This is a genomic window from Stenotrophomonas sp. STEN030, from assembly GCF_056759995.1.
In genome coordinates, this window is the sequence record NZ_JBRREB010000017.1 from 1 (window position 1) to 57,671 (window position 57,671).

Annotated in this window: 48 protein-coding genes (1 of these 48 running past the window's edge); 13 read left to right on the top strand and 35 right to left on the bottom strand. The window is 64.1% G+C overall.

Going from position 1 to position 57,671, the window contains the following annotated elements; genetic code table 11:
- Nucleotides 1–210: 210 nt before the first annotated feature.
- The 13 genes from ACVOLR_RS07715 to gspE form a co-directional block, all read right to left on the bottom strand.
- Nucleotides 211–546 carry a YegP family protein gene (locus tag ACVOLR_RS07715; protein ID WP_481535920.1) on the bottom strand — a complete coding sequence of 112 codons (336 nt, stop codon included), beginning with the start codon at nucleotides 544–546 and terminating at the stop codon, nucleotides 211–213.
- Nucleotides 547–675: 129 nt separating this feature from the next.
- Nucleotides 676–948: a GIY-YIG nuclease family protein gene (locus tag ACVOLR_RS07720; RefSeq protein ID WP_481535921.1), complete on the bottom strand. Its 273-nt coding sequence runs from the start codon at nucleotides 946–948 to the stop codon at nucleotides 676–678.
- A gap of 6 nt (nucleotides 949–954) precedes the next feature.
- Nucleotides 955–1,398 carry a hypothetical protein gene (locus ACVOLR_RS07725; RefSeq protein WP_481535922.1) on the bottom strand — a complete coding sequence of 148 codons (444 nt, stop codon included), beginning with the start codon at nucleotides 1,396–1,398 and terminating at the stop codon, nucleotides 955–957.
- Nucleotides 1,399–1,547: 149 nt separating this feature from the next.
- On the bottom strand, nucleotides 1,548–2,621 hold the full coding sequence (locus tag ACVOLR_RS07730) for a 3-deoxy-7-phosphoheptulonate synthase (RefSeq protein ID WP_481535923.1): 1,074 nt from the start codon (nucleotides 2,619–2,621) through the stop codon (nucleotides 1,548–1,550).
- A 262-nt stretch (nucleotides 2,622–2,883) separates the two neighbouring features.
- Nucleotides 2,884–3,357: a type II secretion system protein GspM gene (gene gspM, locus ACVOLR_RS07735; RefSeq protein WP_481535924.1), complete on the bottom strand. Its 474-nt coding sequence runs from the start codon at nucleotides 3,355–3,357 to the stop codon at nucleotides 2,884–2,886.
- Between the two features lie 35 nt (nucleotides 3,358–3,392).
- Nucleotides 3,393–4,547, bottom strand: coding sequence for a type II secretion system protein GspL (gspL, locus tag ACVOLR_RS07740; RefSeq protein ID WP_481535925.1), 1,155 nt, complete (start codon nucleotides 4,545–4,547; stop codon nucleotides 3,393–3,395).
- A complete protein-coding gene (gspK, locus tag ACVOLR_RS07745) occupies nucleotides 4,544–5,488 on the bottom strand; it encodes a type II secretion system minor pseudopilin GspK (protein ID WP_481535926.1) in 945 nt (314 codons plus the stop codon). The genes gspL and gspK overlap by 4 nt, the downstream gene beginning before the upstream one ends.
- Complete coding sequence (gene gspJ / locus ACVOLR_RS07750; RefSeq protein WP_481535927.1) at nucleotides 5,485–6,099, bottom strand: type II secretion system minor pseudopilin GspJ; 615 nt, start codon at nucleotides 6,097–6,099, stop codon at nucleotides 5,485–5,487. The genes gspK and gspJ overlap by 4 nt, the downstream gene beginning before the upstream one ends.
- On the bottom strand, nucleotides 6,096–6,458 hold the full coding sequence (gene gspI, locus ACVOLR_RS07755; RefSeq protein WP_481535928.1) for a type II secretion system minor pseudopilin GspI: 363 nt from the start codon (nucleotides 6,456–6,458) through the stop codon (nucleotides 6,096–6,098). Before gspI ends, gspJ begins: the two co-directional genes overlap by 4 nt.
- Nucleotides 6,455–6,961: a type II secretion system minor pseudopilin GspH gene (gene gspH, locus ACVOLR_RS07760; protein ID WP_481535929.1), complete on the bottom strand. Its 507-nt coding sequence runs from the start codon at nucleotides 6,959–6,961 to the stop codon at nucleotides 6,455–6,457. Before gspH ends, gspI begins: the two co-directional genes overlap by 4 nt.
- A gap of 2 nt (nucleotides 6,962–6,963) precedes the next feature.
- Nucleotides 6,964–7,392 (bottom strand): type II secretion system major pseudopilin GspG, encoded by a 429-nt coding sequence (gspG, locus tag ACVOLR_RS07765; protein ID WP_481535930.1) that lies wholly within the window; start codon nucleotides 7,390–7,392, stop codon nucleotides 6,964–6,966.
- Between the two features lie 7 nt (nucleotides 7,393–7,399).
- Nucleotides 7,400–8,605: a type II secretion system inner membrane protein GspF gene (gspF, locus tag ACVOLR_RS07770; protein ID WP_481535931.1), complete on the bottom strand. Its 1,206-nt coding sequence runs from the start codon at nucleotides 8,603–8,605 to the stop codon at nucleotides 7,400–7,402.
- 28 nt (nucleotides 8,606–8,633) lie between these two features.
- Nucleotides 8,634–10,097, bottom strand: coding sequence for a type II secretion system ATPase GspE (gspE, locus tag ACVOLR_RS07775; protein ID WP_481535986.1), 1,464 nt, complete (start codon nucleotides 10,095–10,097; stop codon nucleotides 8,634–8,636).
- Between the two features lie 351 nt (nucleotides 10,098–10,448).
- Here gspE and ACVOLR_RS07780 point away from each other — a divergent pair, with 351 nt between their 5' ends.
- The 5 genes from ACVOLR_RS07780 to trxC all read left to right on the top strand — a co-directional run bounded on the left by ACVOLR_RS07780 (nucleotide 10,449) and on the right by trxC (nucleotide 16,737).
- Nucleotides 10,449–10,904, top strand: a complete 456-nt coding sequence (locus tag ACVOLR_RS07780; protein ID WP_481535932.1) for a type II secretion system protein N — start codon at nucleotides 10,449–10,451, stop codon at nucleotides 10,902–10,904.
- Between the two features lie 5 nt (nucleotides 10,905–10,909).
- Nucleotides 10,910–12,814, top strand: coding sequence for a type II secretion system secretin GspD (gene gspD / locus ACVOLR_RS07785; RefSeq protein WP_481535933.1), 1,905 nt, complete (start codon nucleotides 10,910–10,912; stop codon nucleotides 12,812–12,814).
- Between the two features lie 94 nt (nucleotides 12,815–12,908).
- Nucleotides 12,909–15,605 (top strand): M66 family metalloprotease, encoded by a 2,697-nt coding sequence (locus ACVOLR_RS07790; RefSeq protein WP_481535934.1) that lies wholly within the window; start codon nucleotides 12,909–12,911, stop codon nucleotides 15,603–15,605.
- 47 nt (nucleotides 15,606–15,652) lie between these two features.
- Nucleotides 15,653–16,207, top strand: a complete 555-nt coding sequence (locus ACVOLR_RS07795; protein WP_481535935.1) for a type II secretion system protein N — start codon at nucleotides 15,653–15,655, stop codon at nucleotides 16,205–16,207.
- Between the two features lie 83 nt (nucleotides 16,208–16,290).
- Nucleotides 16,291–16,737, top strand: coding sequence for a thioredoxin TrxC (gene trxC / locus ACVOLR_RS07800; RefSeq protein ID WP_481535936.1), 447 nt, complete (start codon nucleotides 16,291–16,293; stop codon nucleotides 16,735–16,737).
- Between the two features lie 58 nt (nucleotides 16,738–16,795).
- Here the strand turns inward: trxC and ACVOLR_RS07805 are convergent, their stop codons facing one another.
- From ACVOLR_RS07805 to ACVOLR_RS07840, 8 genes are all read right to left on the bottom strand, one after another.
- The gene (locus ACVOLR_RS07805) at nucleotides 16,796–17,404 is read right to left on the bottom strand and encodes a DUF6445 family protein (RefSeq protein ID WP_481535937.1); all 609 of its coding nucleotides are present in this window, start codon (nucleotides 17,402–17,404) and stop codon (nucleotides 16,796–16,798) included.
- Between the two features lie 99 nt (nucleotides 17,405–17,503).
- Nucleotides 17,504–19,150: a chaperonin GroEL gene (groL, locus tag ACVOLR_RS07810; protein ID WP_481532693.1), complete on the bottom strand. Its 1,647-nt coding sequence runs from the start codon at nucleotides 19,148–19,150 to the stop codon at nucleotides 17,504–17,506.
- An 84-nt stretch (nucleotides 19,151–19,234) separates the two neighbouring features.
- A complete protein-coding gene (locus ACVOLR_RS07815) occupies nucleotides 19,235–19,522 on the bottom strand; it encodes a co-chaperone GroES (RefSeq protein ID WP_057626824.1) in 288 nt (95 codons plus the stop codon).
- A gap of 453 nt (nucleotides 19,523–19,975) precedes the next feature.
- Nucleotides 19,976–22,234, bottom strand: a complete 2,259-nt coding sequence (locus tag ACVOLR_RS07820) for a hypothetical protein (RefSeq protein WP_481535938.1) — start codon at nucleotides 22,232–22,234, stop codon at nucleotides 19,976–19,978.
- A gap of 20 nt (nucleotides 22,235–22,254) precedes the next feature.
- A complete protein-coding gene (locus ACVOLR_RS07825) occupies nucleotides 22,255–22,956 on the bottom strand; it encodes a PilW family protein (protein WP_481535939.1) in 702 nt (233 codons plus the stop codon).
- Nucleotides 22,957–22,958: 2 nt separating this feature from the next.
- A complete protein-coding gene (locus tag ACVOLR_RS07830) occupies nucleotides 22,959–23,378 on the bottom strand; it encodes a type IV pilus modification PilV family protein (RefSeq protein ID WP_481535940.1) in 420 nt (139 codons plus the stop codon).
- Nucleotides 23,362–23,862, bottom strand: coding sequence for a prepilin-type N-terminal cleavage/methylation domain-containing protein (locus ACVOLR_RS07835; protein WP_481535941.1), 501 nt, complete (start codon nucleotides 23,860–23,862; stop codon nucleotides 23,362–23,364). Before ACVOLR_RS07835 ends, ACVOLR_RS07830 begins: the two co-directional genes overlap by 17 nt.
- The gene (locus ACVOLR_RS07840) at nucleotides 23,859–24,266 is read right to left on the bottom strand and encodes a type IV pilin protein (RefSeq protein ID WP_481535942.1); all 408 of its coding nucleotides are present in this window, start codon (nucleotides 24,264–24,266) and stop codon (nucleotides 23,859–23,861) included. Before ACVOLR_RS07840 ends, ACVOLR_RS07835 begins: the two co-directional genes overlap by 4 nt.
- 187 nt (nucleotides 24,267–24,453) lie before the next feature.
- Here ACVOLR_RS07840 and cutA point away from each other — a divergent pair, with 187 nt between their 5' ends.
- From cutA to ACVOLR_RS07855, 3 genes are read left to right on the top strand one after another with little or no spacing between them, the layout of a single operon-like run.
- On the top strand, nucleotides 24,454–24,777 hold the full coding sequence (gene cutA, locus ACVOLR_RS07845) for a divalent-cation tolerance protein CutA (RefSeq protein ID WP_296252846.1): 324 nt from the start codon (nucleotides 24,454–24,456) through the stop codon (nucleotides 24,775–24,777).
- A gap of 3 nt (nucleotides 24,778–24,780) precedes the next feature.
- Entirely contained in the window at nucleotides 24,781–27,141 is a 2,361-nt protein-coding gene (locus ACVOLR_RS07850; protein ID WP_481535943.1) for a protein-disulfide reductase DsbD family protein, read from the top strand.
- Nucleotides 27,141–27,731 (top strand): TlpA disulfide reductase family protein, encoded by a 591-nt coding sequence (locus ACVOLR_RS07855; protein WP_481535944.1) that lies wholly within the window; start codon nucleotides 27,141–27,143, stop codon nucleotides 27,729–27,731. The genes ACVOLR_RS07850 and ACVOLR_RS07855 overlap by 1 nt, the downstream gene beginning before the upstream one ends.
- Nucleotides 27,732–27,918: 187 nt before the next feature.
- On the opposite strand, the gene ACVOLR_RS07860 is transcribed toward ACVOLR_RS07855, so the two are convergent.
- From ACVOLR_RS07860 to ACVOLR_RS07915, 12 genes are all read right to left on the bottom strand, one after another.
- Nucleotides 27,919–29,481 carry a sodium/sugar symporter gene (locus ACVOLR_RS07860; RefSeq protein ID WP_481535945.1) on the bottom strand — a complete coding sequence of 521 codons (1,563 nt, stop codon included), beginning with the start codon at nucleotides 29,479–29,481 and terminating at the stop codon, nucleotides 27,919–27,921.
- A 119-nt stretch (nucleotides 29,482–29,600) separates the two neighbouring features.
- A complete protein-coding gene (locus ACVOLR_RS07865) occupies nucleotides 29,601–32,177 on the bottom strand; it encodes a glycoside hydrolase family 3 protein (protein WP_481535946.1) in 2,577 nt (858 codons plus the stop codon).
- Nucleotides 32,178–32,179: 2 nt separating this feature from the next.
- Nucleotides 32,180–33,589, bottom strand: a complete 1,410-nt coding sequence (locus ACVOLR_RS07870) for a sugar porter family MFS transporter (RefSeq protein ID WP_481535947.1) — start codon at nucleotides 33,587–33,589, stop codon at nucleotides 32,180–32,182.
- 41 nt (nucleotides 33,590–33,630) lie between these two features.
- Nucleotides 33,631–34,965: a xylose isomerase gene (gene xylA, locus ACVOLR_RS07875; RefSeq protein ID WP_481535948.1), complete on the bottom strand. Its 1,335-nt coding sequence runs from the start codon at nucleotides 34,963–34,965 to the stop codon at nucleotides 33,631–33,633.
- A 38-nt stretch (nucleotides 34,966–35,003) separates the two neighbouring features.
- Entirely contained in the window at nucleotides 35,004–36,497 is a 1,494-nt protein-coding gene (gene xylB, locus ACVOLR_RS07880) for a xylulokinase (protein ID WP_481535949.1), read from the bottom strand.
- 28 nt (nucleotides 36,498–36,525) lie between these two features.
- Nucleotides 36,526–38,907: a glycoside hydrolase family 95 protein gene (locus tag ACVOLR_RS07885; protein ID WP_481535987.1), complete on the bottom strand. Its 2,382-nt coding sequence runs from the start codon at nucleotides 38,905–38,907 to the stop codon at nucleotides 36,526–36,528.
- A gap of 97 nt (nucleotides 38,908–39,004) precedes the next feature.
- Nucleotides 39,005–41,872 carry a TIM-barrel domain-containing protein gene (locus tag ACVOLR_RS07890; RefSeq protein ID WP_481535950.1) on the bottom strand — a complete coding sequence of 956 codons (2,868 nt, stop codon included), beginning with the start codon at nucleotides 41,870–41,872 and terminating at the stop codon, nucleotides 39,005–39,007.
- A 52-nt stretch (nucleotides 41,873–41,924) separates the two neighbouring features.
- Nucleotides 41,925–43,616, bottom strand: coding sequence for a GH35 family beta-galactosidase (locus tag ACVOLR_RS07895; RefSeq protein ID WP_481535951.1), 1,692 nt, complete (start codon nucleotides 43,614–43,616; stop codon nucleotides 41,925–41,927).
- Nucleotides 43,617–43,683: 67 nt separating this feature from the next.
- Nucleotides 43,684–45,585 carry a sialate O-acetylesterase gene (locus tag ACVOLR_RS07900; RefSeq protein WP_481535988.1) on the bottom strand — a complete coding sequence of 634 codons (1,902 nt, stop codon included), beginning with the start codon at nucleotides 45,583–45,585 and terminating at the stop codon, nucleotides 43,684–43,686.
- 17 nt (nucleotides 45,586–45,602) lie between these two features.
- Nucleotides 45,603–47,876 (bottom strand): WD40/YVTN/BNR-like repeat-containing protein, encoded by a 2,274-nt coding sequence (locus ACVOLR_RS07905; protein WP_481535952.1) that lies wholly within the window; start codon nucleotides 47,874–47,876, stop codon nucleotides 45,603–45,605.
- 28 nt (nucleotides 47,877–47,904) lie between these two features.
- Nucleotides 47,905–50,841, bottom strand: a complete 2,937-nt coding sequence (locus tag ACVOLR_RS07910; protein WP_481535953.1) for a TonB-dependent receptor — start codon at nucleotides 50,839–50,841, stop codon at nucleotides 47,905–47,907.
- A gap of 307 nt (nucleotides 50,842–51,148) precedes the next feature.
- Nucleotides 51,149–52,102: a LysR substrate-binding domain-containing protein gene (locus tag ACVOLR_RS07915; protein WP_481516668.1), complete on the bottom strand. Its 954-nt coding sequence runs from the start codon at nucleotides 52,100–52,102 to the stop codon at nucleotides 51,149–51,151.
- A gap of 245 nt (nucleotides 52,103–52,347) precedes the next feature.
- Between ACVOLR_RS07915 and ACVOLR_RS07920 the strand changes: the two genes are divergently transcribed.
- The 5 genes from ACVOLR_RS07920 to ACVOLR_RS07940 are packed head-to-tail and all read left to right on the top strand — an operon-like array spanning nucleotide 52,348 to nucleotide 56,668.
- The gene (locus tag ACVOLR_RS07920; RefSeq protein ID WP_481535954.1) at nucleotides 52,348–53,082 is read left to right on the top strand and encodes an SDR family oxidoreductase; all 735 of its coding nucleotides are present in this window, start codon (nucleotides 52,348–52,350) and stop codon (nucleotides 53,080–53,082) included.
- Between the two features lies 1 nt (nucleotide 53,083).
- Nucleotides 53,084–53,701, top strand: a complete 618-nt coding sequence (locus ACVOLR_RS07925; protein ID WP_481535955.1) for a 2-dehydro-3-deoxy-6-phosphogalactonate aldolase — start codon at nucleotides 53,084–53,086, stop codon at nucleotides 53,699–53,701.
- Nucleotides 53,698–54,849 (top strand): galactonate dehydratase, encoded by a 1,152-nt coding sequence (gene dgoD, locus ACVOLR_RS07930; protein WP_481535956.1) that lies wholly within the window; start codon nucleotides 53,698–53,700, stop codon nucleotides 54,847–54,849. Before ACVOLR_RS07925 ends, dgoD begins: the two co-directional genes overlap by 4 nt.
- A gap of 23 nt (nucleotides 54,850–54,872) precedes the next feature.
- Nucleotides 54,873–55,763 carry an SMP-30/gluconolactonase/LRE family protein gene (locus ACVOLR_RS07935; protein WP_481535957.1) on the top strand — a complete coding sequence of 297 codons (891 nt, stop codon included), beginning with the start codon at nucleotides 54,873–54,875 and terminating at the stop codon, nucleotides 55,761–55,763.
- Nucleotides 55,760–56,668: a 2-dehydro-3-deoxygalactonokinase gene (locus ACVOLR_RS07940; RefSeq protein ID WP_481535958.1), complete on the top strand. Its 909-nt coding sequence runs from the start codon at nucleotides 55,760–55,762 to the stop codon at nucleotides 56,666–56,668. Before ACVOLR_RS07935 ends, ACVOLR_RS07940 begins: the two co-directional genes overlap by 4 nt.
- 472 nt (nucleotides 56,669–57,140) lie before the next feature.
- Here ACVOLR_RS07940 and ACVOLR_RS07945 read toward each other — a convergent pair whose 3' ends face one another.
- Both ACVOLR_RS07945 and ACVOLR_RS07950 read right to left on the bottom strand, forming a co-directional pair.
- Nucleotides 57,141–57,332 carry a hypothetical protein gene (locus tag ACVOLR_RS07945; protein ID WP_481535959.1) on the bottom strand — a complete coding sequence of 64 codons (192 nt, stop codon included), beginning with the start codon at nucleotides 57,330–57,332 and terminating at the stop codon, nucleotides 57,141–57,143.
- Nucleotides 57,333–57,334: 2 nt separating this feature from the next.
- Nucleotides 57,335–57,671 carry the end of an FAD-dependent oxidoreductase gene (locus ACVOLR_RS07950; protein WP_481535960.1) on the bottom strand. It continues 1,175 nt past the right edge of the window, so 337 of the gene's 1,512 nt are visible here — the last part of the coding sequence; the start codon falls outside the window, past its right edge; its stop codon occupies nucleotides 57,335–57,337.

Consider the following 57,671-nt stretch of genomic DNA (forward strand, 5'->3'; position numbering starts at 1 on the left):
CCCGCCCCCCCCCCCCCCCCCCCGCCCCCCCCCCCCGCCCCCCCCCCCGCCCGGCGGGGGGCGCGCCCCCCCCCCCCCCCCCCCCCCCCCCCCCCCCCCCCCACTACACGGTGGTTCTATCGAGAAGGCCCCTTGCCGAGCATGGCTCGGCACTACAATTGAAAAACCCCGGGCAAGCCGGGGTTTTTCAGCACAACAGCAACAACACCGCTACGCGGTCTTGTCCTTGATCGTGGTGCTGGGGCCATTGCCCTTGACGCTGGTGATGCCGGCTTCGCGCGCGGCCTGCGATGCGTACAGCTGGCTGCTGCCGATCACCTGGTGGTTGGCCGCTTTCAGATTGAAATGGTAGCGACCGTCACTGGCGGTCTTGCGCTCGTAGTTCGCTTCATCCGGGCTGTTCTTCTGCACCGAGGCGATGCCGTTCTCTGCACCAGCGCGACCGGTGTAACGCTCGCTGGTCAGGATGACCTCGGCGTTGCCTGCCTTGAGCACGAAGTAGTACTGACCGTCGCTGCTCTTGTCCAACTCGTACCAACCTGCCATTGCAATACCCCACTTGAGGATGATGCCGGCACGCTGCCGCCCTGCTACCGCCGCTGCATGCGTGGCTGTTGCCCGGATGACCGGGCGTTGGAAGCCGCTAGCTGCCGCGGCTACAGGTACGACTCTACCTCAATCCTCTGTCCGTTCCAGCCAGCCCAGCTTGCGCTCACGCGGCAGCTGCTTGATCTGCCACTCGGCGCGCGACGCGGCCGAGCGATCGGCATAGGCACGACTGGCCAGTATCCGCAGCGGCGGGTGCGCGCGGGTATAGCGCGCACCCTTGCCAGCAACATGGGTCAGGAAACGGGCCTGCACATCGGTACTGATACCCGCGTAGTAGCTGCCATCACGGCATTCCAGCAGATACAGAAACCACGGCCCCTTCACCTGCGCCTGCTCCATCCCGATTTACAGGCTGGCTGCGTCGGCAATCTTGCACAGACCTTCGCCAACCGCCTTGTTGGAGGTCATCTGACCGCCCTTGATGCTGAAACGCACTTCGACGCGGACGCTGCCATCAGGCTGGCGACGCACGGTGGTGCGCAGCGGAACGGTCGAACCGCCACCACCACGGACCGGGTTTTCGGCAGCGATGTAGCCGGTGGTCTCGTTCGGGTAAACGCCAACCATGCCTTCGGCTTCGATCGCGGCCACGGTCTTGGCGAACGCGTCGGCGTAGCTGACACCTTCATGGTCGGTCGAAGCCAGGAACTGCTTGCCGCTGGTGAAGCCACCGGCCACCGACAGGTTCTGCAGACAGCCACTGCCCGAGTCGACGACTTCCTTCTTGGCCAGCGCCAGCGACGGGACCAGCATCAAAGCCAATGCCACGGTGCACATACGGGTACGCATCAGTTCCTTCTCCATGGAGCGTTGATTCATAGGCTTCCTGCCGGAGACGTTGCTCCCCTGTCTTCACAGCAGGCGGGAGGCTTACCGCCTCCCGCCGCGTAAATTACGCGGGCAGCCCGATGTGCGCCAGTGAAACTGTCACGGAATCCTCAGGCGGCCGCCTCCAGCTGGGCGCGGCGGCGGGCGCGCACCGCATCGGCCAGACGCTCCAGCACCTGCACGGTGCTGTCCCAATCGATGCAGCCATCGGTGATGCTCTGGCCGTAAACCAGCGGCTGGCCTTCGACCAGGTCCTGGCGACCGGCAACCAGGTGGCTTTCGATCATGACCCCGACAATGCGCTGCTCGCCGGCTTCCAGCTGGGTAGCAATGTCATCGATGACCTTGGGCTGGTTTTCCGGCTTCTTGCTGCTGTTGGCGTGGCTGGCGTCGATCATCAGCCGCGCTGGCAGCTGCGACTTGGCCAGCACTTCGCTGGCCGCCTGCACGCTGGCAGCATCGTAGTTCGGGGTCTTGCCGCCACGCAGGATCACGTGGCAATCCGGGTTACCGCGGGTGGCAACGATGGCGGTGCCGCCTTCCTTGGTCACCGACAGGAAGTGGTGCGGGTGCGAGGCCGCGCCGACCGCATCGGTGGCGATCTTCACATCACCGGTGGTGCCGTTCTTGAAGCCGACCGGGCACGACAGGCCCGAGGCCAGCTCGCGGTGCACCTGGCTTTCGGTAGTACGCGCACCAATCGCGCCCCAGGCCACCAGGTCGGCGATGTACTGCGGCGAGATCACGTCCAGGAACTCCACGCCGGCAGGCAGGCCGAGGCGGTTGATGTCACGCAACAGGCCGCGCGCCACGCGCAGGCCCTTGTTGATGTTGAAGCTGCCGTCCAGGTCCGGGTCATTGATCAGGCCCTTCCAGCCCACCGTGGTGCGGGGCTTCTCGAAGTACACGCGCATCACGATCTCAAGCTCGCCAGCCAGCGCATCGCGCAACGGGCGCAGTCGCTGGGCGTACTCGATTGCAGCCACCGGGTCATGGATCGAGCAGGGGCCGACCACGACGGCCAGGCGGTCGTCCTGGCCGTGCAGGATGCGGTGCAGCGAGGCGCGTGCATCGGCCACGGTCTGCGAGGCTTCTTCATCACAGGGCAGCAATGCCAGCAACTGCGCCGGCGAGGTCAGGGGTTCAAGTTTGCGGATGCGCAGATCGTCGGTATGGGGGGGCATGGGGGTCTCCAGTTCAAAGCGAGTGAATGGTTTAGCCCCAGCGTGGCGGCATGAAAAAAGCCGCCAGGTTCGCTGGCGGCTTTTCGGGAATGCATCTGAAAGTTTCTTCAGGGTAAGCGCAGTCCTTCCTCCGCCAGCGGCTTGGGAAAGTAATACCAAAAATAAAAGCTGGCGCGGGCTGCGTTCATGGGGAGCATTGATAACACGGTTTTTTGTGCGATGCGACAGTTTCAGCGGCAACAGACCATTACTGTCGTCACGTTCAGCTTCGCGAAACGAGCAACAACACCTCGCCACTCCAGCTTGCATCGGGCTGCTGTGCGAGCGTCAGCTCATCCACGGAAACGCCAATGCTCTGCAAGGTCTGCAACCACAGCATCACATCAGCTGGCGCACCACTCAACGCAAGCTTGATGCGCTGATCCGCCTGCTGCACCCCACTGATAGTCAGCCCATGCTTGTCCGCCGCCGCTGCAAGCAGCGCGGGCAGCTGCTCCGGGTTTGGCGCAGCGGTGCGCTGCGCCGCTACGATCAAACGTGGTGCATTGGCACGAAGGTGCGCCTGCAGTTGTTGCTCCGTAGCCACATTGCTGCGGGCCTGCCGCAGTGCTTCGCGGGTCGGCGACCATGCAGCAAACCAGAATGCCAGCACGGTCGCGAAGGCCAATAACAGCTGCAATGCGGTGCGCTCGCGCGGAGCCAACAGGCGCCAGCGCGCGGCGATCCGATCACGCATGACCTGCATTCCTGGCGTGTTTGAAACAAGCGCACTCATTGCGCTTCTCCAACACTCAATTGCAGGCCAGCTTCATCCAAGCGCGCCTCCTTCACCCGCAACTGCCTAGCCTGCAGACCTTGCTGCAGCCCCTGCAACGCAGAGTGTTCGCCCTGCAGTTGCAGCAGCAGCTCGCCCTGCCCGGCCTGATAGTGCATCCGTCGCAGCTGCACCTGCGCAGTGGCCGGTATGGCCTCGGCAACCGCCGCCAGCAAACTCTGCAGCTGGGTGGCGGAATTGCCTTGGCGCAGATGCTGGTCGAACTGCGCTTTCAGATCGACGATACGCCGCTCCTGCGGAAACAAACCCTTGTAAATGGCTCCGTTGGCTTGCCGATAACCGGCTGCCTGCTGGTTCAGCAACCACGCCTGTGCGCCATCGAATGCAAGCTGCGCCAGCAGTACAGCCGCCAGCGCCCAAGCCACTGGCTTCCAGTGATGCAGCCGCATGCTTGAAGCGGTAGCAAATTCTCCCTGTGCCAGATTCAATGCGCCCGAACACCGCCCTGCCATCCACACCGACTGTGCGCCATCGAACATCTGCAGTTCGACCTTCGCCCCGGCCGGCAGCAGCGGCATGTCATCACGCGCATGGAAAACCTTGCAGGTTCCCGGCAGCCGCTGCAGCACTGCAGGTAGCTGCGCTGGCGTAAGCGCAAGCCGTAGCCCATTGGCATCGGCCAACAGGCTGCGGGAGCTGCCCCAGCACAGGCTTGCAGGCTCGTTCGGCAGCAGGTCCGCATCCACATGGATTGCGCTCACCCGCACACCGTTTTCGCGCAGGTAGCGCAACCAGGCCTCCAGCAGAGCACGCTTGATGGCCACCACCCGATGCTGACCATCATCCAGACGCTCTCCGAGGACCAGATGCATGCCCTCCACCTCTTCGGCCAACAGCGGCTCCAACGCATAGGGCAAGGCTTTCAGCTGCCAATGTCCGCTGCCTGCGGGCAGGCTGACTGCACAACTGGCGACGTGCTCAACCGGCACGATCAAGGCGATCGAGCGGCCCTTGAGTGTTGCCAATGCCTCACGCAAGGGCAGCTGCGCGGCCTGCTGGCCATCGCTCCAGCTGACCTGCAGATCATCCTGCAGGCTCGCGCTGCACCATGCAGGCAGGAACAGGCATGGCAATGGCAGTTGTTGCTTCATCGATCTTTCTCGGGAAATGCAGGGGGAGCCAACTGCCGGGCAACTACCTGCACGCTGCCCGCGTCGCGGTGCAAGGTGCTGAGCAGACGCAGGCGGCGTTCGCCAATGGCGACTTCAGTACTGACCAGGAACCAGTTGCTACGCACCGCCAAGCCGCTTCGTGCTACCAGCCGCCGCTGCAGCAGCGGCTGTGCCAGCACCTCATCGACACTGGCAAAACCATTGCCAGCGCGAGCGGCGGCCAAGCGTTCGCCATCGGCAAGGCCGAGACCATCGGCAAGACTGGCCAACAGCAGCGGATCGGCGGCATTGAGATTCAGCGCAGCCATTGCCGGTAGCGCGCTGACATGCGGCAGCAGGCGCTGGTAAACCGCGTCATCCACGCCGGCCAGCAGGCGTAGCTCGCTGACATCCTGCAGGGCCCGGCGCGCTGGCCGATACGCCGGCTGGCGGCGCTGGTATTCGCGCTCGCTGGAAAGACGGATCGCGTCCGGCGCCAACGACGGGGCCAGCCATGCCACCAGCTGCCAGGCCAGCTGCGGGTCCAGCCGCAGCAAGCCCAGCAGGCGCTGCAGGCGGGAAAATGCAGCGGCATCCAGTGCGCCGTTCTGTACAACGCTGTTGAGATTGAAGCGGCCAGACAGATCGTCGATCGACACACTCAGCTGACCACCGTCCACTGGATACACCGGCAAGCCCTGCGCCCAAAGCTCGCCGCGATGATCGATGCCAGCACTCCGGCGCAGGTCTGCTGTCAGCATGGCGTTGGCCAGTTGTTCGCCACCACGCGCGTACTGCCAGGCCTGGCGTGCATGCAGCTGATTTGCACTGGCACGTATCGACAGCTGCTGGCGGGTGACCAAGGCAGTACAAACGGTGGCAGCCAACGCCACCACCAATAGCACAGTGATCAATGCGACGCCTTGCTGCGTGCGCTTCATGGTGACCTACTCCCGGCATCGCCTGCGGGCAGCAGCAACACCCGTCGCAGCTCGCCGAACCGCCGGTGCTCAATCCGTACTTCAAGCGCGCGCGGCAGTGGCTGCGTATCCGTACCCTGCCATTGCGTGCGCCATAGGCCCCGCCGATCCAGATAGCGCCAGTGCACGGCAGCAATGCCCTGCAGGACGCGCTGCCGCTGCGCTGCAGTGTCCTCGCCACGATCGAGCACCGGCCAGTATTCGCGCAGCAGATCCGAACCTTCGTGGCGCCAGTGCACCCGCTGCAACTGTGCGCGCGGCGTGCCCTGCGGATTGCTCCAGCCAGCACGCGTCCAGTGCAGGCCCCGTCCGTCGGGATCGTTCCAGAACGCAGGCTCATCGCTACCGTCATTGGCCAGTACCGGCCGCGCGACGGCCTGCTCGACATCACGCTCCAGGCTGGTCATCGCCCGCAGCAGTTGCCGCAGTTGCTGCTCCTGCTCGCGGGTCTGCGAATCCACGCGTATCGCGGACACCAGCAGACGATGGCTGGCAATGCCGATCAGGGCAAAGATCGCCACCGCAACCAGCACTTCCAGCAGGGTAAAACCGGCGTTTGCGCGCTGCTTCACTGCCCCACCCCGACGAAACCGGTCAGGCTGACGCCACCATCCTCGTTGTCCGCATCCGTCACCCGCAACTGCACCAGTCGCAGCTGCGGCTCGGCGGTAGCCTGTATCTCGCACCGCACCCGCCAGCGTCGACGGCCCTGTTCGACGACGACATCACTGCTGCCCGGTGCCGCCGCCCCCTGCAACTGCAGTTCGGCCAAGGTGGTATCGGCGAGCCAGCCGGCCAATGCGCGGTTCTCCAGCAGGCGCGCATTGTGCACATGGCGCTGCAGGGTGACATGCACCATCGCCGCAACCACGGCCAACACAGCCAGTGCCACCATCACTTCCAGCAGGGTGAATCCACGCGCCAACCTCATTGCGACGACACCTGCTGCACCTGTGGATCATTGAAGCCATCCGCAATGATCCGGTAGGCAAGACCGTGCTTGTCAGTGGCAGTCATGGTTGCGCTGAAGGGTGTCGATCGCGCCGAAGACGACAGCACGATCTGTGGCGGCTGTGCATCGACGCCGGCATTCGCCAGGACAACCGGCGCACCTTCCACATTCAACGTCATTTGCATGTCCTGCGGTAGCTGCCGCGGCGACCAATCCGGTTGTACACGCCAACGCCCGTCGCGGGCGTCATGGGCGCGCACCTCGTAACCCTGCATGCTGATGCGCAGGCCGTACTCGCGGTTGTCCTGCACGGCCTCATCGCCTAGCAGGCGAAGCACCGCAGCGAAGCGCTCGGCTTCCTCGCGCAGCACATAGCCATCGCCACGCACCGCCCTGGACAAGCCAACCGCACCGGCCAGCACGCCAATGATCACCATCACCACCAGTACTTCCACCAGGGTGTAGCCGCGCGCATGCCGCACGCTCAGATGTCCCTGCTGTCCAGGTCGGCGTCCAGTGCATCACCGCCTTCGCGACCATCGGCACCGTAGCTCCACAGGTCATAGGCGCCCTTGCTGCCCGGTGCCAGGTACAGATAGGGCTTGCCCCAGGGATCAACCGGCAGGCGCCCGAGGTAACCCTCCGGATTCCAGTTGTCGGCACCACTGGGTGGACGCTGCACCAGCGCCTCCAGGCCCTGCTGGGTATCCGGATAGCGGCGGTTGTCCAGCCGATACATTTCCAGTGCCGAGGCAATGGCCTTGAGATCGCCGCGGGCGACGGTGACCTTGGCCTGCTCAGGCCGTCCCATCACCTTGGGCACCACCAGCGCGGCCAAGATGCCGATGATCACCACCACCACCATGATTTCTATCAAAGTGAAGCCGGCCTGTTGTCTTGCCGATACGTTCATTGCTGTTTCAACCCACTAGTTGGTTCAAGGACATGATCGGCAGCAGGATGGCCAGCACGATCAACAACACCACCGCGCCCATCAGCACCAGCATGAAGGGCTCGAACAAGCCGATCAGCAAGGCGATGCGCGCGGCCAGATCGGTTTCCTGGTTGCGTGCGGCGCGCGCCAGCATCGCGTCCAGCGCACCGGATTTCTCCCCCGCGGCAACCATGTGCAGCAGCATCGGCGGCAGTGGCGTGTGCTGTTCCAGCGCGCGGGTCAGACTGCCGCCCTCGCGCACAACGACTTCGGCCTGCTGCAGACCGGCCTTGATGCACTGATTGCCAACCACCTGTGCGGCGATACGCAGCGCATCCACCAACGGCACGCCGCTGCGCACCAGGATTGCCAGCGTGGAGGCAAAGCGCGCACTGTCCAGGTCGCGCAGCAGCAGGCCGAACAACGGCAGCTGCAGCAACGCCGTATCACAGCGCACGCGCTTGGCCGGCTGCTGCAACCCACGCCAGACCAGCACACCGGCAACGGCCAGCACCGGCAGCAACCATGGCCCCCACTGGCTAAGCGCGTTGCTGCTGGCCACCAGCGCGCGGGTCAGCAAAGGCAGCGCCTGGCCGGAATCGACGAAGACATCGATCACGTCCGGCACCACGTAGCCCAGCAGAAAGCTGACGATCAACCCAGCCACCACCAGCAGGATCAACGGATACAACAAGGCCAGCTGGATTCGCTGCCGTGACTGCTGACGCTGCTCGGTGTAGTCAGCCAGCTGCTCCAGCACCACGCCGAGATGACCACGTTCGCCTGCCGCGACCATGCTGCGATAGATAGCGGGAAACGCACGCGGATACGTCGCCAGCGCCGCAGCCAGGCCGTGCCCTTCCAGAATCCTGCCGCGCACCGCCAACAAGGTCGCGCGTATGCGTGGCTTGCTGGTCTGTGCAGCGACCGCGCGCAGGGCTTCTTCAACCGGCAGAGCGGCCTGCACCAAGGTGGCCAGCTGCCGGGTCAGCAAGGCCAGATCGGCGCTGCCGATACGTCCGCCACCGCTACCGCTGGCCGCACCTTCGCGTGCCGCAACCGGATCCACCTGCACCGGTGCCAGATTGCGTTCGCGCAGCTGCTGCCGTGCCTGGCGTGCACTGTCGGCCTCGACCACGCCCTTGTGGCGACGGCCATCGGCGGACAAGGCCAGATACTCGAACGCCGCCATCACTCACTACTCCGTGCGACCCGGGCACTCACAGGTCGCGCCCAACCCGCAGCACTTCTTCCAGCGTGGTCACGCCATCGAGCACCTTGGCGCGACCATCGTCCAGCATCGACGGGCCCTGTCGTCGCGCCTGCTCCAACAGCTCAGCCTCGCCGGCACCGGCATGCACCAGCGCGCGCAGCTCGGGACCGAACTCGACCAGCTCGTAGATGCCGGTGCGGCCGCGGTAACCCTGGCCTTTGCAGTGCTCGCAACCAACCGCGCGGAACAGCAGCGGCCGTTGCCAGGCTTCCATGCCCAGCTGCGCGCACTCGGCGCTGGAGGCCGGCGTTGCCGCCCGACACTGCGGGCACAGCCTGCGCACCAGCCGTTGTGCCAGCACACCTAGCAGCGAGGAGGACAGCAGGAAGGATTCGATGCCCATGTCGAGCAGACGAGTGACCGCACCGACCGCGCTGTTGGTATGCAGGGTGGACAGCAGCAGGTGGCCGGTAAGCGAGGCCTGTACGGCGATGCGCGCGGTTTCGCTGTCACGGATCTCGCCGACCATCAGCACATCGGGGTCCTGGCGCAGGATCGCGCGCAGGCCGCGTGCGAAGGTCATGTCGATGCGGCCATTGACCTGGGTCTGGCCGACGCCATCGAGGTGGTACTCGATCGGATCTTCGACGGTAAGGATGTTGCGCTGGCGGTTGTTGATGGTGCGCAAGCCGGCATACAGGGTGGTGCTCTTGCCGGCGCCGGTGGGGCCGGTGACCAGCACGATGCCGTGCGGCCTGCATAGCATGGCCTGCATCACCCCGACATCGCGCACCCGCATGCCAAGGTGCTGCAGCGACAACTGCCCGGATTGCTTGTCCAGCAGACGCAACACCACCCGCTCGCCATTGGCTGCAGGCAGGGTGGACACACGGATATCCACTTCGCGCCCCCCTACCCGCACCGAGATGCGCCCATCCTGTGGCAGTCGCTTCTCGGCGATATCCAGCCGCGCCATCACCTTGATGCGCGACACCAGCAGCGCTGCCAGTTCTCGCCGTGGCTCGACCACGTCACGCAGGATGCCATCCACGCGGAAACGCACCACCAGGCGGCGCTCGAACGATTCGATATGGATATCGGAGGCTTGCTCGGCCAACGCCTCACCGAGCAAGGCGTTGATCAGGCGGATGATCGGCGCATCGTCCTGCTGGTCCAGCAGATCCTCCACCTGCAGCATGCCTTCCACCAGGCTGGCCAGATCCAGGCTGTCGCCGAGTTCGTCGGCCATGCTCATGGCGGTGCCAGAGTCCTGCTGGTAGGCCTGCTGCAGTGCCAGCTCGAAAGCCTCGTCGGCAACGATCTGCTGCGACAGTGCGCAACCGGCAATGCGCTGCACTTCAGCCAGCGCGCTCAAGCCGGCATCGCTGCGGCAGACGATCTGGCGGGCAGCATCATCCAGCAACACGCCATGGCGGCGAGCGAACGCAAACGGCAGGCGCAATGTCGGCATGCCACCAGCAGGTGCCGGCGACGCCGTGAGCTCCTTTTCAAACATCAATGCTGCAAGGTGATATCGCTGCGCGGAGCGATGTCACACTTTCCCCGGTAAAAACGTGCCCGGAAAATGCCATGTTCCGGACAAAAAGGCGTGACTTCGACATCGCTTTCCGGATGACGATCACACTTCCGTACGTATCCGCATCGCACTCTCTTACATACGCAGCTAGAGTACCGGCTTCGCAAAATCTGACACTGCGAAAACAGGGGAAAACCAGAGATCTTTAGCGCGACGTTGCCTGAAAAGTGCAGCGAGCTCCCCCTTGTGCGCGCGGATTTTGCCAAGGGAGATTCCGTAACACCGATGTTCCAGTCTGATACCACCAAGCTGCTGCCGAAGATCGTCGCGATCGCCATCACACTTGCCGCTGCTGCCGCACTGGCATGGCAGGCGCGTCAGCTCTATCTGCAGATGAGCCGCCCGCCAGTCAGCGCCAGCACGGCGCCAGTGAGCGCTCCGCAACTGTCGCCGCAACTGCTGCAACGGCTGTTCGGCACTCCTGCGGCGACAGGCGTCGCCAATCTGCAAGGCGTACAGCTGCAGGGCTGCATCGTCGCCGCCGACCCACGGCAATCACAGGCACTGATCAATATCGAGGGCCAAGGGGCCGTGACCCTGTTGGTTGGTGACGAATTTCTGCCCGGCGTCGTGCTGCGGCTGATCGCGCACGACCATGTGCTGTTCACCCGCAACGGCGTGAATGGCAGACTCGACTTTCCCGGCCCAGCAACGCCGCAGCTTGCGGGCGGTGCCGAATGATCCGCGTGACCACACGCAGTTTGCTGCGCTGGATGACGCTGCTGTCCTTGCTGGCACTTGCGCCGGCAACACTCAGCGCAACACCAACCACTGATGCTCCCCAGCAATGGAGCATCAACATGAAGGACACGGATATCCGTGACTTCATTGGCGCGGTGGCAAATATCACCGGCGACACCTTGATCGTCGACCCACGGGTGGTCGGCGATGTCAGCGTGACCACGCAGGAGCCGATGACGCTGCCGGAGGTCCGCCGGCTGTTCCTGTCGGTGATGACCGTGCACGGTTTTGCGGTGATCGAAGAAGATGCCCAGACCCGGGTGGTGCCCAACGACGAAGCGCACGTATTTGCCGATGGCCGCGGCCGTGGCCCGGACGCGATTGAAACCCGCGTACTGAACGTACAGAACGGCAGCGTCAGCGATCTGCTGCCGATGTTGCGTCCGCTGGTACCGGCCAATGCCCACCTGGCCGCAGTGCCCACCGCCAATGCGCTGATCATCAGTGATAGACGCGGCAATATCGCCCGCATCGAGGCCTTGCTGCGGCAGCTGGACGCGCCCAGGCTGCATGCGCACAGCGCCTACGAGGTGCGCTACGCAAGCGTGGAAAGCCTGCAGAAGCTGCTGCAGGCCAGCGTCGCCGGTAGCGCAGGCACCAGCAGCAAGGTGCTGGCCGATACCCGCACCAACCGCCTGCTGATCTTCGGCCCCGAGCAGGCCCGCGAACGACTGCTGGCACTGGCCCGCTCGCTGGACGTGGACGCACCGCGCTCGACCACCACCCAGGTGATCCGCCTGCAGCATGGTGATGCCAAACAGATGGCGCAGACCCTTGGCGCCATCGGCGATTCCATCAAGCAGGAAGGCGATGACAAGCAGACCCAGATCGGCACCTTGATCCGTGCCGATGAAAGCCTCAATGCGGTGGTCGTCCACGCCAAACCCGAAATGCTGCAGGTGCTGAGCGACATCGTCCGGCAGCTGGACATCCCACGCTCGCAGGTGCTGGTGGAAGCAGCCATCGTCGAGATTTCCGGCGACATCGAGGATGCCTTGGGCGTGCAGTGGGCGCTGGATGGCGGCTCACGCAGCAATGGCGTGGGTGGCGTCAACTTCAACAACACCGGCATGTCGATCGGCACCCTGCTCAGCTCGCTGGCGGCCGGCACCCCGCCAACCTCGCTGCCGTCCGGTGCCATTCTCGGCATCGGCAACAGCAACTTCGGTGCGCTGGTGACGGCGCTGTCGACCAATTCCAAGAACAATCTGCTGTCCACGCCCACCCTGCTGACCCTGGACCACGAGCCAGCGGAAATCCTGGTCGGCCAGAACGTGCCGTTCCAGACCGGCTCGTATACCACTACCGGTGATGGCACCAGCAATCCGTTCACCACCATCCAGCGCCAGGACATCGGCGTGACCTTGAAGGTGACGCCGCATATCAACCAGGGCGGCACGCTGCGGCTGGAGATCGAACAGGAAATCTCCTCGCTGGCGCCTACACCCAGCGGTATCACCCTGTCCGACGTGATCACCAACAAGCGCTCGATCAAGAGCACCATCCTGGCCAACGATGGGCAGGTGATCGTGCTTGGCGGCCTGATCCAGGACGACGTCACCCATACCCGCTCCAGCGTGCCACTGCTCGGCAGCATCCCTGGCTTGGGCCGCTTGTTCAGCTCCACCAGCGACACCCGGGTCAAACGCAACCTGATGGTTTTCCTGCGCCCCAGCGTGATTCTTGGGCAGAGCGCGGCCAACGACATGAGCGCGCGCAAATACCTGGATCTGCGCGGCACACCGAGCACTGGCGGCAAATACGCCAACCCGCTGCCTGCGTCGGCCGAACAGCTGTTCAACGCCGACCCGACATCCGACCGCGTCAGTCCGCCGGCCAACGGCAACTGACGCGGCCCGCGGCTGCAAGGACACCCGGGCGTTGGGACCCGGATGCCTGCAGCCGCACCAATCTGTAGTACTTCAAAACCAAGGGGAGTAATTCTTGAAGAACGCACTCAATCCGCGCGTCCTTGTTCTGGCGCTGTCCACCGCCTTGTTGACTGCCTGTGGTGGCGGCGGTGGCGGTGGTAGCAGCAATGGCGGTGGCAACACCGGCGGCGGCAACCCCACCCCGACAGATCCGTACCCGGAACCGACCAGCGCGGCCTATGACGAAGTCGAGCTCAAGGGCTTCTACGACATCGACGCCAGCGGTGCCATCCGGGTGGTGCGCAATGATCTGGCCGGCAACCTGCCGGCGATGGTCCAGTTCGCGCAAAGCCACACCGTCGACCCCAGCGGCAACGAAGCCAAAAACATGCCGCGCCTGACCACCGAGCGCGCCGCATTGCTGCTCGTCACGCCGGACCCCTCCTTGCAGGGCGTCGAATCGGTCAAGGTCACCGTGTCCATCGACGGTGCCGTCAAGGGCACACTGGACCTGCTGCACCCGAACGCGATGTACCGCTCGGACTACAACAACAACGACGGCCGCCCCGATTACAACTACTCCCGCCGCGCCTGGTCGGTGCCATTGCCGTGGGACTGGGTCAAGCCAGGCATGAGCCTGAGCATCACTGACAGCAAGTCACGCAGCGGCAGCCTGGCCGCCGACAAGATCGAGTTCGGCGCGCCGGCGGAACTGGTGGTGCACAACATCCGCCTTGGAATGCTGACCGCACCGCCGGCAGAGAGCGATGCGTTCTGGCTGCTGAAGCATCCCGAGCAGGGCGCGGCCGATTATTTCCAGACCATTCCGGCCGCACGTTTCACCGTCGCCTATTACGAACCGATGCAGCTGGACAAGGTGATGGTCGCCAACGGCACCATTTACGACACTGCCAGCGCTGGCGAAGGCGGCGTGTATTCCGGCGACATGCGCGAGAACACCGGCAAGTCCACGGTCAGTGTCGGCATCAACCTGGCCAACTACGGCGCCACCGCCTCCGGCATGGCCGGGCAGTCGCAGCCGCAGTGGTTCCAGAACGTGGTTGCCCACCATGCCGTGGGCAGGTACAGCAACGGCGTGCAGAGCCATGGCCTGAGCGGCGGCAACGGCATGCTCACGCTCTACTCCACCAGCGGCAACGAGTTCAGTCACGAGATCGGCCACCACTACGGGCTGGGTCACTACCCTGGCCAATCCGGCGACAACTACTTCCTGTCCGGCCACCACCATGACAGCGGCTGGGGCTACATCTCCTACCGCAAGCGCATGCGCGGCAACCTGCATTGGAGCAATGCCAAGACCGGCGGCCTGAGCGGCATGCCGATCTACGAAGATACGTATGCGTTCGCCACCGATGCCATGGCTGGCGGAAACTATTCCAGCGCGCTGTCGCGCTACACGCACTACACCGGCTACAGCACCAGGATCGCGATCCAACCGCGTTTGAACAAACCGGTGCCGGCGCAGAGTTCGACCACCGGTTACCTGGGCTGGAACGCGGACACCCGCAGGATGGAGCCGGTGACCGGCAAGGTGCCGACCAACAAGGAGCTGTTCTTCAACTCGGCCGATGGCAACTACCTGAAGCCGCGATTGGTCGGCACGCCGGTCTTCACCGTGCTCGGCGGCTATGACCCCAGCACCGGCAACGCCCTGCTCTACCCCGCGTTCCGCGGCAACTGGGGCAATGTGTTCGACCTGCCGGCACCGGTCGCCAATGCCAGCAGCCGCCAATGCTGGCTGGAGGTGACGTTCAACGGTGGCAGCAGCAAACGCATCGCCGTGGCCGGCAATGTCCTGCAGAACGGCTCGGTCAACAAGCTGCACATCAACCTGGCCCAGGCCGACAAGCCGCAGCAGGCCAGCCTGCAGTGCCAGGACACCGGCGCAGCGATCAGTACCCTGGCGACGATGAGCTTCCCGCAGAACCTGCCGCCGATGAAGGCACCGGTAGTGGTGGGCAAGGAGGCCGGCTACAGCGCGTTGCGTGCGGTTGAGCTGCCGGAACTGGACACGCTGCTGGCAGCCGCCGCCGGCAAGCCACTGATCAACCTCGGTGCGCGCGGCAACCTGTTGTATGCAAGCTGGGGCGACGATGCTACCGGCCTGTCCAGCGAAGCCCGCCAGGTGCGCGATGCCTACATCGCCCAGGAGACCAAGGCCACACGCCTGAATCGCTGGATGACCCGCTATCGCGCCGACCTGCAGGCCAGCAACAACACTGCGGCAGTGGAAGCACTCAAGAAACTGCTGGATACCCTGGGCCTGCGCAAGACACCGTTGTTGCCGGCCGCCCAGCAGATGCTGGTCACCAACAGCAAGCACTGCCTGAAGACCGAGACGGTCGATGGCAAGCTGTCGGTCTACATCGCCGATGCCAGCACCTGCAGCGGTGCCGACAACGAGCTGTGGATGGCCGATCTGCGCGGCGCGATCCACAGCGCGGCCAACCCGGCCATGTGCCTGTCCGGCAACGGCGGCAACAATGCTGCGGTGACCTTGAACAAGTGTGATCGCACGCTGGATGCGCAGATGTTCGACCTCAGCGCATTGCCGAAAATTGGCCGCAATGGCAGCTGCCTGGACCTGTCCGGCGGCTTCCTGACCGCAGGCCGTGGCAAGTTGATCACCTACGCCTGCAGCGGTGGTGCAAACCAGCGTTGGACCGGACTGAGCGCCAATGACAACGCCTTGCTGGCGCTGCTCAGCCCCAACAACCTGGTTGTGCTGCGTGGTTTGAACATCCAGTAATCAGCAACCGCCCGGGGCCACCGCGCCCCGGGTTTTCGCGCAAGCCAATGAACCCATCAATTCCATCATTGCGACTGATCACCAGGCTGGTCATTGGCGCGTGCTACAGCGTCACCGGCGTGGCGATGGCGCAATCCGATACGCACGACCAGCGACCGCCGCTGTACGCAGCCAGCGCCACCCAGGCACCACGACTGCTGGCAACCTTCGTGCATCCGCAGGCCGAACGCTCGTTGGCAGTAATGCAGCAAGCAGGCGCGGCATCACAGACGCTGCACGTGGGCGAGCAGATCGGCAACGGCCTGCGACTGCACGCCATTGCCCGCGACCACATCGTGATCGCCCGTGGTTCGCAGCTCTTCACCCTGCGTCTGCTAGGCCAAGGCGGGGCACGCAAGCAGCCAGCGCGCGCGCCGAGCGGCCCGGCGGCTACAAGCACCGGCACAGTCGACGCAGCAACCTCCGTCAAAGGCGGTGCGATTCTGCGCGCTGACAATCTGGATGCAGTGCGCGCCGCCTGCAGCGACACCGCCACGATGTCGGCACTGCCCGACGTACAGAAGGCCGAGCTGGCTGCACTGGGGCTGTGCAACACACCTTGATAAACGCGGATCGCGCCCTGCGACAGCAGGTTCAGCAACACAGCGCATACTGTTACCCGGTCCCGCGTGCAATGGTCATCCCGATGAACGACACCCATTCCGATCTGCTGCAGATTGCCTGCCCGCACTGCAATGCGATCAACCGCGTCCCCACTGCGCGCCTGTCACAAGCGCCATCCTGCGGCCGCTGCCACCAGTCACTATTTGCTGCCGCGCCGATTGCTTTGAATGCAGCGGGTTTCGAAGCACATGCCAGCCGCTCACAGATTCCACTGCTGGTAGATTTCTGGGCCAGCTGGTGCGGCCCATGCCGGCAGATGGCCCCGGAGTTCGCCAAGGCCGCCGTGCAGCTGGAACCACGTATGCGTTTGGGAAAACTGGATACGGAAGCGGAGCCAGCCATCGCCACCCGCTATGGCATCCGCAGCATTCCGACGATGGTGCTGATCCAGGGCGGCCGCGAGATCGCACGCCAATCCGGCGCGATGCCGGCCAGCAGCATCGTGCAGTGGGCAAACGCGCACCTGTAATGCCGGGCCATCCTCGGCAGGGGCTTTACAAGCATGGCAAGAAGGTACGCTGCCGCACTCAACGGCTGGCAAAAAACATGAGATAGATGAGTCGCCCATTTTCCGGGTTGTCACCAAAAGCCTGGCCGGCCGTGTGCCACAACCATGGACGCAACAGGATCAAGCGATTGAAGCGCATCGGCACACGCATGGTCATTTCCCACTGCGCATCGTCATTGCTGTCGCGCTCGATGATGTCACCATGCGCCTGCTCGGCATTGGCATAGCCCAATTGCGCCAACTCCTCAGCGTTGAGGGGCATGCGATCGGTATTGGTGCGGCGGTGACGAAAGAACTCGGTCCCACCCTGGCAATCCTGCGGCCGGCTCAGATAGAGGATGCCCGACCAATGCGAACGATCAATATGCACTTTGGCCCTGCCCACGTCGCCGGCCAGGGTCAAGCGGAATTTCCCGTGCGACTGCAATGGGTTGATGAGCTGCAACGGCTCATTGACCAGCCGCGACGCTGCCTCGGACAGGCCTTCAATCTGCAGACGTTCAAGTGAATTACGCCCTGGAAAGGCACCATCCTGATCTGGGTAAGTAAGCCGCAGGCCAGCCTCGCGCAGACCCAGCGCGTCCTGGGGCGAAAGAAAATCATCGACAACAATCAACGAGGTTGGCATGGCGGTTCCGCGCAATGAGACTGCGCAGCACCTTAAAACAAAACCCCGCCTTCCGGCGGGGTTTTGTTTAATACAAGCAGCGGTGAGGCTGCGGCGGACTTAGAAGTCCATACCGCCCATGCCACCCATGCCGCCCATACCGCCGCCGCCCATGGCCGGCTCGTCCTTCTTCGGCGCATCAGCCACCATTGCTTCGGTGGTGATCATCAGGCCAGCGATCGAGGCTGCGTTCTGCAGTGCCGAACGGGTCACCTTGGTCGGGTCCAGGATGCCGAATTCCAGCATGTCACCGAATTCGCCGGTAGCGGCGTTGTAGCCGAAGCTGCCGGTGCCTTCCTTGACCTTGTTGACGATGACCGACGGCTCTTCACCGGCGTTGGCAACGATTTCGCGCAGCGGGGCTTCCATCGCGCGCAGGGCGATCTGGATACCGTGGTTCTGGTCTTCGTTGATGCCCTTCAGGCCCGACAGAGCGGTGACAGCGCGCACCAGCGCAACGCCGCCGCCCGGGACCACGCCTTCTTCCACAGCAGCGCGGGTAGCGTGCAGGGCGTCGTCAACGCGGTCCTTCTTTTCCTTCATTTCGATTTCGGTCGAGGCACCGACCTTGATCACGGCAACGCCGCCGGCCAGCTTGGCAACGCGTTCCTGCAGCTTCTCGCGATCGTAGTCCGAAGAGGTCTCTTCGATCTGGGTCTTGATCTGCTTGACGCGCGACTCGATGCCAGCGGTATCGCCAGCGCCGTCGATGACGGTGGTGTTTTCCTTGGAAACCTGCACCTTCTTGGCGCGGCCCAGGTCCTTGATGGTGGCCTTTTCCAGCGACAGGCCAACTTCTTCGGAGATCACGGTGCCGCCGGTCAGCACGGCCATGTCTTCCAGCATCGCCTTGCGACGGTCGCCGAAGCCCGGTGCCTTGACGGCAACAACCTTGACGATGCCACGGATGGTGTTGACCACCAGGGTAGCCAGCGCTTCGCCTTCGATGTCTTCAGCGATGATCAGCAGCGGCTTGCCTGCCTTGGCGACGCCTTCCAGCACCGGCAGCAGATCACGCACGTTGGAGATCTTCTTGTCGTGCAGCAGGATGTACGGGTCTTCCAGGTCGGCGGTCTGCGACTGCTGGTTGTTGATGAAGTACGGGGACAGGTAGCCGCGGTCGAACTGCATGCCCTCGACGACGTCCAGCTCGTTTTCCAGGCCCGAGCCTTCTTCAACGGTGATCACGCCTTCCTTGCCAACCTTCTTCATCGCTTCGGCAATGATGTTGCCGATCGACTCGTCCGAGTTGGCCGAGATGGTGCCGACCTGGGCGATTGCCTTGTCGTCAGCGGTGGGCTTGGAGATGTTCTTCAGCTCGGCGACGGCGGCGATCACGGCCTTGTCGATACCGCGCTTGAGGTCCATCGGGTTCATGCCGGCAGCAACAGCCTTGGCGCCTTCGCGGATCAGGGCCTGGGCCAGCACGGTGGCGGTGGTGGTGCCGTCGCCAGCGTCGTCATTGGTGCGCGAAGCAACTTCCTTCACCATCTGCGCGCCCATGTTCTCGAACTTGTCAGCCAGTTCGATTTCCTTGGCAACGGACACGCCGTCCTTGGTGATGGTCGGGGCGCCGAAGCTCTTCTCGAGCACGACGTTGCGGCCCTTCGGGCCCAGGGTTGCCTTGACGGCATTGGCGAGAACGTTGACGCCGCGCACCATGCGCGAACGGGCGTCTTCACCGAAACGAATATCCTTGGCAGCCATTGCGATTACCTCTGAGTAGAGCCGAGCAGAGCTCGGCTGCTTTTATCGGGAAAGGGGGTTTACAGGAACAGGTGGCGCGGCAGCTCAGCCGATGACGGCAAGCACGTCGTCTTCGCGCAGCACCTTGTACTCGACGCCTTCGGCCTTGTAGGACGAACCGGCGTACTGGCCGTAGATGACCTTGTCGCCAACCTTCAGCGAGGGGGCGCGCACCGAACCGTTGTCCAGCGGCTTGCCCGGGCCCACGGCCACGACTTCACCCTTGGTGGACTTTTCCTTGGCCGAATCCGGGATCAGGATGCCGCCGGCGGAGATTTCGTCGGCTTCGATCGGCTTGACCACAACGCGGTCGTGAAGCGGCTTGATGCTCATGAAGGACCTCTTAAGTAATTGATTGGCCTGAAATTCCGGCGACACCGGCTGGGAAACAGGGGGACGCCGGCATCACGCGTAAAAAGGCCCGTCGTGCGGGCTTGTTTGGGAGATGGGGCTGGCTGGGGGCCTTTCAAGGGCAGGCCGGCAAATTGATCATCCCCGCTGTCAGTGCCCGGTGCCCGGTGCCTTCCGCTACGGCCGCCCCGCAGGACAATCACCTCCCCACCCCGCTGCAGCTGCCCCCAGAAACGCTACGACCTGCGACCCGCCTGCCCCGGGCCGTTGCCAGCGCCGGCATCGTCTACGCGTCCGCGAACGGCTGTATGTGATCGCTGAGATTGAAAACAGTTCGCCCAGCCGCAAAAAAAATGGCGTGCCCGGGGGATTTCGGGACACGCCATAGCAAGAGAGAGTCGCCCAGACCACGGGCTGAACTACTTTTTTTGAATATCACAGGTACCGCGACCACTGCACCGAGGCACTGGCAGGGCTCGCTGGCAGCCCGCCACTGCCGGTACTGCACACCGGGATCAGGTTCAAACCGCCACCACTGGGGACATCAACCGAGATACCTCCGCCCGAGATGGTGGTGTCGGCGGTCTGGTTGCTGCCTACGGTCAGGCTGCCGTGGATGGTCACAGTGGCGCCGCTGGTCGACAGCTGTTTGCCCAGCATCACGCTGCCACGCAACTCCCAGCCGGCGATGTCAGCGGCGCCTTCGGCGATGACGGTGGTGTTGCCGATCGGCAAGCCCTGGTAGATCTGCGGCTTGCCACCGGCGCCCGGCCCTTCCCACTCCACGAACTGCGAGCGGCTGGCGCATAGATTGGTCGGATAGAAGTCACCACCGCAGACCTTGGCCGCGCCGGCGAAGTTCGGTGCGATGAGGTCGCGGTGACCGGCGCCGGTAAGGGTCACATTGCCACCACAGTTGACCTGGCTCGGATCACTGCAGCCACGCACCACCACGGTATTGAGGAAATCGGTGCTGGTGCCATCGATCTTCAGCGATTGATCAAACCACAGCACGCCGGCCGGCATCTTGCTGACACCGTGCAGCAGCCAGCTACCGTCGTTCTGACGAACCTTCAGACAGCCCTTGTCATTTGTGTTGCTGCAGGTCATCAGCTCCTGCAGGATCGCCAGCTGCGCCACGCTTGGGTTCTTCAGCGGATATACGCCATCGATGGAATCGCCGTTGGCGCGCTTGACGTTGCGAATGGTCAGCTGCGGCGCGCCGTCAACCGTAGTGAAGGCGTAGTTGGCCATGCCCAGGAAGTTGTCGGCATCCACCGGCTTTACCCGCGCTTCGCAGTACGGGATGCCGGGCAGACCTGGGCTGGTTCCGGCCTGGTTGGCCTGCACGTTGGCCAGCGGCGCGTTGAGGCTGCCAGCGAGCAGGCCGGATCCAGTCACCGCAACCTCTCTGACCACCATGTCGCCGCCGCCCAGCAGGTTCTTGACCGTGCCCGAGGTCAACTCGATCCTGCCGCTGGCCCAGAGCATTTCGTACTTCCCGCTCCAGCCGGACACCGTGACGTTGTAGCCCCATAGCTGACCTACGGTCAGCGTTGCCAGCCCGACCGTGCCGCCAGCAATGCGGGTCGAGCGGAAGCTCAGCGCATCCGGCAAGCTGACATCGTCGGCGCCCTTCAGCTGCTCGGCGCTCGCCGTCCCCGTTACCAGACCAGTGCCGGAATCAACTTTCAACAGCGGCGCGCCGGCGCTGTCCTGCTTGCTGAAATCCAACAGGAACTGGCTGCTGTCGGTCAGGGTGATGAGCACATGACCGCTGTTGAGCGGTGCCACTGTGCCGGTAACCCACGGCGTACCGCCAGTCACGGTTGAGGCAATCAAGCGCCCCCCCACTTCGGCAGTACCGATCAGCTGGGTGCCAGAGTAAACCGCAACCGCGTAGGCGCCGGCCTTGATCGCATTGTAATTGCCGCCACTGACGCCGTTGCCGACTTCAACATTGCGCGCCCACAAGGTGCTGCCGCTGGGGTTGCCCATGGCGTTGATGCGGATGTTGCCTTCCGCATACAGATGGCCATTGTCGGTAATGCCGCCGCCGCTCAAAGACACATCACCCTTCACGCAACCAGAGATGCGCGCGGTGGAGCCACCGCCGATGGTCAGGTTGCCGGCAACCACGATGTTCTCGTAATCCACTGCATTGGTGACGTCGAGCTTGCCGCCGCTGTAGTCAAGATTGCCGTTGAACACCATCGGCGCCTTGGGCATGGATGCGCATACCGGCGGAATGCCCGGCGTGCCGTTGCCTGGTACCACGTCATAGATCACTTCAACGGTAGCCGTGGTCAAAGCGCTGCCGACGCCAGCCATGCCGACGATCTGGGCGCCGACCCGGTAACGATCGCTGCCCACAGCCTCTACCGAGGTTACCGTCGCAGCGCGCACGCCCAGCCCCTCCAGCCCGCTGACAGGCTTGGCGTCATTGCCTACCCAGCCCGGCCATACGCCGGTTTCCACCTGCAGCAGGTACAGGCGCAGGGCCTCCACGCCGCGCCATGCCGCCGCCTGCGCGGCCGTGGCCGAATGGGTTGTGAGCTGCTGCGACTGAGTACCGCGCAGCGAGTAAATTGTCGCGGCAACTGTGACCGATACCGCCAGGCCTACCATCAACACGATCAGCAACGTGGCTACACCGCGCTGCCGCTTGAATGCGGAAAAGCGATTCCTGTCCATGCGTACACGCTCCTTGTGCATCAGCTGGTCACTGCGAGATTGGGCAGGCAGGCCACGAACAGATGGCTGCTGGCATCACTGCGCTCCAACGCCACTTGCTGCCCGACAGCTGCAGTTGGCGAGGCACTGAAATCCTGCTGCATGTAAGGCAGGCATTGACGCTCGCCTTTGAGCGAAAACACATAGCCTGGCGCCAAGCTCATCGCGCCGACTTCCTGCTCACCCGAGGCGAACGCACTGCCGTCCTTCTGCATGGGAGTGAAGAACGCTGCGCTGCCTGCAAGCAGGCGCTGCTCATTGCTTTTCCATGTGATTGCCTGGGCATCGCTGCAGGCTTTTGGGATGAAGCGATACAGGCCTTCACCGTCGACCAGACGCAGGCCCGAGCAGACATAGCCGCTGGCGCTGAGTTCGGCCTTGTAACGCCAGACCAGCTCCTTGCCCGCTTCGCGCACGTACAGTTTGCTGTTCAAGTTGTCAGCCGCCGGCACGCCAAAACCCGCGCTTTGCAGGTCCATCTGCGCCGACAACAACGCCGCCGATACCTGACCATCACGCAATGCCGAACGTGAGGCGTTACTGGAAACTTCAACCATGGTTTTGTACAGCGTCATCATCGCGGCAATGGTGATCAGCGAAATCACCAGACCCACCATCATGCTGATCAGACTCTGTCCGCGTTGCTGCTGGCGGCCCATCCTGGAGGTGGTGTGCGCGCGCATGCTCATTGCCTCGTGGACACAAGTAGATCGGGGTCGTTCTCGCTGCCACCCTTGCTGCCGATATCGCCGGCAGCCACTTTCAGGTCTACCCGTTGCGGCGCTTCCACGGTGCGTTCCTCGCCGGCAATGGCCAAGGTGGCTGTTGCCGGCTCGCAACTGACTGCTGCGTTTTTCGTAGCACCGCTGGGCAGGCTGATTTCCAGCGTGGTGCTACCGCATAGACCCACACCTTGGCCGTGCAGGCTGTCGCGCAGGCGCTCGACCATCAGGTTTTCCACCTTGGCGTCGCGCTGGCTGTTCATCACGTTGGCCACTACATGAGCCAAACCGGCACCGATGATGCTGGTGATCAACACCCCGACCAGGGCCTCGAGCATGATGTCGCCGCGCTGGCGGCGTGGCGGATCAAAGCAGATCGACATAGAGCGGATCCTGGCTGTTCATGCCAATGGCAATACGCGAATGGGTGATACCACTGCTGCAGCTGGCCGCATCTGGCAGGCGTTGGCCACGGTTGTCGAACGCCACACAGGACAGCAGATCGGCTGAGGCCTGCAGCTCGTCGGCATCGGCGTAGTCGTTGCCAGCGGTCAACCGGTAGTCGCCGCCACGCGGCAACTCGCCCTTCCACAGCACCTCGTTGCCGTCGCCACGCAGTACCTGCAGGTTCCGTTCACTGCGCTGCAGACGCGCCGAGGTCGCCGCACCGGTGACGTGCTCCGGGTTGCGCAGCGCCAACGAACGGGTCTGCGCAACCGCCTCCCACATCAGGTTGCGCGCCTGCATCTGCCGGTTGCTGTCGATCCACTGCCGTGCGAACGGTATGCCTGCCAGCGCCAACACCGCCATTACTGCCAGGGTCACCATCAATTCGACCAGTGAAAAACCCGTGGCGCGCAGGCTCATGGCCAGTCACTCACGCCAGCACAACTGCCTGAAACCGTGCGGCCATTACCGGAGTCGAGCTTCAACGTACAACCACTGGCCTTGCCCAGCGCGTTGCCGGCAACGGCCTTCAGCTCGTAGCCGCCACTGCTGACGGTGTAGCTATAGGTGAACTGGCCGGCCTTGGTCCCCGCGTTCCAGCCTTTCTTGGCTGCTGCGTCGCTGGTCGGGTAGCCCAGGGTGCGTTGGCGGTGGTTTTCGACCGTGCTGGACAACGCCATCAAATCGCTCTGCGCTGTACGGATCTTGGCCCGCAGCGCGTAGTCGGAGTACAGCGGTATGGCGATGGCGGCCAGGATGGCGATGATCGCCACGACGATCATCAGCTCGATCAGCGTGAAGCCTCGATTGTTGCGTTGTTGCATACGCCCCCCTGTAGAGCCTTGCGAACAGGTGCATCCGTTGTGGAATGGCACTTCGTAAGAATTGGCCTTCGTCTTTCGTCAGATGAAGAACAGGTGAAACTGTGATCGACCGCAATATACAATTGATGACAACGATGTCAACACTTCCATCCGAAAACGCCTCAAGCGCTTCTGCCACAATGGCCGGATGGACGTAAGACTGGTCTTCTGCACCTGCCCCGACGATCAAACCGCGCAGGCATTGGCTCACCACTTGGTAGAGCAGCGTTTGGCTGCCTGCGTGAACTTGTTGCCTGCGATGCGGTCTGTGTACCGCTGGCAGGAGCAGATTGAACAAGCTGAAGAGATTCAGCTTGTTATAAAAACCTGTGCTGATCGGTTGGATGCGTTGAGCGCCGCGATCAGGCTGCACCACCCTTATGAATTGCCGGAGATCGTGGCGATCTCCCCCAGCGCCGGCTTGCCGGCGTATCTGGACTGGATCCGGGCGCAGACCCGGGAGGAAACATAATTAATGATGCTGTTGCGACAATTTGCCGCTTTCTGCCTGCTTTCCCTGGCCGCCCTGCCGGCGCTGGCCATCAATGAAAAGGACCTGCTGCCGGTAGACCAGGCCTTTGCTCTGCGCGCCGAGGCCCCCAGCCGCGACCGTATCGAGCTGCGCTGGGACATCGCCCCGGGTTATTACCTGTACCACCACCGCACCAGCGTCAAAGCCGGCCCCGGCTTCAGCGCCGGTGCGCTGCAGATGCCACAGGGCGAGAAGAAGCACGACGAATTCTTCGGCGATGTGGAGACCTACCACCGCCAGCTGCGCTCGATCCTGCCGGGCACCGCAGACGCGGGCACCACCAGCGTCACCCTCGAAGTCCGCTACCAGGGCTGTGCCGATGCTGGCGTGTGCTACCCGCCGCAGAAGCGCAACATCGAAGTAAAGCTGCCCGCCGCAGGCGGCGGCGCGCCCGCGCTTGCAGCCGCCGCACCATCCGCTGCGCCCATCTTCAACCCGCTGGCCGGCAACAACGGCGGTGGCCTGACCCTGCCCGGCGCCCCTGCCGTGCAAGGCCTGCCGCTGCCCTCGGAAAAAGCTTTCGGCTTCGAAGCCATCGTCGACAACGGCAATCGTCTGCTGCTGCGCTTCTCGCCGGCACCGGGTTACTACCTGTACCGTGACCGCACCTCGCTGGCGCTGGAAGGTGCAGATGGCGTGCGCGCCGGCCGTCCGCAATGGCCCGCCGGCAAGCCGTACCGCGACGAACACTTCGGCAACGTGGTGGTGTATTTCGATCAGGTCGATGTGCCGTTACCGCTACGCCGCGACAAGCCCGACGCTACCCCGGCTACCTTGGTTGTCACCTTCCAAGGCTGCCAGACCGACGGCATCTGCTATCCGCCGATGACCCGCCGGGTGCGGCTGTCGCTGCCCGCTGGCAAGATTTCGTCCAAAGAAAAAGAAGAACTGGCCGTCGCCCCGTTGGTGATCCTACCACTGGCAGCCGGCAAGAAGGGCGAAGTCACGCCGATGCCGCTGATCGACCCGGCCAACCCGCCGGCACCGCAGCCGCTGGTTGTGCGTCCGGCTGCCGAGGCCGCCAGCCTCGCTGAGGCCGCGCCGGATGCGTCGGCAGACAACACCCGCCGCAGCCAGCCACCGGCCGATACCGCCGGCAATGGCTCGTTGCTGTGGATTCTGCTGCTGGCGCTGGCCGGTGGCCTGATCCTCAATCTGATGCCCTGCGTCCTGCCCATTCTGTCGCTGAAGGTGCTGGGCGTGGCGCAGAGTGGCGAGAGCCGTCAGCGCGCACGCAACCACGCGCTCTGGTATACGGCCGGCGTACTGGTGGCATTTGCTGCAGTCGGCGGGCTGGTATTGGCGCTGCGCGCTGCCGGGCAAGCTGCAGGCTGGGGCTTCCAGCTGCAGCACCCGTGGTTCATCGCCGCGCTGGTGTACCTGATGTTCGCCGTTGGCCTGAGCCTGTCCGGGCTGTTCACCCTTGGCGGCAGCGCTGGTCAACTGGGCCAGAACCTGGCCAAGCGCAGCGGTCCCAGCGGTGACTTCTTCACTGGCGTACTGGCCTGCGTGGTCGCCAGCCCCTGCATCGCGCCGTTCATGGGCCCGGCACTGGCCTACGCCTTCACCGCACCGCCGGCCTTGGCGATGTTGGTGTTCCTGGCACTGGGACTGGGACTGGCACTGCCGTTCCTGCTGATCGGCTTTGTGCCGGCACTGGCAGAGCGTTTGCCCAAGCCGGGCGCGTGGATGGAAACCTTCAAGCACGTGATGGCCTTCCCGATGTACCTCACCGCCATCTGGCTGCTGTGGGTGCTGGGCAAGCAGCGCGGCATTGATGCGATGGGCCTGATGCTGATCGGCCTGACCCTGTTGGCATTGGGTCTGTGGTGGTTTGAACGCAGCCGCTGGCATAGCCGCAAGATCGGCATGGTGCTGGGCGCGGTGATCGCGCTGCTGGCCTTGGTACCGGTGTGGGGCGTAACCCGTCTACCGCCACCGGGCGCTGCCGTCGCCAGCGCAGGCACGGTGGCGTATTCGCCGCAGATGCTGGACCGCCTGCGCGCTGACAACCGCGTGGTGTTCGTCAACATGACTGCCGACTGGTGTGTCACCTGCAAGGCCAACGAACGCAATGTGCTGGACCGCGACAAATTCCGCGACACCTTGAAGCGGGTCAACGCGGTGTACATGCGCGGTGACTGGACCAATGTGGATCCGCAGATCAGTGCTTTCCTCGACCAGCACAAAGCGGTCGGTGTGCCGCTGTACGTGGTCTACGGCCCGGGTGCGCCGCCGCGCGTGCTGCCGACCGTACTGACCCAGGCGACCGCCGAAGAAGCGCTGCTGCGCGCGGCGCGCTGATGCGCCGTGCCGTTTGGTGGGTAGCAGGTATCGCAGCAGCGGCCGGGCTGTCGGCCGGTGCATGGCTGAGCCGCCCGGCCACACCGCCTCTGCCTTCGATGAGCACGCCCTCTGCGCCGCTGAAATCAGCGACACCGGTACAGGGCGTGCGTATTGGTGAGTTGTTGCCTTCGTTCACCCTGCCCGACCTGGACGGCATGCCGGTTCAGTTCCCGGATCGCTTCAAGGGCAAGCCGCTGTTGATCAACGTGTGGGCGAGCTGGTGTGCACCCTGCATTGAAGAGATGCCTGAACTGGCGCGCTTTGCCGCGCGTCATGCGGACACCGGACCGCAGGTGGTTGGGCTGGCGCTGGACACTCCTGACGCGGTGCTCGATTTCCTCGGCAATGTGCCGGTGTACTACCCCATCGTCATCGAGACGCCGGGGCCGAATGATGCCAGCGTCAAACTTGGCAATTCGCAGGGGCTGCTGCCTTACAGCGTGTTGATCGATGCGCAAGGGCGCGTGCTCAAGCAGAAGCTTGGGCCGTTCAAGGTTGGTGAGATTGATGCGTGGGTTGCGGGTGTGGAGCCTGCTGCTACGCAGTGACACTGCAAGCTTTGGATTGATGGCTACGCTTGGGTTGATCACACGAGTAAGCGCGCCGCCCTCGGGGTTTAGTCTGCGCCAATAGCCAGGAGCTCCCGGCTTTGCCCCCAACTTCCATAAGGTGCTTTGCGCCTTACCCTCTCCCCAACCCCTCTCCCGGTGGGAGAGGGGCTTTAGAAGCTCTGGATCACCAGAACACCGCGTACAGCGCGATCAGAATCGCGATCACCGCCACCGAGCCGACGTTGAACACACCGCCCGTGCGGTAATCGACGTCGCGGGTATTGATGATGTCTTTCTCCGGCGCCGCGGGCGTCAACAACGAAACCCCCACCGCCAATGCCAAGGCCAGCAGGAACACCAGACCGACGCGATCAATGAACGGCAACGCCGGCCAAGCCAGCTTCAACACGATCGACAACACGAACGAACCAATCGCCGCCGACAGTGCACCAGCCTCATTGGCACGCTTCCAGAACAGGCCCAGCATGAAGATCACCACGATGCCCGGGGTGAAGAAACCGGTGTATTCCTGGATGTACTGGAAGGCCTGGTCGAAGCTGCCAAGCAAGGGCTTGGCGGTGAGAATACCCAGCACCACAGCCACCACCGCCGCGATACGACCCACACGCACCAGCGTGGTCTGATCCGCTTCGGGATTGCGCTTGGCGTAGAAATCCAAGGTGAAGATGGTCGCCACTGAATTGATCTTCGATGCCAGCGAGGCAACGATGGCTGCCACCAGCGCGGCAAACACCAGGCCCAGCACACCGGTCGGCAGCATCCGCATCATCGTCGGGTAGGCCTGGTCGGGCTTGTCCAGATTCGGCGCCAGCATCACTGCCGCGATGCCCGGCAACACAACTATCACCGGCATCAGCAGCTTGAGAAAAGCAGCAAACAACACGCCCTTCTGTGCCTCGCCGATGCTTTTTGCCGCCAACGCACGCTGGATGATGTACTGGTTGAAGCCCCAGTAGCTGATGTTCATGATCCACAGCCCGCCAAGCAGCACGCTCAGGCCCGGCAGATCCTTGTAGAAGGGGTTGTCTTTGCTGAGGATCATTTCAAAATGATCCGGCTGCGCCTGCCACAGCTTGTTGAAACCGGCGACGATGCCAGCGCCATCACCAAGCTGGTTCAAAGTCAGCCCGGTGACGAATAGACCGCCCAGCACCAGCAAGGTCACCTGCACGATGTCGGTCAGTGCCACTGCCTTCAGTCCGCCGTACAACTGGTACAGCAGCGCGAACACGCCGATCAACACCACCGCGGTCATCTGCTCCATGCCGGTGACCTGGTTCACCGCTACTGCGCCCAACCACAGTATCGAAGTGACGTTGACGAACACGTACAGGCCCAGCCAGAACACCGCCATCACCGTGCGGATGCGCGCGCCGTAACGCTGCTCCAGGAACTGCGGCATGGTGTAGATGCCGTTACGCAGGAACACCGGCAGGAACCACTTGCCGACGATCAACAAGGTCAGTGCGGCCATCCACTCATACGACGCCACCGCCAGACCGATCGCATAGCCCGAACCGGACATGCCGATGATCTGCTCGGCAGAAATATTCGCTGCAATCAACGAGGCGCCAATCGCCCACCACGGCAATGACTTGCTGGCCAGGAAGTAGTCCTTGGCGTCCTTGCTGTGCCCGGCTTTTTCCCGCGACACCCACTGCGCCAGAATGAAGATACCGGCCAGATAGACCAATACGATTGCGATATCCAACGTGCCCAAACCCATTCCATTACTCCCTGTTGTGCACCGACCGGGCCGTCATCCCTGCGCCCTTTCGCTACCGACCCCAACGGGCCAAATCATCAGGTGCGCCGGCACCCTCCCGTACCGGCGCATTCGCTGTCTCAGCGTGTTGCGCAGTCTACGTTTACCTCGGCCTCACCGGCAGCACCAAGAGCGATGCGTGATACCGAAATATCCGTAGCGGCAGCGGTTTCCAACTCGGTTGTACGTTGGATTTTTGACAGATCCGCACCTGCGGCGGCGAAACATTTGAGTGGCACGCCAACACTTACCCACTTGCCAGCCGGAATGGCCGACAAGCTGGATTGCAGGTCGACCTTGGCCGCGCAACCCGCACCGCAGCCCACGCCCACCGTCAACGGCGCCGATACCGCGCTGTCACGGCGCAAGGTGAGTTGCAGCTGCACGTCACCATTGCTCTCGCGGGTGACGTCGATCGGCGTGGCTGCAATCAAGGCGAACTTTGCCAGCGCCGTGCCCGACCACTGCAGGCGGCGTGCGTCTTCCTGCGCCTTATGATCGACCGCGGTCATCTTCAAGCTGCCGTCGGCCAGCACGGTTGGCACGGTGGTAGCCGGCATGTCCGGCTGCGATGCACTGGACAGCTGCAGCGAAAGACCCAGCGACGGGCGGCCCTTGGCGAAGTACACGCCACTGCCGGCCTGCTCACCGGTTACCTCGGAGTCCTCCGGCAATGCCGCCACATCGCCCTTGTCGGCATAGCTCAGGCCATGGCCGAATTTGTACAGCGGGTTGTGGCCCGGCTTGTTGACCGCCGAGTCGATCGCGGTGCGCGGCCAGGAGAAGCTGAGCTTGCCCTTGAAGTCGTGGTTGACGCTGCCATCAGCCTTGCGCAGCAGCACATCGGCGATACCCGCGCCTTCCGAACCCGGCAACCAGGCAGCGACGAAGGCGTCGGAGGCATTGATCTCGCGGTTCATCCATAACGGACGACCGCTGATGAACACCGCCACCACCGGAATGCCTTCGTTCTTCAGCCGCTTGAGCAGTTCCAGGTCGGCATCGTTGCCAGGCTTGTACAGCAGGTTGGGGATGTCACCCTGGAATTCGGCATAAGGCTCTTCGCCGAACACCACCACCGCGACATCCGGCTTGGCCTTGTACTTGCCATCGACCGCCAGCTCGGCGCTGCCACCAGCAGCACTGACTTCACGCTGCAGGCCTTCCCAGATGGTGTCGGCACTGGGGAAGTCGGCACGTGTCGTGCCGGTGCCCTGCCAGTTCAAGGTCCAGCCGCCGGCCTGCTTGCCGATGTTGTCGGCGCCATCACCGGCCACCAGCACCTTCTGGTCGGCGCGCAGCGGCAGGATGCCGTTGTTGTTCTTCAGCAACACCAGCGATTCGCGCACGGCCTGACGGGCGACCGCACGGTGCTCGGCTGCACCCAGCAATTCAAACTTGCCGCCCAACGCACGCGCCGAAGGCTTGGGTGCATCGAACAGGTTCATGCGGAACTTCACCCGCAGCACGCGACGCACGGCATCATCCAGGCGCTCGGTCGAGAGCTTGCCCGACTTCACCGCCGCAACGGTGGACTCGTACATGCCCTTCCAGCTGTCGGTGGCCATCGCCATGTCCAGGCCGGCGTCGTAGGTGGCCGGGCAATCGGTGGTGCTGCATCCGGGAATCTGGCCGTGGCCATTCCAGTCGCCGACCACGAAGCCGCCGTAGTTCATGCGGCCCTTCAGTACGTCGGTCAGCAGCGGCTTGTGGCCGTGCATCTTGACCCCGTGGAAGCTGTTGAACGAAGCCATCACCGACTGTGCACCGGCCTTGATGGCGGTGACGTAACCGGCGCTGTGGACATCACGCAGCTCAGCCTCGCTGACCGCGGTATCGCCCTGGTCCTTGCCATCGGTGGTGCCGCCATCGCCGACGAAATGCTTGACCGACACCATCACGTGCTTGTCGTCGAGGAAGTCCGGCGCGCCGACCTTGCCCTGCAGGCCTTCGACCATCGCTGCGGCGAATTCAGCCACCAGCTGCGGGTTCTCCGAATAGCCTTCATAGGCGCGGCCCCAGCGCACGTCCTGCGGCACCGCCACGGTCGGCGCGAACGCCCACTCCATGCCGGTGGCGCGGGTTTCGGCGGCGGTGATCTGACCGATCCGGCGCTGCAGTTCAACGTTGCGGGTTGCACCCAGGCCAACGTTGTGCGGGAACAGCGTCGCGCCCACCACGTTGCTCTGGCCGTGCATCGCATCGATACCGAACAGGATCGGGATCGCCTTGCCGCCGGTCGTGGTATCCATCGATGCGGCCCAGAAATCATCGGCCACCTGCAGCCAATCCTTTGCCGGTGCGTTGTACTTGCCACCCGGGTCGGAGCTGCCACCAGCCAGAATCGATCCGAGCCGGTATTTGCGCACGTCTTCCGGAGTGATGCTGGCGAGGTCACCCTGCACCAGCTGGCCGACCTTCTCCTCCAGCGTCATCGTCGCCAGCAGATCGTTGACGCGCTTTTCCAGCGCCGGATCTTCCGCCAGCGGCCATTCCACCGCCGGCCACTGTTCCGGATGGATCGTGCCGTCGTATGCGGCATCGGCGGTGGCCGCCTGCGGTGCAGCCTTGTCGCCGCTGTTGCAGCCGGCCAGCACCGCGATACCCACTGCCAGCGCGCCAACCAGGGCAGCGCGGCGTGTCGAAAACGTCATCATCCTCAACCCTCCATCTGCTCGAGCGAACGACCCTTGGTCTCACGCACGAACTTGATAACAAAGAACACCGAGATCACCGCCGACACCAGGTAGATGCTGTACGTCGATGCCAGACCAATGCCGGCCAGCAGCATCGGGAAGGTCACCGTGACGATGAAGTTCGCCGTCCACTGCGCCGCACCGGCAACCGCCAGCGCCGAACCGCGGATCTGGTTGGGGAACATCTCGCCCAGCATCACCCACATCACCGGGCCCCAGGACACGTTGAACAACACCACGTAGGCATTGGCCGCGACCAGCGCCAAGGTGCCCATGTGACCGGGCAGCTGCAGGTGGCCTTCCACCATCGAACCGCTGGCGAAGGCGTAGACCACCAGCGCCAGCGATACCGCCATGCCACTGGAGCCGATCCACAGCAGCGGCTTGCGACCAATCTTGTCGATCAGCAGCACGGTGACGATGCAGGCACCGATGCTGAGCGCACCGGACAGCACATTGATCAGCAGCGCATCGCTCTCGGAGAAGCCCACCGCCTGCCACAGCACCGCGCCGTAATAGAACACCACGTTGATGCCGACCAGCTGCTGGAACACCGCCAGACCAATGCCCACCCAGACGATTGGGCGGATCTTGCGGGTGGCCTTGTCGATCAGGTCCGACAACTGCGGACGGTGGTGGTCCTGCGACAACGACGCGTCGATCTCGCCCAGCGTGAGCTGCGCCTGCTCGGCACCGAACAGGCGGGTCAGCACAGCCAGTGCTTCATCCTTGCGGCGCTTGACCACCAGGAAGCGCGGGCTTTCCGGGATGAACAACAACAGCAGCAGGAACAGCGCCGACGGAATCGCCTGCATCCAGAACATCCAACGCCACGCCGCCTGACCGGCCCACAGCGGCTCGGTAGAAGCACCGGCGGCCTTGGCCAGCAGGTAGTTGCTGAGGAAGGCAATGAACAGGCCGGAGATGATCGCGATCTGCTGCACCGTGGCCAGCCGCCCGCGATAACGTGCCGGTGCCACTTCGGCGATATAGGCCGGCGACATCACGCTGGCCGCACCCACCGCGAAGCCACCGACCACGCGCGCGGCGATGAACACCAGCGAGCTATGCGCCGCGCCTGCACCGAGTGCCGACAGCAGGAACAACACCGCCGAGATGATCAACACCGAGCGCCGACCCAGCCGGTCAGCCAGGCGACCGGCGAAGAACGCGCCGATCGCACAGCCCAGCAGCATCGAGGCCACTTCAAAGCCCAACTGCGCCTCGGTGGAACCAAAGGCCTGCTTCAGGCCATCGACGGTGCCGTTGATCACGCCACTGTCGAAGCCGAACAGGAACCCACCTATCGTCGCCACCACGCTGATCAATACGATCAGCGCGGTGTTTTCCTTGTTTGCTGCTGACTGCCCCATCCCCTCACCCTCTCTGTCTGGTTATGTCGTCGGCCTGGTGCTCAGCGCAGCAGGTATTGGTTGAGCAGGTTCTCGTAGCGCTCCTGCTTGCCGCTGGCCTGCACCGGTTCGCCGTTGCTGGCTGCAAGCTTGGCCAGATCGGCCAGGCCAAGTTTGCCGTTGGCGAAGTCCTTGCCCGCGCCGGCATCGAAGCTGGCGTAACGCTGCGTGCGCCACTGTTCCCACGGCGAGTCGTTGAGCAGGCCGTGGGCCACTTCCAGACCGCGTGCGAACGCATCCATGCCACCGATGTGGGCAATGAACAGGTCTTCCATGTCGGTGGATTCGCGGCGCGGCTTGGCATCGAAGTTCAGGCCGCCGACCAGGCCGCCCTGGCGCAGCACCACCAGCATCGCGCCGACGGTGTCGTACAGGTCGGTCGGGAACTGGTCGGTGTCCCAGCCGTTCTGCGCGTTGCCACGGTTGGCATCGATGCTGCCGAGCAGGCCGTGATCGGAGGCAACCTGCAGGTCGTGCTCGAAGGTGTGGCCGGACAGCGTGGCGTGGTTGGCCTCGATGTTGAGCATGAAGTCGTCCTGCAGGCCATTGGCCTTGAGGAAGCCGGCGACGGTTGCCGAGTCGAAATCGTACTGGTGCTTCATCGGCTCCATTGGCTTGGGTTCGATGAAGAACTTGCCGGTGAAGCCGATGCTACGGCCGTAGTCGCGCGCGGCGCTGAGGAAGCGTGCGAAATGCTCGAGCTCGCGCTTCATGTTGGTGTTGTGCAGGCTGGCATAGCCTTCGCGGCCACCCCAGAACACGAAGTGCTCGCCGCCCAATTCAACCGTGGCTTCCAGCGCGGCCTTGACCTGCACTGCGGCGCGGCTGACCACGTTGAAATCCGGGTTGGTCGCCGCGCCGTTCATGTAACGCGGGTGCGAGAACAGGTTGGCGGTGCCCCACAGCAGCTTGGTGCCGGTGGCCTGCTGGCGTTGCTTGGCCAGCGACACCACGTGCTTGAGATTCTTTTCGTAGGTGCCGATGTCATCGGCGTCCGGCGCCATGTCGACGTCATGGAAGCAGTAGTACGGCACACCGAGCTTGGTGAAGAACTCGAACGCCGCATCGACCTTGGCCTCGGCGGTGGCCATGGCATCGCCCTTCTCCCACGGGAAGCGGCGCGTGCCCGGGCCGAACGGATCTGCACCGGCGTTGCAGAAGGTGTGCCAGTAGCAGGCAGCGAAGCGCAGGTGCTCGCGCATGCTCTTGCCACCGACCAGCTTGTCCGCGTCATAGACCTTGAACGCCAAGGGGTTGTCCGAGTCGCGACCCTCGAACGGGATCTGGCCGATGCCGGGGAAATACTCGGTGGCGCCGATGAAGGGCTGCTTGCTCATGGTGCGAATTCCTGTGTCGACAAACTACGGGGAAAGAATCAACCGCGGTACAGCGGCATGACGGCGTGCAGGTGCTGCAGGTAGCGCTGGTAGGCCAGCGCATAGGCCGCGCTGCGCGCGCCGTCAGGCGTGGCAGTGGCTGCGGCATCGGGGGTTACATGGGTGGCCACCAGTGCGGCCAGAGATGCGTCGTTGCCGGCGCTGCGCTGCAATGCCCACAGCGCCTGCAGGGCAGCACCGAATGCCGCGCCTTCGGACTGCTGCGGCACTTCCACCGGCAGGCCGAACACATCGGCGACCATCTGCCGCCAGGCAGCGCTGTTGCTGCCGCCACCGGTCAGCACGATGCGGTCGAAGCGCATGCCGGCACCGACGAAGGCATCAAAGCCGTACTTCAGTGCATAGGTCGCCCCCTCCATTGCCGCGCGGTAGAAGTGCGAGGGGTTCATGGTGGTGGCGTCCAGACCAGCCAGCACACCCTTGCCCAGCGGCAGGTCGGGGGTGCGCTCGCCATTGAGGAAGGGCAGCATCACCAGCCCATCGGCGCCCGGCGTGGTCGCATTGATATGCGCATCGCCATCGCGGCTGCTGAAGCCGAACATGCGCGCCACCTGCTCGGTGACCACGGTGCAATTCATCGTGCAGATCAGCGGCAACCAACCGCCGCTGGATGAGCAGAACGCCGCCCATGCGCCACCGGCATCCACCACCGGCACATCGGAACTGGCAAACAGCGTGCCCGACGTGCCCAGGCTCATCGCCAGCTTGCCCGGTGCAACGCAGCCGGTGCCGATCGCGGCCATCATGTTGTCACCGCCGCCCGCGCCAACCTTCACCGTGGCGGGCAAACCCAGGCGTGCTGCAGCCCCGGGCGCGATGTCGAACAGCGCATCTGCGTCCACCAGCGGTGGCAGGCAGGCAGCGAGATCGCGGTTGGCGTCGGTCGCCTTCAGCAGTTCCGGCGACCACTGGCGCGTGCGTACATCCAGCCAACCGGTGCCCGAGGCATCGCCGTGCTCGCAGTAGTACTGGCCGGTCAGCACGAAGTTCAGGTAGTCGTGCGGCAGCAGGATATGCGCCAGCTTTGCGTAGGCCTCCGGCCGGTGTTTGGCCGTCCACGGCAGCTTGGAGGCGGTGTAGCCGGCAAGGATGGGATTGCCGGTCAGCTCGATGCAGCGCTGCGCGCCGCCGGCCGCGTCCATGATCTGCGCGCATTCGGCGCTGCTGCTGGTGTCGCACCACAGCTTGGCCGGGACCAGCACCTTGCCGTCCGCATCCAACGCGACGAAGCCATGCTGCTGGCCCGACACCGCCAGCGCCTGCACCTGCTGGCGCAGCTGCGGGTCGATGCTCGCGAAGCAATCCTCCATCGCCGCGACCCACGCTGCCGGGTCCTGCTCGCGGCTGCCGTCATCGGCACTGTGCAGCTGCAGTGCTGCGCTGGCCGTGGCCAGCAACTGCCGTTGCGCGGCGTCGTAGACCACGACTTTCAGGCTCTGCGTGCCCGCGTCGATACCGGCGACGATGCTCATGCCGTGCACCAATGGGAAGCGAGGTGACTCATGCAAGACTCCATTGACCGTCGTGCAGCTGCGCGGTGATGCGCTGGCCGGCACGCAGGTCCAGTTTCAGTTCGTGGGTTTGGTAAACGAGGTTGAAGGCGCCGCCGCGTTCGGCCAGCAGGCTAACGTGCTGCAGACGGCCTGCGCTCCACTGCAGGTCGAGCACGCCGGCATTGCGCACACGCACGCCGTGCAGGCTTCCCTGCGCCAGTTCGGCCGGCAGCGCAGGCAGCAGGAACACCGCCCCGCCCCAGCTCTGCACCAGCATCTCGACGATGCCGGCGGCGCCACCGAAATTGCCGTCGATCTGGAACGGCGGATGTGCGTCGAACAGGTTCGGATAGCTGCGCTGCGGTGCCAGCAACAGGCGCAGGATCTGCAGGCAACGCTGGCCTTCGCCCAGCCGCGCCCACAGGTTCAGGCGCCAGGCGATGCCCCACCCGGTCGCTTCGTCACCGCGCAGTTCCAGGGTGCGGCGTGCGGCGGCGCTGAGCTCGGGGGTGTCGCGGCGGTTGATCTGGCTGGACGGGTGCAGGCCGTACAGATGCGAGACGTGCCGATGCTGCAGTTCCGGCGCCTGCATGTCCCAATCCTGCTGCCATTCCATCAGCTGGCCGGCGCGACCGACCCGGCTCGGCGGCAGCTGCGCACGCAGCGTGTCCAGTTGTGCGGCGAAGGCGTGATCGGTATCGAGCAGGCGCGCGGCTTCGATGCATTGGCCGAACAGGTCGCGTAGCAGCTGCGCATCCATGGTCGGCCCGGCGCAGATCGCCGCGCCGTGCGGATGCTGGTTCTCCGGCGAGATCGACGGCACCGTGACCTGGTGGCCGGTGTTCGGATCGCGCTGCAGGCTGTTGACGAAGAACAGTGCCGCGCCCTTGAACAGCGGCCAGACCTGGCGCAGGTAAGCCGGGTCGCGGCCATAGTCCCAGCGGTCCCACAGCTGCTGCAGCAGCCATGCGCCGCCGGTCGGCCACAGTGCCCACTGCGCGCCATCGGGCGGCGTGCTGACGCGCCACAGGTCGGTGTTGTTGTGCACCACCCAGCCATCGACGCCGTACATCTGCTGCGCGGTGAGCGCGCCGCTGCGGGCCAGTTCGCCGATCATCCGCTGCAAGGGCTCCACGCATTCGGGCAAGGCCGCCGCTTCGGCCGGCCAGTAGTTCATCTGCGTGTTGATGTTGAGCGTGTACTTGCTCTCCCACGGCGGGTCCATCAGATCGTTCCAGATGCCCTGCAGGTTGGCCGGCTGGGTGCCGGGACGCGAGCTGCAGATCAACAGGTAACGGGCATAGGCGTGGTACAGCGCGACCAGTGCCGGATCATCACCGCTGGCAAAGGCCGCGATGCGTTCGTCGGTAGGCTTGTCGGCGGCAACAGTGCGGCCCAGGTCCAGGAGCATGCGCCGGTACAGGCGCTGGTGTTCGACTAGGTGATCGGCGCGCAGCTGCGCGGCGTTTCTGCCTGCGGCCTTGGACAACTGTGCGGCGGTGATCGCTTCCGGATCGCCGCCGACGTCATCGAAGGCGCGGTAGCTGGTGGCGGCGACCAGTCGCAGTTCCAGCTCACGCACGCCGTCGAAGGCGATGTGATCGGTGTTGATGCGCAGCTTGCCGCCAACGTGGCGTACCTGCACACGGAACGCAAAACGCAGCTTGCCGGGCACACCGTCGCGCGACACGTTGTGGCCGCTGACCAGCCAACCATCGTCGGTGGCGCTCGTGCTGGTGGCGTGCTCGTTGGCGGTGCGGATGAAGCCGCCCATCGGTTCGCCATCTTCCACGGTGTAACGCAGCACCAGGCATTGATCGACCGGCGAGATGAACACCTCACGGCGGTGCAGGCCGGCACCGGCGCGGAACGTGGTGCGGGCAATGGCCGCATCCAAGTCCAGCTCACGGCGGTAATCGCTGATGCCTTCCAGGCGATGGAATTCCAGCCACAGGTTGCCCAGCGGCTGGTACGGCATCTGTTTGACCGGCCGCGAGATCAGCGTCTCGTTGGCCAGTGCTTCTGCGGCGGCATAGTCACCGGCGAAGACCAGCTCACGCACGCGCTGCACGCTGTCGCGCGCACGCGGGTTGACCGCGCTGTACGGGCCACCGGCGTAAAGCGTGTCTTCATTGAGTTGCAGGCGCTCGTTGGCGACGCCACCGAACACCATCGCGCCAAGCCGGCCATTGCCCAGCGGCAAGGCCTCCACCCAGCTGCGCGCCGGCTGCCGGTACCACAGCAGGTCGGCGACCGATGCCGCGACTTCCGGCGTCGCGGCCTGCAGCATGCCGGCCAGCGGCAGGTTGCCGACGGCCAGCGCAGCCGCCGCGCCCTTGAACAGCGCACGGCGGCCGGGCTGTGCCAGCCCGGCGCTTTCAGTGGTCATCCCGACGACCGGGGCAGGACCGTTTGCAGCGTTCATTCCGGCCCTCCCAGACTCAAATGTCCACCGGTTTCCATAATGCCGAACTCGGCTGCCGCTGTCAGCGGGCAGCCGGACGGGTGATGGCCTGCGCCTTGCCGTCGTAACGCAGCACCACGTCGGCCTTGGGCTCCAGCGTGCCGATGCCGTCACGCGGGCCATCGACCCAGCGCACGCGCAGCTCGCGCTTGTCCTGCATGCCCGGGTAACTGCCCTCGCGCGCACCGATGCTCAGCACGCCCTTGGCCTGGTCCCACTGCAGCGCGATGCGGCTGGACTGGCCACGCTCGTAGCCATAGTTGCGGCCGTTGTCCTCGTACAGCGAGAAGCTGCCGTCGGCGCCGGTATAGACCTCGATGGTGACCGCTGCGTTGGGCTGCTCATCCACGTATTGCTGGACCACGGTGCGCGGGACGATGGAGCCGGCACGCACGAACAGCGGGCTGCGCTCCAGCGGTGCGGCAGCGGTGATGGTCTGGCCACCGGCATGACGCTCGCCGGTGTTGAAGTCGATCCAGCTGGTGCCGGCCGGCAGGTAGACCTGGCGGCTGGTGGCCTTGAACTCGGTCACCGGCGCGACCAGGAAGGCCGGGCCGAACAGGTACTGGTCGGCGATGTCACGCACCTTGGGGTCGGCCGGGAAGTCCATCGCCATCGCGCGCAGGATGGTGCCGTCCTTCTGCCAGGTATCACCGGCCAAGGTGTAGATGTAGGGCAGCAGCGTGTAACGCAGCTTCAGGTAGTGGACGAAGCTGTTGTAGTGCGCCGAGCCTTCCGGGGCGATTTCCCAGATCTCGCGGTACGGGAACTGGCCGTGCAGGCGGAACACCGGCACGAAGGCGCCGTACTGGAACCAGCGCAGGCTCATCTCGCGCCACTCCGGCAGGTGCGCCGGGTCCTTGTCGATGAAGCGCTGCTCCGGCGAGAAGCCACCGATGTCGAAGCTGACGTTCGGCGCACCGGCCATCGAGGCATTGACCAGGCCGGAGATCTGCTCACGCATGTCGTCCCAGCGCGGCACGATGTCGCCGCTCCAGAACGCCGCACCGGCGCGCTGCTGGCCGGCGAAGTAAGCACGCGAGAGGATGAACACGCGCTTGTCCGGATCGACCTCGCGCGAGCCTTCGTACACGCCTTCGGAATGCACCAGCGGATAGGAGTTGAAGTACTCCACCGAGGAACCGATCGCGGTCGGCGTGGTGCGCGCCTTGCGCTCACCGATGTCGATGTTGCTGTGCAGGTCCGGCTCGGAGGCATCCAGCCACCAGGCGTCGATGCCACGGCTGTTGAGCTTCTCGTTGACCTGACGCCAGAAGATGTCGCGGCCCTTCTGCGAGTACGGGTCGTAGAAGGAATTCAGGTAGCCCTTGCCGATCCAGTCCAGCTCACCAACTTCGACGTTGCGGTGATACATGGCACCGGCGGCGTCGAGTTCCTTGTAGTTGGCGGTGGTCGGGTAGAACTTCGGCCACACCGAAATCATGATCTGCGCGTTCTGGTCGTGCACGTGCTTGATCATGCCGGTCGGGTCCGGGAAGTTCTTGCTGTCGAAGTCGTGCGAACCCCAGGCGTCTTCCGGCCAGTACGACCAGTCGAGCACGATGGCGTCGATCGGCAGCTTGCGACGGCGGTATTCGTCCAGCGCACCGGTCAGCTCGTCCTGCGTCTTGTAGCGCTCGCGGCTCTGCCAGAAGCCATACGACCACTTCGGCAGCAGCACGGCCTTGCCGGTCAGTTCGCGGTAGCCGGCGATCAGTTCATCGGCATTGCTGCCGGCAACCACGTAGTAGTCGATCATCTGCCCGGCTTCAGACCAGATCGAAAGATCATTGGCTTCGGCGGCCGGCAGCGGGTCGCGATGCAGCAGCGCGATATAGGCCGGATCGATCGCGTCCCATTCCACCTTCACCTGGTGCTTCTGGCCCGGCTGCAGGTCCAGCGCGAACTCGTGGTGCCACGGGTTCCAGTTCTGCCGCCAGCGGTCGATCACCAGCTTGCCGTCGATGTAGACCTTGGCGTACTCGCTGTTGTACATCGAGAACGTGTGGCGCCCGCCCTGCTTGGCTTCGATGGCGCCTTCCCACACCACCTGGGTACGGCCGCCCTGGGCCTTGTTCCAGCCCTCGGCGGGCAGCGCCTTCAGGTCCTTGATGTACTGGTAGTTGATCTCGTTCTCGCGGCGCACCACACGCTGCTGGCCATCGAACGAATAGGTCGCGGTGAATGCACCCGGCTTGCCCTGCGCGTCATAGACAACCAGGTCTTCCTGCAGCGGTCGCAGGCCCTTGGGATCGCCGTAACGGGTGATCGAGTTGTTGTCCCAGAGGATGCCGTAGTTGCGGCTGGAGATCAGGTAGGGAATGGCGTTGTCGATATTGTGCTGGAGCAGTTCGACATCGCGACCCTTGAGGTTCATCCAGCCCTGTTGGTGCAGGCCGGTGCCGTACAGCGCTTCGCCTTCGACCGAATCGAAGCGCTGGCGCACGCTGTACATCGGCTTGCCTTCCACCTGCTCGGCGCTGAAATCACGCGTTGCGGCCGACTCAGCCAGCAGCGGCTTGCCGGCGGCATCGAAGAAGCTGACGCGGCCATCGGCCAATGCTACCTGCGCGGAGATACCCGCGGCCTTCAGGGTCACTGCGCTGGCATCCTGGCTGACCTCGAATACCGGCACCGGCGCACTGTTGGCCACGCGCATCAAGCTGGGGCTGCGCTGGAAATCACCGTCCACGTCCGCGCTGACGCGGATGATGTTCTGGTCCACCAACTGCAGGCGGACCTTGGCTGCCTTGGCATTGGCCGGTGCAACCACCACGCCATCGGCTTGCCGGTCCACGGTCTGTGCGGACGCCGCCAGTGGTGCCATCGCGGCGGCCACGGCCAGTGCCAATACGCTGCTGCGCAGACACGCAGATTTGTTCTTCGACATCATCATTCCCCTCCGCTGCGCCGCCCTGCGGCGGCGCCTTATGGTCAAGTGCTCAGTACGTCGCCAACTTCACCCGCAACAGCTGGGTGGCATCGGAGAAGTTGAGCCCGTAATCGGTTTGATCGCCGTTCCAACGACGGCGGAACTGCCATTGCCCATCGACGTAGGTGCCTTCGTCGACCGAGTGATAGATCTGCCGTGCGGCGACTGCCGGGTCGGCGGCCACCAGGCTGATGCGGGCATGCGCGCCGGTCAGCAGGAACTCATCGGGCCCCAACTGCACAACCAAGGCACGGCCGATTGGCTCCGCATTGCCCGGTGGCGTGCCCTGGAACCAGAACTGCGGCACGCCGTAGGTGATGACCGCATTCCACTTGTCGTCGATCTTCAGCGTCTGCGTGCCCTGCCCCGGCTCCTCGGCGGTGCCGTGCACCTTGCCCTCGAAGCTGGCCTTGGCGATAACCTCGGCCGCCGGCGTCAGCAGCCGGTAATTCAGCGCGAACGGCTCGAACGCGGCCGGGTTGATGTCCTTGGCACCGAGCGGGTAGTTGCTGTACTTCGAGTAATCGATCCCGAACGGTGACCAGCCTATGCCCTGATGACCCAAGGTCGAGAAGATGTAGCGGGCGTACTCGGCGCGGTTGCCGGTTTCGGCGACGAACAAGGGATTGTCGTCACGCGCGTAGCGGTCCAGCACGGTGGTGTACAGCGCGTAATCCGGCATGTAGATGTCCGGTGCCAACAGATCGATGTTCGGCGCCGCGGCCTTGTATACATCCAGTACGTTGTCGGTGGGACCACCGCTGGCATAGGAACCCGGCTGACCCGGATTGAACGGCCCACGCAGCGCGGCATTGACCAGCATCGGCAGGTTGTACTCGGCCTTGCCGGCCGCAGCGACCTGATCGATGAAATGGGCAATATGCCAGGCATGGAAGATCTCATCGGCATCACTGCCGAATACCTCGCGCCACGTCCCCGGCTGCTTGCCCAGCTTCTTCAGCAATGCTTCGGGCACGGCAGCGTCGAAATCCTTCTGCGCAAGTGGCGAGAAGTCACGCACGCTGCCATAGGTGCCCGGCTCGTTCTGCGGCTGCACCATGATCACGGTGTGCTGCGGGTCCTTGGCCTTGAGGTGACGCATCAGCTGCACGAAGGCCTTGCGGTCGGCTTCCAGGGTTGCCGGTGCATGCGGTGACAGCGAGTTGAGGGTGCGGCCGTCGGCGGTGATCACCCGCGGGAAGCGCTGGTTGTCCAGCTTCACCCATTCCGGCGCGTAGTTCGGACCGTTGTTCTTCCAGGTGGCGAACCACAGCAGGATCAGCCGCACTTTCTTTTCGCGGGCTTGCTCAAGCAGCGTGTCGACGAAGGAGAAGTCGAAGCTGCCCTCCTTGGCTTCCACCTGCTCCCAGGCCACCGGCACCATCACTGTATTCGGTTTAACCAGCTCGATCGCCGGCCAAACATCGTCCAACGCCTGCGGGTAGTTGCTGGAGTTGTTGACCTGCGCGCCGAGGATCAGGAACGGCTTGCCATCGACCAGCAAGGCATGACGACCATTTTCGGTGACAACCTTGGGCAGCTCGGTCGCGCTCGCTGGGCTTGCCGCCGCAGCCTTGGCGTCACCTGCCTGCGGCGCGGACGCGTCAGGGCTCGAACCACCGCAAGCCGCCAGCAACATGGCCATTGCGGCGGCAAACAAGCCGGCATTGATCGACGCGGGACGTTGGGAAGTCAGCTTCATGGTCGTTTCCTCTTGCTTCTTGCAGGGAACCCGGGCCGTCATGGCCCGGTACAGAAAAGCGGTGCCGTCATGGCCCGGTGCGGAAAGGTGACGCCGGCAAGCCGGTGGCACCCGTCAGATTCGCGGCCTGCGCGGTATCACTCCAGCCGTAACGTGCGGCCACCGGCGCTTTCACTGCATTGCTCTGCAGGATCACCCGGTTGCCATCGATGCGTGCCTGCGCGCGATGGAAATACCCATCTCTGCCTGCAACTTCAAAGCCCTTCAGTTCCCCGCCCGCGCCTGCCCGCAACGGCGCAGCGCCCGCGTCGAAGCGCAGCACCACGCTGCTGCCCTGCACGTCATGGCCCACATAGCTCGGGCCGGATGCAACGATCGTGCTGTCGCCATAAACCAGCTTCCCTGCAGCCAGGGCCAGACGGTCGCCCACCGTGCGTTTGTTGCGCGGATGGATGTCGTGCACATCACCAACGTCGGTGATCACCACCTGCGCGGTTGCCGGCAGTGCCAGCGTCGCGCCCTGCGATTCACGCAGCAGGGCCCATGGGCTTTCGATTGCCACATCAGCGGCATCGCGCTTGTCCGCACCGGATGAGAACGGCGCCAGCTGCACCCACAGGAACGGCAGCGCAGGTGCCTTCCACTGCGCGCGCCATTGCGTGATCAATGCAGGGAACTGCTGCCGGTACTTCTGTGCCTGCGGCAAGGTGTTGGCGTTGGATTCGCCCTGGTACCAGAGCACGCCACGCACGCCGTAATCCTGCAGCGGATGGATCATCGCGTTGTACAGCAGGGTTGGATGCTGGTTCTTGTCATCGACCAGCGCGACCTGCGCGCTCTCGACGCGGAAGCTCCAGCCATCCAGCGCACGCGCAGCGGCGCCCTGCGGCTGCACGAACACTTCGCTGGCTTCGCCGTGGATGCCACCACCGCCACCGAAGTCCTGCACGCGCACCGCGACATGGTTGATCCCGGCGTGCAATGCGGACGCGGGCACGCTGTAGCGACGCGCCAGGTTGTACTGCAGCTTGGTTTCGCCGACCTGCTGGCCGTTGACCCAGGTGGTGTCGCTGTCGTCGATGCGGCCAACGCCCAGGGTCACGCCCTTGGCGGCTTCATCGGCACTGAGACGGAAGCTGGCACGGTACCAGGCAACGCCGTCCATGCCATTCCAGCCTTGGCTTTCCCACAGGCCGGGCACGCTGATAGTGGTCCACTGCGCCGCATCGACATCGGCCTCATGCCAGTGGCTGGCATCGGCCGGCAGCTGCGGCCAGCGCGCAAGGTTGGCGTGGGTAACCTGCAATGCCTTGGCATCGGCGTCGCGCAATGCAGCCGCCTGCGCGGCCAGCGCGGCGCCGTCCAGGCCCTGCGTTGCTGCGTCGGTCCATGCTTCGATGGTGCTGCCGCCCCAGGTGCTGTCGATGATGCCAACCGCAACACCGGTGCGCGCACGCAGCTGCTGTGCGAAGTAATACGCCACTGCCGAGAAGTCGCCGGCAGTGCGCGGGGTTGCCTGCCGCCAGTCGCCGCCATTGAGCTGCCACTGCGGTGCGCCGGCCCACGACTTGGGAATCTTGAAATGGCGGATCAGCGGATCATTGGCAGCTGCAATCGCCGCCTCGGCGCCATCGGTCTGGGCCAGTGGCCATTCCATGTTGGACTGGCCCGAGGCCAGCCACACTTCACCTACGTAGACGTCACGCAACTGCTTTTGCCCAGCCTTGTCGTCGATGCTCAGCACATACGGGCCGCCAGCGGGCAGCGCGGCCAACTGCGCGCGCCAGTTGCCGTCGGCGGCGGCCTTCACCGTCACCTGCCTGCCAGCAAAATCGATACGCACCTGTGCGCCTGGCGCAGCCTTGCCCCATACCGGCAAGGGCTGGTCACGCTGCAGCACCATGCCGTCGGCGAACACGCGCGGCAGCTCCACTGCCTGTGCACTGCTGGCAAGCGCTGCCAGGCCCATCACTGCGAACCACTGCTTCACTTCGATTCTCCGTACCAGATGCCACGGCCTTCGGTGCCGAAATAGACGCGGCCGGTAATACGCGTATCTCCGGTGACGTGACGGATCACGCCGCCAAAGCGCTGCGCGTCGTTGTCGATGCGGGTCCAGCGGCGGCCACCGTTGTCCGAGCGGTACAGGCCACGCTTGCCGGCCATCTCGCCGAATACGAACAGCACCGGCGTGTCACCATCCTTGAGCGGCTTGCCCAGCCCGACCGAGAACACGTTGTCCAGGCCTTCCACACGGCGCAACTTGCCCGGCGACCAGTGCAACAGGCCTCGCCAGCCGGCGGCAACCCAGGCCTCACCGGCCTGCCACGGATTCGGACGGATCTCGGCACGGAACCAATCACCCACCGCGCCAACACCGGCTTCGGCTTGGCGGAATTCCACGCCGCCGTCGCCACTGACATACAGCGCGCCACTGACCGGATCGAAGCCGTAGTACACGCCGGCCTCCAGCTTGTCCGCTTCCACCACCGCATTCTTCGGCAGGCCTTTCACCGCCTGCCAGCGGCCACCGAAATCGGCACTGAGCCAATGGCCACCATTGCGGGTCTGCCAGATCACCCGCTTGCCATCGGCGGCCAGGGTGATGCGGCCTGCACCTTCGCCATCGGGCGGCTCGTGCGCGAATGCCGTCCAGCTGCGCCCGCCATCCTTCGACCAGGCCGCGCGCACCGCGCCTTCAGGGCGGCCATGGAAATAGCCGGTACGCACCATCAGCTGCGGTGCCTGCCCGGCATAGGCAAGGCTTTCGGTATTGGAGAAGCGCACGCCGGCAAACCGCTGCTGTGGCGTGTCCAGATCGTCATGCACGAAGCCGTCGATGTCGCCCAGGCCACTGACCAGGTGCGCGCCCTGCGGCGGGCTGACCAGCGCCAGCGGAACGGTCTCCTCGAAGCCGGCCAAGGGGAAACGCCAGGTCAGGCGCTTGCCCTCGTCGAAGCTGCGCAGGTCGCGCGTATCCCAGATGCCGTAGCCGGTGACGAACTGCAGGTGACCGGGATCATGCGGATCGATTGCCAGCACGCCGATCCAATGCGGCCGCGCCTCCTCGGTCCACGGTGCATAGGAATGGTCGAAGTCGGCGCGGGTGGACAGCGCGGTCCAGCTGCGGCCGCCATCGACGCTGCGGAAGATGTCGTCATGCGGCGCGAAGCGGTTGAAGGTGCTGGCGACGATGCGCTGCGGGTCCTGCGGGTCCACCGCTACCGCGCCCCAGCCGAAGCCATCGCCCTGCAGGTCGCTGGACTGCGGCACCGGAGTGATGTCGGTCCATGCACCGTCGCGCGGATCAAAGCGCCACAGCGCACCGTTGTTCATGGTGTTGGGGCCGGGCTGGTCGCCATAGCTCAGCAACCAGCGGCCCAGGCTGTCACGCACCATGTGGTTGGGACGCAAGCCAGTGGGCTGGCCCGGCACTGCCTGCCAGCTGCTGCCGGCATCGTCGGAGCGGTACAGCGCGGTCTGCTGCGTCGAGACGCCGGCGTACACGGTGCGCGATGCACCGTCGCCGCCCTTGCTGCCCGGCTCGAAATTGATGAAGGCCACGCCGATGGCCTGCGCACCGCCCCAGCTCTGCGCGCTGGCTGCGGGGGATTTGGCGATTGCCGGGAACGACGTCAACTCGCTCCAGCTGACACCACCGTCGGCACTGCGCCACACGCCGTTGGCGCGGGTGCCGAACAGCAGTACCTTGCCATCGTTCGGGTCGACCGCCAGGCGCTCACCATTGGCACGTCCCAGCTCGTTGCCGCCCATCTTGAACGGCAGCTCGGTGCGCTGGAAGCTCTGCCCGCGGTCGTCCGAACGCAGGATCACGCCATTGCTGCCACGCTCGTGCAGATAGGTGCCCACAGCCATGTACAGGCGGTCGGGGTCGGCTGGATCGACAGCCATGCTTTCCACGCCGAAGCGCCCCTGGTCGCTGGCATCCATCCAGTCCAGCAAGGGTTGCCAGCGCTGCTGCACCGGCTCCCAGCGGTACGCGCCACCAATATCGGTGCGCGCGTACTGCAGCCCCTGTTGCTGCGGGTGGAAGACCAGCCCGGTGACGAAGCCGCCGCCGCCGATGGCGACGTTGTGCCACTGGTAGTCCGGCTCAGCGCCGGCCTGTGCGGCCGGCACGCAGAGCAGGGTTGGCAGCAGCAGTGCCGCTGCCGCCAACCATCGCCGCAGATATCCTGCGCTGGTGGTGGCCGCATGCCGCTGCCTGCCACCTGTGGTGAAGCGCCTGATACCTGCCATACCGCACCTCCATCTACACAAGCCGCGTTTACAGATCCAGGTTGGCCCGGATGCTCATGCCATAACGGCGATCATTGACGTACCAGCCATTCGGGCGGCTGCTGCTGCCGTAGTAGTCCGAGCGCACTTCATCGAGCAGGTTGGTGCCATCAAGTGTCAGCGACCAGATCTCGTTGAGGTTGATGCGCAGCGAAGCATCCAGCTGGCCGGTGGCGTCGTGGTACTGCGGCACATGGCCGGCATTCGGCGGACGCGTGGTGACCAGCCAGGTATCACGCCAGTTGTAGGCAGCGCGGAACGAGACGCGAGACTTTTCGTACATCAGCACCACGTTGTAGCTGTTCTTGGACAGCCCTTCCAACGGCAGGTAGGAGATCTCCACGCCATCGGTGCCTGCGGCATCCGGTGCCGGCGCTTTGCTGTCCACATACGTGTAGTTGGCTTCAAAGCCCAGGCCATCAAGCGCGCCTGGCAGGAAGGTGAAGAACTGGCGGTAGCCAAGTTCCAGACCCTTGATCTTGCCGTCCTTGCCGTTGGAGCGCGTCTGCAGCTGGAACTCACGCACGCACTCGGCGCTGACGCAGGCTCGGGTTTCCCCAGTGGTCGAACCCTCCAGCGGCACGTCGAAGTTGGCGTCGTAGTAATTGGCCGCGATGGTGTCGTAATAGTAGAAACCCTTCACCTTCTTGTAGAACGCGGTGCCGTACAGCATCGAGCCCTGGCCGAAGTACCATTCCAGCGAGGTATCCAACTGGTTGGAGTACATCGGCTTCAGGTAAGGATTGCCACGGCTGGCATAGGACACGCCGCCGGTATTGAAGTCGAAGAAGGTGTCGTTGAGGTAGACATAGGGGTCGAGCAGGTCGAAGTCCGGTCGCGACATCGCACGCGAGGCCGCAATGCGCCACTGCAGGCTGTCGGTCAGGAACATGCGGAAGTTCAGGCTCGGCAGAACGTCGGTATAGGAATGGGTGACGTCGATCTTCGACACGTCATTGGACGGCGAGTTCTGCTCCAGCTCGTAACCCTTGACCGAGGTTTCGGTACGCACCACGCGCACGCCGACGTTGGCATCCCAGGGGAAGCGTGCGTCGTCCTTGCCCAGGCGCAACATCGCATAGGCAGCGTAGGTGTTCTCGGTGTAATCACGGATGTCGGTGGTCGGGTTGTACGCAACCGGATCGTGGCCGAACATGCGTACGGTTTTTTCGTAGTCGGCGACCATCTGGTCGCAGGCCACATAACCGGTCGGCAGGCCGCTGTCGCCACGGAAGTGATCGCTGAACGGGAACAGGCGGTAACAGGCGTCCGGGTAGTCCTTGAACGGTGCTGCCGAGAAGCTACCCCAGGCATTGTCGGTGCCGGCCGGAGCGATCTTCTGCCAGTTCCAGCCCGAACTGCGGGTGATGGCCGAACGATCGGTGTAACGCACGCCCATACGCAGGTCGTTGAGCAGATCGCTGTCGAGGAAATCCCAGCGCAGGTCGGCGCGCCAGGAGAACTGGTCGGCGTCGTTGTTATCGCGCTTGTCCAGGTGCGAGTACCAGCCACCGTAGTTGCTGATGTCGCTCATATAGCCGTCGATCGGCTTGCCGGTGTCGCGGTCCAGCACGGTCACGGTCGGGTACTTGCCGGTCATGTCGACCTTCACCGGCGGCACGCCGTACAGATTGGCCCAGCCACGCCAGTCATCCGGATCCACCTGGCCGGCCAGCAGGTCCACCCAGTAGTTGACGCTTTCGGTGGTGGCATCGATGTACTGGAAGTCGGTGGAAAGGTGCAGGTTGTCATTGACCTGCCACTTTCCGCCCAATGCAAGATCGGTGGTGACCGAGTTGCGCCAGTCCATGCGCGAAGTGGTGGTCACCAGCGCATTGTTGAAGGTGCCGTACTCGAACTCGCCGTTGCCATCGAAGCCAAACGGGTCGTTGAAATTCTCATAGCCGGGAATGCTCGGTGAAACGAAACCCCAGCCCTTGTTGGACCCGTTCACCAGATCCTGGGTGTTGTTGTTGAGGTTGCCCACGCGCACGCTGTACTCGCGGTTGCGGAACTTGTAGTCCGAGCGCAGGCCGGTGGCGTACAGCTCGATATCGTCGTTGGGCTTCCACTGCAACGCAATGTACTGGCCGTCGCGCTCGCGGTCACCGAAGTGGCTGTACATGCCAACTTCACTGGGCACCACTACTTCCTTGCCTTCGTAGCCGGGCACATCGTCATAAGCAAGATAGCTGCCCATGTTGATGCGGTCTTCGCGGTACTGACCTTCCTGGTGGGCGATGTTGAACAGCACGCCGAACTCGCCGGCATTGGTGTTCCAGCGGTTGGAGAACAGGAACGAGGCCGAGGGCTGCACCGAATCGCGCAGGTCCCACTTGTTGACGGTGAAGCTGCCGGACAGCTTCATGCCTTCCTGATCGAATGGCATGCGCGTGCGCAGGTTGACCAAGCCACCGAGGCCGCCTTCGATCAACTCGGCGCTTGGGTTCTTGTAGACATCCACGCCACCCAGCAACTCGGCCGGCACGTCTTCCCAGCTCAGTGCACGGCCGCTGTTGGCGGTGAAGATGTCACGGCCATTGAGCTCGCTGCGCACCTGGGTGAGGCCGCGCACCATGATGTCGCTGCCTTCACCCTTGTTGCGGGTGATCTGCACGCCGCTGATGCGCTGCAGGGCTTCGGCGACGTTGTTGTCAGGCAGCTTGCCGATATCTTCGGCAACGATTGAATCGACGATCTGGTCGCTGGTTTCCTTGATCACCTGCGCCTTGGTCAGGCTGCCGCGGGTGCCGGTAACCTGGACCTTGTCGAGCTCGGTGGCTTTGGCGGGCGCTGCGTCCTGCGCCTGTGCAGCTGCCGACAGCAGTAGCGCAACACTCAGGGCAAGCACAGTGGGTTGCAGACCGGTACACGCACGGCGGCGCGCACTATTGGCCACCGTAAGGCGGCGCTGGAACGTTGACATGAGTGTTCCCTCCCAGGACACATGGCGACGATTTGATTTTTCCCAGCACCGACGTCATTGCGCCTTTGGTACCAGGTGAAGCAGATTGAAAACCGCGTACTAACGCACCCCGCATTGGCAAGGCACTCGACTAACCGCTCTTCACATCCTTCGTTGCCGATGGCTGCGCCTGCATCCCCTGTGCCTGCGACCACCGACCCTGATACCGATGGTCATTGACCACCACGGCGGCGAGCATAGGCGCGGGCATACATTCCCGACCAATGAAAAAATGCGCAGGATGTATATCGGAAGTGAATACCCCGATTCAGGCGACCGGTGGATACAAGCGCCGCGCGGTCAGCCGCAGCGCCTCAAGCACGCGCTCGGCGCCGGGAGAGAGCAGCTGGTCACGGCGGCGGATGATGCCGAAGAACTCCATGCGCACGTCCAGCGCGATCGGCAAGACCAGCATCTGCCCGGTCTGCAGGTAGGGCGCGACCGACTCGGCCGGCAGCGCCGTCAACATGTCGCTGTGCCGCAGCAGATGAATGGTGACCGGCAATGAGGTGGTCTCGACGATGTTCTGCGGCGGCACCAGACCGTGCTCCAGGAACACCGCGTCCAGCCGCGAGCGCAGCACGCTGCCATCTGGCGGCATGATCCAGCCGTACTCGACCAGATCGCCGTAACCGACCCGCTTGCGCGCGGCCAACGGGTGCCCGGCGCGGACGATCACCGAGTGCGGCTCATCCGCGAGCGGCTCAAACTCCAGCTCGCTGCTGCCCTCGGCACCCATGATGCGGCCGACCACGATGTCGAGCTGGCCATCCAACAGCTTGGCCACCAGTGGCCGGCTGTAGTCCATCTCGATCCGGATCAGGATGTCCGGGAAGTCGCGCTTGAGCGCGGCCACCGCCTGCGGCACCAGGTTGGTGCCGGGGTTGACCACGGTGCCGATCGCTGCCTGGCCGGTGCGTCCGCTGCGCAGCGCGGCGATCTCGTCCTGGGCGCGGCCAATCTCCGACAGCGCCGAGCGCGCGCGACGGATCAGCACCTGCCCGTACCAGGTCGGCTCGACCCCGCGCGCATGCCGCTCGAACAGCGGCACGCCCAGCAGGTCCTCCATTTCAGCCAGCAGCTTGGACGCCGCCGGCTGGGTCATATTGGCCGCCTCGGCCGCGCGCAGCACCGAGCGCTGCTCGTAGAGATGCAGCAACAGCAATAGATGCCGGGTCTTCAAACGGGTGGCATTGAACCAGCCGGTGGTGGGTTGAACCATGCGTGCCGATCCCCTCGACTGAGTAGCTATTCGCCCAGCGAATACATTACGACAAAAATTTCATTTGTCGCACATAGGTTCTCAGGCAAGGCTATGCCACGCTTCCGTCAGCAACGCTGCCGCCCCGTCGGGCCGGCGCGGCCAGTACCGACAGCAGGCTTCAGGGAGAAAGGGATGAAGGTTTCACGATCAGCCAGCGCCAGCAGCGCGGGCAGGTACTGCGTTTGCCAAGCGGGAGGCCAGCGATGAGTGGGCGCCTGACCGGCAAGGTGGCGGTGGTGACCGGTGCTGCCAGCGGCATTGGCGCGGCCATCGCGCGCCTGTTCGTCAACGAAGGCGCGCAGGTGGTCGGCATCGACCTTACATCCAGCGATGCCTACGACTTCGAATTGCTGCAGGGCGACATCACCGATGCCGCAGCGATGCGCGGTCTGGTCGAGGCCACACTCAACCGCCATGGACGCATCGATGTGCTGGTCAACAATGCCGGCGCCGATGTGTTCTCCGATCCACTGGCGCTGGACGATGCGCAATGGCAGCGCTGCTTCGCCTTGAACCTGGAGGGTGCCTGGCAGCTGTGCAAGGCCGTGCTGCCTGGCATGGTCGCGCAACAGGCCGGTGCCATCGTCAACATCGCCTCGGTGCATGGCCACAAAATCATCCCCGGTGCGTTCCCGTACCCGGTGGCCAAGCACGCATTGATCGGCATGACCCGCTCGCTCGGCATCGAATACGCCGCGCACGGCATCCGCGTGAACTCAATTTCGCCGGGCCTGATCCTGGTGCCGCGCATCGAGGCCTGGTTCGAGCGCGAGCCCGGTGCCCGTGAACGCCAGACCGCACTGCTGCCACCGCGCCGCATCGGCAGGCCGGAAGAAGTGGCGTATACCGCGCTGTTCCTGGCCAGCGACGAAGCGCGCTTCATCAACGCCACCGACATCCTGATCGATGGCGGCCGCTCACAGGTGTACCACGACTGACATGACTGCCCTGCCCTTCAAGCTGCCCCTGATCGCCATCCTGCGCGGCATCACGCCAAGCGAGGTGGACGCGCATGTCGATGCGCTGGTCGAGGAAGGTTTCGACGCGATCGAGATCCCCAGCAACTCGCCGGGCTGGGAGCAGAGCGTGCAGCGCAGCGTGCAGCGCCACGGCCAGCACGCCTGCATCGGCGCCGGCACGGTGGTGCTGCCCGAGCATATCGACGCGCTGCTGCATGCCGGCGGCCGGCTGATGGTCACGCCCAATACCGACCCGCAGCTGATCCAACGCGCCGTTGCCGAAGGACTGCTGGTGGCAGCCGGTTTTGCCACTGCCAGCGAAGCGTTCCTGGCACTGCGTGCAGGTGCGCAGATGCTGAAGTTGTTCCCCGCATCCATCCACGGCCCAGCACTGATACGCGCCCTGCGCAGCGTGCTGCCGCCTGTTCCCCTTTTCGCCGTCGGTGGCGTCTCCCCCAGCACCTTGGCCAGCTATCTTTCCGCTGGTTGTCAGGGTGCGGGCACCGGCGGTGACCTTTATCAACCCGGCCAACCAGTGCAGGCAACGCGCGACAACGCACGTGCCTTCCGCCAGGCCTATCTGGACTACTCGGCATGAAGATCGTGCGTCTGACCACCTACCAGGCTGCGCCGCGCTGGCTGTTCCTCAAGATCGAAACTGACGAAGGCATCACTGGCTGGGGCGAGCCGGTGATCGAAGGCCGTGCCGCCACCGTGGAAGCAGCCGTGCATGAGCTCGGCGACTACCTGATCGGCAAGGACCCGGCGCGCATCAACGACCTGTGGCAGGTGCTGTACCGCGGCGGCTTCTACCGCGGCGGCGCGATCCTGATGAGTGCCATCGCCGGCATCGACCAGGCGCTGTGGGATATCAAGGGCAAGGCGCTGGGCGTACCGGTCTATCAACTGCTCGGTGGCTTGGTGCGTGACCGCATGAAAACCTACCGCTGGGTTGGCGGTGACCGTCCGGCCGATATCGTCAACCAGATGCGGCACTACAAGTCACTGGGCTACGACACCTTCAAGTTCAACGGCACCGAAGAGCTGAAGCTGATTGACAGCCCCCGCGCCGTAGACACCGCCATCGAGAAAGTCGCAACCATCCGCGACGCACTCGGCAACAGCGTGGATTTCGGCATCGACTTCCATGGCCGGGTGAGTGCACCGATGGCAAGGGTGCTGCTGAAGGAACTGGCACCATACCGTCCGTTGTTCGTCGAGGAACCGGTACTGCCGGAACAGTGGGAGTACTACCGCCCGTTGTCGGAGACCAGCAGTATTCCGCTGGCGGCTGGCGAGCGTATGTACTCGCGCACCGAATTCAAACCGGTGCTGGCTGCCGGCGGCCTGGCCATTCTGCAGCCAGACCTGTCGCACGCCGGCGGCATCAGCGAGTGCCACAAGATCGCCGCCATGGCCGAGGCACATGACGTCGCCTTGGCACCACATTGCCCGCTTGGTCCGGTCGCACTGGCTGCCTGCCTACAACTCGATTTCGTCGCCCACAACGCCGTGCTGCAGGAACAGAGCATCGGCATTCATTACAACGAGGGCGCAGACCTGTTGGACTACGTCATCAACAAGGACGACTTCGCCTGCGATGCGCAAGGCTGCATTGCGGCGCTGCCTAAGCCGGGGCTGGGCGTGGAGATCGACGAAGCACGCCTGATCGAAGCCAACAAGACCCCCCCGCGCTGGCGCAACCCTTTGTGGCGCCACAGTGACGGCAGCGTCGCCGAATGGTGAGTGCACAAGTGTTGGAGCCAGCAGTGGCCGACGCACGGCTGCTGGTAGACAGCCGTTGTGAGCTGGGCGAAGGCATCCTCTGGTGTGACCGCCGCAATGTGCTGTACTGGACCGACATCCTCGCTGCGCGCCTGTGGCGTTACGATCCGGCAAGTACCCGCAGCCGATATTGGCAGCTGCATGAACCGCTGGGCTGTCTGGCATTGGCAAGCGACGGCCGCCTGCTGCTCGGCCTGGCCAACGGCTTGTATGTTGCCGACCCGGAAGCGCAGCTGCAGGACAGCGAGCTCGACTTGCAGCTGCTGAGCCTGGTGGAAGCCGACAATCGCAATACCCGCATCAATGATGGTCGCGCCGACCGCCACGGCAACTTCGTGTTCGGCACCAAGAGCGACTACGCCGACGGACGCCGCGGCGGCAGCTTTTACCAATGGAGCGCCAGCAAGGGCCTGCGTCTCTTGCCCTTGCCACCCGCCGCGATTCCAAATGCAATCTGCTTCAGCCCCGACGGTGAGCGCATCTACTTCTGCGACTCGCCACAAGCCAACATCATTACTGGTCGCTATGACCCGTACAGCGCACAGGTTGAAGAGCTGCAGGCGTTTGCCAGCATTAGTGAACCCGGCATCGAACCTGACGGCGCCGTGGTCGACGCCCAAGGCCGGGTCTGGAACGCACAGTGGGGCGCGGGCCGGGTTACCTGCTATTCCGCTGATGGCCGCATCGAGCAGGAGATCCACATCCCCACCCAACACGCCTCCTGCTGCGTGCTTGCCCCAGGCGCGCTGTACATCAGTAGCGCCCGCGTGGGTCTGGACGCGACCGCTTTGAGCGCGCAGCCAAGTGCGGGAGGCATTTTTGTCTGGGAGCACCCGCAATTGAAGGCAAGCGTAGACCGCGTGGAGTTGCCATGATCGCCGTGGACTGGGGTACCAGCAGCCTGCGCCTGTACCGCCTGGATGAGAACGGCCATGTCTGCGAGCGCCGCCGCAGCGAACGCGGCCTGCAGGCAAGCAGCGGACAGTTCGAAGCGGTGCTGGCAGAAGAGATTGCCGGTTGGGATGACCCGTTGTTGATCCTGTCCGGCATGGTCGGCAGCCGCAGCGGTTGGCAGGAGGTGCCCTACCTGCCCTGCCCCGCCGGCATCGACGACCTCGCCACTGCCTTGGTGCCGCTGCAGGCACCCGCCTTGGCTGGGCGCGCGCTATGGATAGTGCCAGGTGTAAGTGACACCGACAGCGACGCCGTACCCGATGTAATGCGCGGCGAAGAAACCCAGCTGGCCGCGTTGTTGGCAGTGCTGCCGCGTGGCAATCATGTTGTCTGCCTGCCCGGCACCCATAGCAAGTGGGTGTCGATCGCCGATGGCCAGATACGCCGCCTGACCACGGCGATGACGGGCGAGTTGTACGCGGTGCTGCGTAACCACAGCCTGCTGGGCAAGCTGATGCCCGAAGACGACAGCCGCTTCGACGCCTGGGCATTTGAAAGTGGACTCAAACGCAGCCGCCATAAGGGCGGACTTCTGCATCACCTTTTCGGCGTACGCACGCTGGGCCTGTTCAACCAGTTGGAAGGCAACGCCTTGCCTTCGTACCTGTCTGGCCTGCTGATCGGACACGAGATACTGTCTTCCGGCGTACTCGAGCACACACCGCGTCTGTCGCAGGTGCATTTGATTGGCAATGACCGCCTGCTGGCACTGTATGCCCAGGCGCTGATTTCCTGGGGCATCGGCGTGCAACGCCATCCGGAAGATCTGGCTGCGCGCGGCATGCATGCGCTGTGGCAGCGACGATTGGATTTGGTTGGTGTTTGAGCTGTAAAGGATTGGTTGGCGGAACTGAGCTGACCAGCTGGCTACGTAACCGCATGTAGCTTTTGTTTGCGCGTTCTTTCTCTACCAACCCTTCCCTTCCTCTACCAACCCTTCCTTTTCAAGGCTCTCATCAACCGAGCAGGGTCTGACGGAGGCCAAGCTGGCTGTGGCTGTGGCTGTGGCTGTGGCTGTGGCTGTGGCTTTAGCTTTGGCTTTGGCTGTGGCTGTTGCTTTGGCTGTTGCTTTGGCTTTGGCTGTTGCTTTGGCTTTGGCTGTTGCTTTGGCTTTGGCTGTTGCTTTGGCTTTGGCTGTTGCTTTGGCTTTGGCACCTGTCCCTTCTCCCGCAAGCGGGAGAAGGTGCCCCGAAGGGGCGGATGAGGGGGGCTCTTGGCTTTTGTAGGGTTCGTTGCACCCTACCCTCACCCCAACCCCTCTCCCGGTGGGAGAGGGGCTCCAAGCAGGGCCAACCGGCTTACTTCTTGAACAACAACACCAACACACTCGGCCGCAGCGCCAGCTTCATCATCTGCCGAAACTCTGCCGGCGTCAGACTGGTCTTGCACGGCAACATGCCGGCCACACCATCCATCACCAGCAGGCCGTCTTCAGCCTTCACGTCATTGATACGCACATCCAGCTTCATCGCAGGGGTGGCAACCTTCATAATCAGCCCTCCCAGTTGCCAAGGCCAACGACCTCACGACCCGCAGCACGCCCCGAGATCATCGCTTCGGTCAGGTACGAACCGTTCTGATAGAGGTCCGAGAACATCGACCCCATCTCACCGGCCTCGTACAAACGCGGGATGTGCTTTCCATCATGATCCAGCACCTCGGACTTGATGTTGCGGCGCGCGCCACCACCCGTGCACACGATCACCGGATCAACCCGCATGCCATAGAACGGCGCCTGCGCGATCGGGTACAGCGTCTCCGGGTTACGCCCGAAATCGGCATCATTCTTCGCTGCACAGGCCGCGTTGTATCGCTCCACTTCCGCACGC

Excerpts from the sequence above, each read along its gene's own strand:
- ACVOLR_RS07895 (WP_481535951.1), bottom strand. The coding sequence starts at position 43,616 with ATGAAGCTGACTTCCCAACGTCCCGCGTCGATCAATGCCGGCTTGTTT.
- ACVOLR_RS07780 (WP_481535932.1), top strand. The coding sequence starts at position 10,449 with ATGTTCCAGTCTGATACCACCAAGCTGCTGCCGAAGATCGTCGCGATC.
- ACVOLR_RS07805 (WP_481535937.1), bottom strand. The coding sequence starts at position 17,404 with ATGCCAACCTCGTTGATTGTTGTCGATGATTTTCTTTCGCCCCAGGAC.
- ACVOLR_RS07940 (WP_481535958.1), top strand. The coding sequence starts at position 55,760 with ATGATCGCCGTGGACTGGGGTACCAGCAGCCTGCGCCTGTACCGCCTG.
- cutA (WP_296252846.1), top strand. The coding sequence starts at position 24,454 with ATGGACGTAAGACTGGTCTTCTGCACCTGCCCCGACGATCAAACCGCG.
- ACVOLR_RS07915 (WP_481516668.1), bottom strand. The coding sequence starts at position 52,102 with ATGGTTCAACCCACCACCGGCTGGTTCAATGCCACCCGTTTGAAGACC.
- gspG (WP_481535930.1), bottom strand. The coding sequence starts at position 7,392 with ATGAACGTATCGGCAAGACAACAGGCCGGCTTCACTTTGATAGAAATC.
- ACVOLR_RS07720 (WP_481535921.1), bottom strand. The coding sequence starts at position 948 with ATGGAGCAGGCGCAGGTGAAGGGGCCGTGGTTTCTGTATCTGCTGGAA.
- gspL (WP_481535925.1), bottom strand. The coding sequence starts at position 4,547 with ATGAAGCAACAACTGCCATTGCCATGCCTGTTCCTGCCTGCATGGTGC.
- groL (WP_481532693.1), bottom strand. The coding sequence starts at position 19,150 with ATGGCTGCCAAGGATATTCGTTTCGGTGAAGACGCCCGTTCGCGCATG.
- gspK (WP_481535926.1), bottom strand. The coding sequence starts at position 5,488 with ATGAAGCGCACGCAGCAAGGCGTCGCATTGATCACTGTGCTATTGGTG.
- xylB (WP_481535949.1), bottom strand. The coding sequence starts at position 36,497 with ATGAGCATCGTCGCCGGTATCGACGCGGGCACGCAGAGCCTGAAAGTC.
- ACVOLR_RS07815 (WP_057626824.1), bottom strand. The coding sequence starts at position 19,522 with ATGAGCATCAAGCCGCTTCACGACCGCGTTGTGGTCAAGCCGATCGAA.
- ACVOLR_RS07795 (WP_481535935.1), top strand. The coding sequence starts at position 15,653 with ATGAACCCATCAATTCCATCATTGCGACTGATCACCAGGCTGGTCATT.
- ACVOLR_RS07945 (WP_481535959.1), bottom strand. The coding sequence starts at position 57,332 with ATGAAGGTTGCCACCCCTGCGATGAAGCTGGATGTGCGTATCAATGAC.
- ACVOLR_RS07900 (WP_481535988.1), bottom strand. The coding sequence starts at position 45,585 with ATGGGCCTGGCAGCGCTTGCCAGCAGTGCACAGGCAGTGGAGCTGCCG.
- ACVOLR_RS07730 (WP_481535923.1), bottom strand. The coding sequence starts at position 2,621 with ATGCCCCCCCATACCGACGATCTGCGCATCCGCAAACTTGAACCCCTG.
- ACVOLR_RS07890 (WP_481535950.1), bottom strand. The coding sequence starts at position 41,872 with ATGTCGAAGAACAAATCTGCGTGTCTGCGCAGCAGCGTATTGGCACTG.
- ACVOLR_RS07910 (WP_481535953.1), bottom strand. The coding sequence starts at position 50,841 with ATGTCAACGTTCCAGCGCCGCCTTACGGTGGCCAATAGTGCGCGCCGC.
- ACVOLR_RS07830 (WP_481535940.1), bottom strand. The coding sequence starts at position 23,378 with ATGTCGATCTGCTTTGATCCGCCACGCCGCCAGCGCGGCGACATCATG.
- ACVOLR_RS07715 (WP_481535920.1), bottom strand. The coding sequence starts at position 546 with ATGGCAGGTTGGTACGAGTTGGACAAGAGCAGCGACGGTCAGTACTAC.
- ACVOLR_RS07835 (WP_481535941.1), bottom strand. The coding sequence starts at position 23,862 with ATGAGCCTGCGCGCCACGGGTTTTTCACTGGTCGAATTGATGGTGACC.
- ACVOLR_RS07820 (WP_481535938.1), bottom strand. The coding sequence starts at position 22,234 with ATGGACAGGAATCGCTTTTCCGCATTCAAGCGGCAGCGCGGTGTAGCC.
- dgoD (WP_481535956.1), top strand. The coding sequence starts at position 53,698 with ATGAAGATCGTGCGTCTGACCACCTACCAGGCTGCGCCGCGCTGGCTG.
- xylA (WP_481535948.1), bottom strand. The coding sequence starts at position 34,965 with ATGAGCAAGCAGCCCTTCATCGGCGCCACCGAGTATTTCCCCGGCATC.
- ACVOLR_RS07925 (WP_481535955.1), top strand. The coding sequence starts at position 53,084 with ATGACTGCCCTGCCCTTCAAGCTGCCCCTGATCGCCATCCTGCGCGGC.
- ACVOLR_RS07920 (WP_481535954.1), top strand. The coding sequence starts at position 52,348 with ATGAGTGGGCGCCTGACCGGCAAGGTGGCGGTGGTGACCGGTGCTGCC.
- ACVOLR_RS07825 (WP_481535939.1), bottom strand. The coding sequence starts at position 22,956 with ATGCGCGCGCACACCACCTCCAGGATGGGCCGCCAGCAGCAACGCGGA.
- ACVOLR_RS07855 (WP_481535944.1), top strand. The coding sequence starts at position 27,141 with ATGCGCCGTGCCGTTTGGTGGGTAGCAGGTATCGCAGCAGCGGCCGGG.
- ACVOLR_RS07905 (WP_481535952.1), bottom strand. The coding sequence starts at position 47,876 with ATGGCAGGTATCAGGCGCTTCACCACAGGTGGCAGGCAGCGGCATGCG.
- ACVOLR_RS07860 (WP_481535945.1), bottom strand. The coding sequence starts at position 29,481 with ATGGGTTTGGGCACGTTGGATATCGCAATCGTATTGGTCTATCTGGCC.
- gspI (WP_481535928.1), bottom strand. The coding sequence starts at position 6,458 with ATGAGGTTGGCGCGTGGATTCACCCTGCTGGAAGTGATGGTGGCACTG.
- gspM (WP_481535924.1), bottom strand. The coding sequence starts at position 3,357 with ATGCGTGATCGGATCGCCGCGCGCTGGCGCCTGTTGGCTCCGCGCGAG.
- ACVOLR_RS07870 (WP_481535947.1), bottom strand. The coding sequence starts at position 33,589 with ATGGGGCAGTCAGCAGCAAACAAGGAAAACACCGCGCTGATCGTATTG.
- gspE (WP_481535986.1), bottom strand. The coding sequence starts at position 10,097 with ATGCCGACATTGCGCCTGCCGTTTGCGTTCGCTCGCCGCCATGGCGTG.
- ACVOLR_RS07840 (WP_481535942.1), bottom strand. The coding sequence starts at position 24,266 with ATGCAACAACGCAACAATCGAGGCTTCACGCTGATCGAGCTGATGATC.
- ACVOLR_RS07725 (WP_481535922.1), bottom strand. The coding sequence starts at position 1,398 with ATGCGTACCCGTATGTGCACCGTGGCATTGGCTTTGATGCTGGTCCCG.
- trxC (WP_481535936.1), top strand. The coding sequence starts at position 16,291 with ATGAACGACACCCATTCCGATCTGCTGCAGATTGCCTGCCCGCACTGC.
- gspF (WP_481535931.1), bottom strand. The coding sequence starts at position 8,605 with ATGGCGGCGTTCGAGTATCTGGCCTTGTCCGCCGATGGCCGTCGCCAC.
- ACVOLR_RS07885 (WP_481535987.1), bottom strand. The coding sequence starts at position 38,907 with ATGACCACTGAAAGCGCCGGGCTGGCACAGCCCGGCCGCCGTGCGCTG.
- ACVOLR_RS07865 (WP_481535946.1), bottom strand. The coding sequence starts at position 32,177 with ATGATGACGTTTTCGACACGCCGCGCTGCCCTGGTTGGCGCGCTGGCA.
- ACVOLR_RS07850 (WP_481535943.1), top strand. The coding sequence starts at position 24,781 with ATGATGCTGTTGCGACAATTTGCCGCTTTCTGCCTGCTTTCCCTGGCC.